We start from the raw sequence: 57,671 nt of genomic DNA, 5'->3' as shown, positions 1-57,671 counted from the left end.
TGTTGGGTTCATTCCTGAAGGCCTGCAAGTTTCCTCCCCGCTGGGCCTTCAGGGAATTGGTCATCGCCTCAGCCGTAACCAGTAGCCTAAGTGCACCCGCGCTGATGCCAGCAGCACCAGAAGCAACACACCCCAGGCCAGATCGCGGAAGAAGTTGGAAATATTCATGAAATTGAACAGGCTCGAGAGAATCTGCAGGGCTGTTGCGGCAAGCAGCACGCACAAAACCTTACCGTATCCACCTTCCGGCTTAACGCCGCCAAGCACTGCGATAAGAATGGCGATCAGTACATAAGAGCCGCCGTAATCCCACTTCACCGAAGAATTGCGAGCTGCAATGATAATGCCTGCGACCGACGCCAGCATGCCGCAAATCGTATAGGTGATAAGCAACATGCGCTTTTCGTTGATGCCACCATAACGGGCCGCTTTAGAATTGCTGCCCATCAGCATAAGCTTCACACCAAAGGGCGTGTATTTCAGCACAAAGGCCAGCAAGGCAGCGATCGCAAGAAACAGTGCGAAACACATCGGAATGCTCAGAATTGGCATATTGCCGAAATTATCCAGTGGTTCGATATAGCCAAGACTGATTGCTGAGCCATTGGTCAGGAACACTGCGACGCCGGTAAAAACCAGCTGCGTACCAAGTGTCGCGATCAATGGCGTCAACCGCGCGTAGGCGATCATGATGCCGTTGATCAACCCTCCCACAAGGCCCACAGCGAGCGCCAGTCCAGCAAATGTCCATGAGAACAAAAGCGGTGCGTCAGCAACGGGAATGAGGTTGCGAGCCACAAGGAACGCGACAATTCCTGCGAGATTGGCAAGCGCAATACCGGAAAGATCAATACCGCCATTTCCGGAAATCATGGCAAGCATAACGCCGAGCGCCAGCAAACCAAGTTCCGGGACCTGAGCGGCCATAGACTGCAGATTATAGCTGTCCATAAAATTGGCACCGGCAAAAACCGCACCAGCAGTCAGCACTGCGCCATTGATCAAAAGCAGAAAAACAGTCTGCCTATCCACGCCATACGATGACACGTCATCTCCTCCCGATATCAGAGGCTCCCACCTCTTAATTGAACCGGCAATCCATCGGACATTTGGCCCAATTGAACTATGCCACCTCATACTGACATTTGTCAGCCTATGTTGTCGCTTGTCAACACTTTTGTTTAATGCCTGTCAAAAGCCCGGATTTACAGCGTTTCTGGATTATCCACTCCGATCCGACAACGCCTTCCTCCAAAGCTCACCTTCAGTGATAATCAATAATCTTACATTTGTCGACAGCCTATCGAAAAATGTAAGATTATCGATGTGCGTGTCTTGCTGCTTCAAAATCGCATTCGCACTTTGTTTCTGTTTGCGAGAGCTTTTCTGACTTTCATCGTGGCTTATTTGATACGCAAAACCATCACGCAATCATCGCGAATACGCTGGACAAAACGTAGCCACGCACAGGCACCGACGATCATGCCGTGATGCGAAAACAGCCCAGAACTTTAAATTGAATCTACTGACGGCTACGTGCTTTGTATTTTTGTAACGGGATTATTCTCACCGAGCGCACGCTTTACGGCCGCGCGCGCTGAAGCCAGATCCGGCATAACCCAGTTCGGTTCACTGCCAAGGAACTTATCCAGAAATGCAATTGCATAGCCCGGCATTTCTGAGACATTTTCCTTGTAAGACCACCATGTCCGCAACTCATCAGCGCATTGGTCAATATCGGGCACGGTCCCAAACTCCTGCTCCTGCACAGCAGCAATCGCGCAGATACAGTAGTTTGTGTAGAGAAAACCCTCGGGCCAGAAAAGGACAATTTCGTAAAGACGAGCAGAATCTCCCGTCGCGTGTTTGGGCGGTGAAACGACCTTAGCGGGCGATAAACGGATCAGCTCTCGCAACACCAGACCCGCAGCGAAAGTGATGAAATCCTTGCGGTCCACTTTGGCGAAGCGCTTGTTCTGATCGACCAGTTCCACCCAGTTAAGAAAGGCTTCGGTAAGCTGCTTTTCGTCGATCTCGTATTCAACGCCATAAAGCTCATGCAGCAAGCTCGCATGTTTACGGAATGTTGCCCTGAACCAACGCAGCTGGCGCAACCTATGACGCAAATCAGGCATCGATGCCATTTGTTCTCTGAGTAGCAAGTCCATGTTGCGAGCAACCTCCCGTTTGCGAATGACATTATGCGAAACCGATTCAAAAGTCAGGTGTCATTCACTCTCATTTATCGAGAAAATTATACATATTGACATTCCAGAAGACAAATGTTCTCTAATTGATGAAAGACGAACCTGGAAAATATCCGGTCCGTCCTTCGTGGGAGGAGAATAAAAATGGCAATCTGGCAATGGGCTTTGCTGGCGCTCGCCTTGCTTTGGGGCTTTCAGTCTCTGGGGGTCTGGATCCAGATGCGCCACTATTCCGATGTAATGAAAGGCATCACCTCGAAATATTCTGACGGCTTTGTCGGCGCAGGCCACGTGCGGGGACGTTTCGGCAGAGGTGTCATTGTGTTGCTCGTCGTAGACCGCGATTTGGTGGTGCGACGCTTCCTGCAAATGAGTGGACGGACAGTTTTCGCCAAATTTACCCGCCGCGAAGGCTTTGAGGGAATGCGCCTGAGCGAATTGCAGGACAATCCCACAATCGTAGAAGGCACGCCTGATGTGGTGGCTGCTGCCACACAGGCGATGGAACAGATCGGCCGTATAAGAGGTCAGTCCGATGGGCTCGAACTCGAAGGTCTGAAGGCAGTGGGAGCATAGGAGTTGCTTGCCTGAAACAAGCAATCGAGGAGGAACAATGTCGATAATGACGATGTTGGCACAACATGCCGACGCAACAATGCAATCCATACACATGGCCGGCAGCATGATTTCTGACGCTGCGCTGCATGGCAACCATGCAGCCAACCACGCAGGAAATGATCTTCTGCAGCTGGCCCAGGCGACCACGACCGCACCTGCCGATGCCGACAGCAGCGGGATTACCGTCGACCAGTTCAAGGAACGCCTTCAGAACGTCCAGCAGGAAGAGCAGCTTGGCTGGCTCGCCTCGATCGGCAAACACTTTATTGGTGTCTTCCAAAAGGGCGGTGAAGTTTTTGCCGGGTTCGTAACAGGCATAATTCCGACGCTCGTCGTTCTGATGACTGCTTTTTATGCGGTAACCGAACTGGTTGGCGAAAAGCGCGTACATGGCATCGCACGCAGTGCAGGACGTATCGCCCTCACCCGTTATACCGTCCTGCCGGTTATCTCAGTTTTCTTCCTGACAAACCCGATGGCTTATACGTTCGGGTCTTTTCTGGATGAAAAATACAAGCCCGCCTTCTATGATGCCGCGGTTTCCTATGTGCATCCGCCATTGGGTCTGTTTCCGCATATCAATCCGGGCGAATATTTCGTCTGGGGTGGCATCCTCGTCGCACTTCTCGAACTGGAAAAGAAGGGCGCAGTACCAATCGGATACCATATCAACGTGGCAATCTGGTACGCAATCGTGGGTCTCGTCGTGATCCTTCTCAAAGGCATGCTCACTGAACGCATCACCGCCATCATGGCGCGGCGTCAGGGCATCGAGCTCTAAGAGGGAATTGAGGAGGACGACATGGTAAAGACCTATAAAGCGGTTAAGATTTCCCGCGGCTCAAATGGCTGGGGCGGCCCACTTGTCATTCAACCGACAGAGCAACGCAGCAAAGTTGTGTCCGTTACAGGCGGCGGCATTCACCCGCTTGCGCGCCAGATCGCCGAACTCACTGGCGCAGAAGCCGTTGACGGCTTTCGCTCACCGCCAATTGAAGGCGAAATGGCGGTCGTGGTGGTTGATTGCGGCGGAACGGCGCGTTGCGGTGTCTATCCGCGTAAGCGCATTCCAACCGTGAATATCACGCCGGTTGGACAATCCGGGCCGCTGGCGCAATTTATCACTGAAGATATTTACGTTTCTGGCGTGAAGCCCGAAAATATTATTCTTGCTGACGGTTCAGCCGCAGCAGCCCCAGCTGCTGCATCCGTTGAGGAAGAAGCGCCCGCGCCGGTGGAACTACCAAGCGAAGGTGGACTTGTAGGATTTATCAGCAACATCGGCCGCGTCATGGGCCGTGTGGTGGGTATCTTCTTCCAGGCCGGACGTCGCACCATTGATCAGGTCATTCGTAACGTCTTGCCGTTCATGGCATTCGTAACAATGCTGATCGGTCTGATCCTTTATACAGGTATCGGCGACATTCTCGCCCAGCCACTCGGACCGCTTGCCAATAATATTGTCGGTCTGCTGGTGCTTTCTGCAATTTGTGGTTTGCCCTTCCTGTCACCTATTTTGGGACCGGGTGCGGTCATCGCACAGGTTGTTGGTGTGGCAATTATCGGACCGCAGATCGCAAACGGAACCATTGCTCCGGCCATGGCTCTGCCCGCGCTATTTGCCTACAACACACAGGTCGGTTGCGACTTTGTGCCGGTTGGTCTGGCGCTTGGAGAAGCTAAACCCAAGACAATCGAAATTGGTGTCCCAGCAGTTCTGATCAGCCGTCAGATCATGGGCCCGCTTTCTGTTCTGATCGCCTGGGTAGTCAGTCTCGCAGTGCTTTAAAACTCTCAGCCTGTCGCTGCAAAACAGCGGCAGGCTCTTCATAAAATGTGCAATAGCGATGCTTCCTGATCGATTTTTCCGGGCATCGAAGGATATATCAAGAAAGGACCGCCTCTATGTCGATACATCTGAAAACGCGGATCACCGCGATCGGCCCGGAAGTTGCGGATCTCGCCGAAGGCGGCGTGCTCATTCTGTTTGCAGACGGCTCTCCACCCGAACTGGCCGAAGTGTCTGTGATGCATGTTGTGGAAGAAGGGCCTGAAGCTTTCGCACCGGTGGTCGGAACCCGTATCACCATAGGCTCACTCAACGCTGAGATTACAGCAGTTGGTGATAGCGCATGGCAAAAAGTACGCGAAATCGGGCACGTGGTTATTTCGTTTACGGGCGCACAATCCACAGATCGTCCCGGCGAAATATGCGCCAGTGAAATAGCCGGTGAAGAGCTTGTTTCTGTCCTGAAAGAAGGCCAGATTATCATTATTGGCGGCTAATTCTCGCCAGTCTTGCCGCCAGAATCGCATGTTAGAACAGATAATTGAAACGTTTTCCGGCATATTGCATGTCGAATTGTTTCAGGTGTCGCTTTGAGGCTTACATAAATGGAACGCTCGACTATCGTCCGGGTGCACGAAGGGCTGCATGCACGCCCTGCAACCCGCTTCGTTAAATTGGCCAAGGGTTTTGAAAGCGATATCGAGATCGCCAAGGCTGGAAAAAGCGTCAGTGCCAAAAGTTCCGTCAAGCTGATGCTGCTTGGCGTCAAAGAGCTTGATGAAGTCACGGTACGCGCCGATGGAGCTGATGCCATTGAAGCAATCGAAGCGCTGATCGGCTATCTGGAAAACCCGCAGGCTGGTCTTGAAGAAAGCAATGCTGCGACAACGGCCACTTCGGTTCCAGAGACTGCACCTAAACCCATACCTGTTGCTCAACCAGCAACAATCGCAAAGCTGCCCGATGGGCAGATAAAAGGTGTGGGAGCGAGTGAGGGCGTTTCTTTAGGTACTGCATTTGCGTTCTTTCCCGAGGAAATCAAGCCGCTGGGTCGAAAGCTTGCAGCTTCTGAAATTGAGAGCGAAGTTGCCCATTTCAAATCGGCAATCGCAACTGTGCAACAACGCATGGATGAATCGCTCACCACAGGAAACCTTGCGGATACCGATCGCGGCATTATCGCTGCTTTGAAAGATATTGCGGCTGATGACAGCCTGACCGAAGAAGCTATCTCACTCATTCGCGGGGGCATGGATGCAATTTCAGCAATGCTGGGAGCGGCATCCACTGTTGCCGGGCAGTTTGCGGCACTTGATGATCCTTATCTTAATGCACGCGCTGATGATGTTCATGCCGTCAGCCGACAAATCTGCCTTGCGCTTCTTGGCAAAGAAGACATCAATCTGGAAGGTTTGCCCGCAGGGTCCGTACTGATCGCCGACGACATTGGTGCCTGGGATTTGGCACGGGCTCCGCTTAAGAAAATCAAAGGCGTCGTCTGCGGACATGGCGGGGCCACATCGCATGTTGCGATCATCGCCCGCACACATGGCATACCTGCCGTCTTAGGCCTTGGAAGCGCTGTTCAGCAGCTCAGAAATGCTAAATTCGTTGCTGTAGATGGTAGTAGCGGCATCGTCCATTCTGACCCGGACGCTGTCACCTGCAACGATCTCGAAGCACGTATTGCCGCTGCATTGCAGGAAAAACAGGCGCTTGATGCCTACCGCTCGATAGTCCCGAGACGCGCTGACGGCACCGTCATTGAAGTTGCAGCCAATATGGGCGCGCTGGAGGAAATCGACGTCGCGCTCGAAGCGGGAGCCATGGGTGTTGGGCTTTTCCGCACAGAGCTTCTCTTCATGAAGCATATTCATCTGCCGTCCGAAGACATGCAGACTGAAACCTATTCAGCACTTCTCAAAGCATTTGCACCACATTCGGTTATTGTCCGCACGCTTGATATCGGTGGCGATAAACCGATTGCGGGCATTGAGTTTCCCGAAGAGGAAAATCCATTCCTTGGCTGGCGTGGCATTCGCATGTGCCTGGATCGTTTGGACGTGTTCAAGCCGCAGCTGCGCGCCTTGCTGCGCTCAGCCGTCAACGGCAATCTCAAGGTGATGCTGCCGATGATCTCGGATGTCGAAGAGATCCGTGCAACCAGGCGACTGATTTCAGAATGCATCAGCGAACTTAAAAGCGAAGGCAAAGCTTTCGCCGAGTTCGACCTTGGCGTGATGATCGAAACACCGGCAGCCGTTTTCGCTGCCAGAGAACTCGCAAAAGAAGCGGCCTTCTTCTCCATCGGCACCAATGATCTCACGCAATATGTGATGGCCGCAGATCGACTGAACCCTACCGTTGCCAAGTTAAACGATGTCAGCCACCCGGCTGTCATGGCGGCAATTGAGATGACCGCAAAAGCAGGTACCGAAGCAGGCATCATGGTGGGCATGTGCGGAGAAGCAGCAGGTAAGCCGGAACTCATTGGTGAGTTTCTACGCATGGGGCTAACAGAACTGAGCATGAGCCCGGCTTCAATTCCGCGCGCGAAAAAGACGATTACGGATATGCTGGGAAGTTAGGTCAGCGCGGCAATATACCTGTCAAAACAAGCCCGGATTTTAGAATCCGGGCTTCGCATTACGGCAGGTGCGCAATCAAGGTCTGGAACAGAGTTTCGAGCTGCGCCTGATCGCGATCTTCAGCTGCCTGCATGAGTCGTTCCTGCCGTGCATCCAATGCCAGAATTGCGCTTTCCAGTGGATCAACTCCTTCAAGATCGGCGGCTTTGGCTGTCGCAAAACCACATGCCAGACCAACCGCAGCGAAACACATTGTTTCAAATCTGCGCAGCGCCTGCGGGTCACAATGGCCATCCAATGAGATAAAGCGTACAGGCTTTTCCGCAAGAAGTTCAAGGAAAATGACCGTAATGGCCCTAGCCGTTTCTGTGATTTTGTTGTCACCTGCTTCCGCAGCAAACGCGCCCTTCAGCAGCGCCCCATGCTTGCGCATCACTTTTTCATGCACCGTGACGAACACAGCTTCCTGGATCAACACATTCGGCAGTTGATTGCGGCGAAGTACTTCCTTGGTGAGATAATACATATCTTTGCGGAAAGCGCGCACGCCTTCCGTTCCGCCACCAAAATATATTGCCAGACTTTTGATATGCGGCGCGCTGTTATGGACAGTCGGATTAGACGAAATTAGCGAAATGGATATTGTTTCAGCCGTCGTCAGAGCCTTATCCATCATGCTGGCTGCATGTCCCAGAAGCAGTTCCGGCGACACAATTTCACCTGGTCGCGGCGCTGCCTGTTCGCCCTGCAAACTTTCATGGCGATTGCGACGAATCATATATCGAACCTCGCGCAGACGGTCCTTCAGATTGACTGCAATTTCTTCCGAAAGAATGCGTAACATATTCATTTTCCTTAACCGCAGCGCCATCAGAACAGCATGGACAGAGCGCATGAATTATTGTTTGCCTTCACGTGGAAAAGCAATAGGTTCGCTTTAAGAGTATCACTTCTATAATGCAGTATTGCGCCAATAATTTGAGGGATTATTTTGAAAAAAGCCGGCAAGAAGACGCAGAAGAATCCGGAGACAGCTGACCTCATCATTGGATCAGAAGGCGTTGCCGCTGAAAACCGCACGAGCCGGCTGAGAACGCGTGCTGCGTGGATGTATTACGTCGAACAAATGACCCAGAATGACATCGCGGAAGCGCTTGGTGTTGGCCGGGTGACAATCGTTCGCCTTCTTGCTGATGCCCGTGCGCGCAATGAAGTCAAAATTACCATCGAAGGCAAGCTGGCAAGTCTGACTGCACTGGAAGTAGAGCTGGAAAAGACCTTCGGTCTGGAGCGCGCTATTGTAGCGCCGCTCTCATCACCAGATATCGATCCTATTCCACCAATCAGCGCTGCGACAGGCGCTTATCTTTCGGAAAAAGTTCAGCACGGCATGACAATTGGAGTGGGATGGGGCCGAACCCTGTCCAGCACTCTGCAACATATCGGTGCGCGACCGCTGAATGATCTGAAGGTCATCTCTCTTCTCGGCGGCATCGTTCAACCCCGCCGTTCCAATCCACCGGAATTTGCCTGGCAGTTCGCGCAGATTTTTCAGGGCGAAGGATATCTTATTCCCGCCCCTGCTCTGGTTGACAGCAAAGAAACGCGGATCGCTCTTATTGAACGTTGCGGGCTGAATACCGTTCTCGACATGGCCGAAGAACTGGACATGGTTCTGCTCAGCGTTGGTGACATTCAAACCGCAAGCAGCACATCTTACCGCGTCGGCTTGATTGACGAGCAGCAGAAGATGTCGCTGATCGAAAATGGGGCCGTTGGCGACGTGCTTTTCCACTTTTATGATAAAAACGGCAAGATAGTTGACGATCCGGTGCATGACCGGGTCATGTCAGCCAAAATCGAAAGCCTTCAGAAGACTCCACAACGCATTCTCACATCGGGCGGTAACGAGAAAATCGCTGCTCTGCTGGGAGCGATTGAGCTGTTGAAGCCAACAGTTCTCATCACCGACGAAGAGAGTGCCGCTCAGATGCTCAAAGACAAAGCGCAGTCCAACTAGTGACAAAAAGCACATCGTCATAAAACGATGTGCTTTCTTTTTGGTCGCCGCGATCGAGTATTAACTGGCGGCGGCTGCACATTCTTTGAGGATTTGCAGCACAGCGCCACGTTCTTCAATTTGTGGCATATGTCCACAACCAGCGAAGACATGGATGCCCACCTTGCCCGGCAAGCCGTGTGCATGGGCGACAGGAATGACCCGATCCTCAGCACCGAAAATGAGCCGAACCGGCATTGCAAGCGAGGCAATGCATGAGCGCACCTCAAAAGTCTGCGTGCCATCTGCAAAGAACCGATCGCCAATCGCACCCTGCGTGTCGCGCAGTTCTGCATCAGCTGCTTGTGCAACTGTTGCATTGATGAACGGCTTCGTCAGATGGCTCTCATCGGCGACGAGCAGCTTCAGCCAGGGAACGATGCTGGCTTCGCTTTTCGCGCCGATAAGACCCTTGATAAACGCACCATTGACCTGCGGTCCCAAACCACCCGAAGAAATCAGCAGCAGAGAGCGCACATCGACAACACTACGCGCAGCGGTGACTGTAGCAACCGCCCCGCCAAGCGAGTGACCGACCAACAGGCAAGACGTCACACCGAAGGCCGAAAGCGTCGTTTCGACGGCAACGGCAATGTCATCGATACTTTCAGGAACGACACGTGGTGAATTGCCGTGTCCCGGAAGATCAAGCGCCAGTATCGGATGGCCGAGCGATGCCCCGGCCAACAATCCACGCCACGAGTTGAGGTCAGCTGCAAAGCCGTGGATCAGAACAATCGGCAAGCGATTGGCCTCACCCTCTCGCAACCAGACTGCATTCAACGGGCCGATGGCCGCGTCTTCTCTATGTGTGCGGTTAACCGACCAGACTGGTGCAGCCACGGTTTTAGCGACGCTGATATTGCTTTCAACGTCCTTTTTCTGAACACGGCCTTTGGGTCCAGATCCCTGAATACCTGCCAGATCGATCCCCGCTTCACGCGCCATTCGGCGCGCGAGTGGCGTTGCCCGCACATCGTCAGTCGAACCTGCTGCATCGTCTTGGGAGGACTCAGGTTCAACATGTTTCTGAGCAATCGGTTCTACGGAAGCTGCAACTGGCTTCTCTTCGACAACAGGTACCGAAGTTCCAACCCGCTCTTCGCCTTCATCATAAATCCAGGCGACTGTCTGACCAACCGGCACAACAGCGCCTTCAGCAGCACTGATGTCCGCAATGATACCTGATGCCGGAGCGTCAATTTCCATCGCGGCCTTGTCAGTCTCAATTTCAAAGAGAAGCTGGCCCTTCGTGACGGTATCGCCATCCTTGGCGTACCAGCGCGAAATCTGGCCCGTCTCCATGTCCATATCGACTTTGGGGAGAATGACTTCCACAGCCATGGTCAGCGCACTCCCTTAGCCAGATCGCGCGCGCTTTTCACAATGTCAGGGACCTGCGGAACGGTTGCACGCTCAAGATCGGGATTATATGGAATTGGAGTTTCTGCACCGCCAAGACGCACAATCGGCGCATCAAGATAATCAAACGCATCGCTTTCGGCCACGATTGCCGAGATTTCGGCACCAATGCCAAGTGTTTTGACCGCTTCATAAACGCAAAGAAGCCTGGAAGTCTTCTTCACGCTTTTAATGATGGCTTCACGATCAATCGGGCGCACAGTGCGCAGATCGATCACTTCGACATCAATGCCTTCCTTGGCGAGTTCTGCAGCAGCATCAAGCGACTTGTGCACCATGATTGCTGTTGCGACGATAGTCAGGTCTCGGCCTTCGCGAACCACTTCCGCCTTACCGATTGGCACAGTGTAGAAGCCTTCGGGAACCGGCCCCTTGGTCTTATAGAGAAGTTTGTGCTCGAAAATCATAACTGGATCAGGATCTTCAACAGCTGCAAGCAACATGCCTTTGGCATCATAAGGTGTCGATGGCTGCAAAACCTTGAGACCGGGAACATGGCCGAGCCATGCTTCAAGGCTCTGGCTGTGCTGTGCTGCAGCACCCGTGCCCGAGCCTGCTGGAAAGCGCATGACCAGCGGCACCGAAACCGCACCGCCAAGCATGTAACGGATTTTTGCAGCCTGATTAACAATCTGCTCCATGGCGAGGGCAGCAAAGTCGGAAAACTGGAACTCAAAGATTGGGCGCATGCCGGTCAGCGCCGCACCAACTGCAACGCCAGCGCCACCGAGCTCGGAAATAGGGGTGTCCATAACCCGGTCTTCACCAAAGCGATGAACCAGATCACCAGTCACCTGAAATGCGCCGCCATAGACGCCAATGTCTTCACCCATAAGAAACACGCGCTCGTCGCGCTCCATGGCAATTGCCATGGCTTCCTGGATAGCTTGCGAATAGCTCAACTCACGGATTGTCGTGTCCATGTTCAAATATCGTCCGTGTAAACGTCGCGGGTCAGGTTGGTAAGATCGGGCGCAGGGCTGTTCTTGGCGAATTCAATCGCGTCAGCGATTTCCTTCTCAACCTCTGCACGAATTGCCTCGATCTCGGCATCATTGATGAAGCCATAAGCCTTCATATCAGCCTCGAAATGCGCAATCGGATCGCGATCATTTTGCCAATGCTCGATTTCTTCCTTGGTGCGATAGCGGTTGCGATCGCTCTTGGAGTGCCCCCGGATACGGTAGGTCTTGTTTTCAATCAGCGTTGGTCCATCGCCGCGCCGCGCGCGTTCGGTCGCTTCATTGACGGCCTCTGCCACTTCCGACAGATTATTTCCGTCCACGATGACGCCGGGCATGTTGTAGGCCGAGGCACGGTCAGCAACATTTGCAACTGCTGTGGAACGCTTCGTCGAAGTGGACATGCCGTAACCGTTGTTTTCGCAAATGAACACAACAGGAAGCTTCCAGACAGCGGCCATATTCAACGCTTCATGAAAAGCGCCTTCGTTATTGGCCCCATCCCCGAAAAACGACACAACGACTTTGCCATTCTTTTGCTTCTTGGCTGAAAGAGCTGCTCCGACAGCAATAGGAATGCCGCCGCCTACAATGCCGTTTGCGCCAAGGTTGCCCTTGGAAACATCGGCTATGTGCATTGAGCCGCCACGACCCTTGCAATAGCCGGTTTCCTTACCGAAAAATTCTGCAAACATGCGCTTCACATCAGCGCCCTTGGCGATGCAATGACCATGACCACGATGTGTCGACGTAATCATGTCGTCATCATTCAGCGGCAGGCACGAGCCCATTGCACTCGCCTCTTGCCCGATAGACAGATGCATCGTTCCGTGAATAAGACCGCGTGTGTAGCTCTCTTCCGCACCTTCTTCAAAGCGGCGGATCAGATACATTTTATGCAGCGCTTCCTTCAGCTGATCCGGCGAATAAGTGCGAAAAACGTAAGGCAGATTATGACGGTCGCCCGTATCCTGCGGTTCGACTTTTTTGGCTTGAACCATGATGTTTTGTCCTCACGCTCCGTAAACGAGCTTGTCTTGACGCGCGCGCAGCTCAGCAATCTTGGAACCGGGTGCGACTGCAGCATTGTCGTAAGTGATGAGTTCACCCTTCTTAATAGGCTTGGTTACACTGCCACCCTGCAGAAGCCCGCAAGGAATGGCATGCGCACTACGCGCCTCCCCCGAAGTCATGATCCAGGCGCGATAGCAATATTCACCAATCGCATCGAGCTTTTCGCCGGGCTGCATATCCTTCTTGGCAACAGCTGCCACTTCAGCGACAGGCGTCGAAAGTGGAACCATGTCCGGCTTTCCGTAAAGTACGACGCGCGCGCAGGTGAGCGGCACTTCCAGAGAAGTCAGGTGATATGGACGATGGAATGTGAAGTAAGGGCCTTTGCCCATCTTCAGATCTTCCATGCGCTCGGAAATGCGCGGATGCGACATGTCGGCGACAACGAAAACGCCGGGCGCAACGCCCTTGCCAATCGAATAATCAACAACGCCGACCCTCGATAAAAGGCCGCCATCCTTTTCAGGGATCAGAGTTTTGTTAAGCTGGTCAAGGGTTGCAGCAGGGCCATGCATACCGGCTTTATCCGGGACAAGACCCGTGGCATTGGCAATGGCAGCCATTTCGACCATGGTCTTTGAACCATCGACGAACTCCACCAACATGCGCACATTCATGTTACGGCGCGTGGCTTCTTCCATATATTCGTCAGGAATGGCATCGATATTAAGTGGATTGTTCTTGCCCTTGCCTGCGGCGACAATGGGATGCCCCATCGCGGTCACAAACTCGATCAGTTCCATACAGGATGATGGCTCGTCACCTGCGCCCAGCGAATAGGTCACGCCAAGACGTTCTGCTTCAGCTTTCAGATAAGCACCGATGGTGACGTCAGCTTCGACATTCATCATAACGAGATGTTTGCCGTGTTCCATGGCACGAAGGCCAATTTCAGCACCGACAGCCGGAACGCCCGTCGCGTCGATCACAACGTCGATAAGATCGTTCTCAAGAATCAGATTGGCATTATCGGTTACGGCAACCTTATGCGCTTCCATCGCAGCAGTGAGATCAGAAGCCGTAGAAACCTCGCGGCCATGACCTTCTTCCTGAAAAGCGATATCGACAGCTTTAAGAGCGTTGGGAACGCGCAATTCAGAGATAGCACCAACTTCAATACCGGGCATGTGCGCGACACGCGTCACGATATCTGTACCCATTTCGCCTGAGCCAATCAGTCCGATGCGAATTGGTCGCCCACTATCTGCCCGCGCCTGCATATCACGCGCCAAACCAGTCAACGCCACGTTGGTTGCCATCGTTTCCTCCTGAACGTCCCTGCAAAAGGCTTGCAGTCTCCTCTGATGCCTTATCGATTAATGAACATTTGTTTCTAAGTCAATACCAGTGTTCATTCATTGCCACATCGGCACCCCTCGAAATGCCATCTTGTTATTCAACTTTAGTTTGCTATAGAATACAAATGTTCTGCCGTTTCGCTCAATTCACATTTTGAACAGTCGATACGTGCGAGCTAATAATGGCGTTCTGTGAGCTCGGTGCACTTTTGAAGTGTCCCGGGGGGAGGAGATTAGAATGGACGCATTTCTGAGCGGACTAAAAACGGCAGTCGATACGCTTGGGGCAACAGTCCTGTTGCCTATCGTCATCTTCATTATTGCAGTGGTCCTTGGCGCAAAAGTGGGCAAAGCCTTCCGCGCCGCGATCACTATCGGTGTCGCTTTCATCGGTATTAATCTGGTTCTGGGCCTTATGTTCACCTCTATCGGTGAAGTCGCTCAGGCAATCGTTACCAACACAGGTATAAAGCGCGACATCGTCGATGTGGGCTGGCCTTCAGCTGCGGCCATTGCCTTTGGCTCATCGGTGGGCCTGTGGGTTATTCCAGTCGGCATTCTGGTCAACATCGCCCTCCTGCTTATGCGCTGGACGCGTACGCTGAATGTTGATGTGTGGAACTTCTGGCACTTTGCTTTCGTCGGCTCGCTGGTTGTCGCCGCAACGGATAACATCGCTTACGGTATTATTGTTGCAGCGCTTGTTGCAGCTCTGTCCCTGCTATTTGCAGATTGGTCAGCGCGCGCTGTTCAGCAGTTTTATGGGATCCCCGGTGTGTCGGTACCGCATCTGGCTTCCGCACAGATCCTGCCAATCGCGATTGTGCTGAACTGGATCATGGATCGCATCCCCGGCATCAACAAGATCAACATCAACACTGAAACCATCGAACGTCGCTTTGGTGTTTTTGGTGAGCCGGTTGTGATGGGCCTGATCATCGGTCTCGTGCTCGGTCTTATTGCATTTTACAATGCGGGTGATTTTGGCACCGTTCTTGCCAAGGTTCTGGGCACTGGTATGACACTGGCAGCAGTCATGCTATTGCTGCCGCGTATGGTCAAAATCCTCATGGAAGGCCTGCTGCCAGTATCTGATGCCGCACAGGAATTCGTGCGCAAACGTACCGGCGACCGCGAACTTCTGGTTGGCCTCGATTCCGCGATCCTGATCGGGCATCCGGCGGCAATCTCGTCGTCGCTGATCCTGGTACCGATTGCGATTATTCTGTCGGTCATCCTGCCGGGCAATCGCGTGATCCTGTTCGCCGATCTCGCCGTCATTCCGTTCATCGTTGCCATGACTGCACCGCTTCTGAAAGGAAACGTGTTCCGTATGGTGGTGGTCGGAACGATCACACTGGCGATTGGCTTCTATGTTGCGAATGCACTTGCTCCACTGTTTACCAGCGCTGCGGTTTCGTCCGGCTTCAAACTGCCTGAAAACGCTTTGCAGATTACATCAGTGGTCGATGGATTCCTGTGGGTGCCTTACATCATCATCTCTGCCATCCAGTGGCTTGGTGCTATTGGCATTGCAGTGATAGCCGTTTTTATTGCGGCACTTTTCATGCTCTATCGCCGCAATACACTGGCATGGGAACGCGCAGCCGGTGCTGAAGATGAACCTGCAGACGAGATTGTTACCTAAGGGTGGCAACGATCGCTGCATAAAATACAAGTCGCACGTCGAGACCGACGTGCGACCTTTCTTTAAACGGAGAATGGAATGGCTGCTGGTCTGATTGATTATCTCGACCCACAAGCGATCGAGCTTCAGAGCGACGCGAAAACCAACGAAGAAATTATCCGCATACTGGCTGGAAAGCTGGAAAAGCTGGGCTATGTCAAGCCTGGCTATGCGGATGCTGTCGTCAGCCGTGAGTTGACAATGCCGACCGGATTGCCGCTTGAGCGCGAAGATAACGTTGCGGTGCCCCACACCGATCCTGAGCATGTGATTAAAGCTGGCATTGCATTTGCGACGCTGACATCGCCTGTCCAGTTTGCCAATATGGAAGACCCGGAAGAAGCTGTCCCTGTCGGATATGTCTTTCTGCTTGCCATCAATGACAAGGACAAACAGATTGAGACCTTGCAGCAGATCATGGCAACCATTCAGGATGCTGATGCACTCGACAGATTGAAAGCAGCGCGGACGCTTGAAGACGTCGAAGCCGCTTTACAATAAAGACTGTTCGCCCAGAGGGCAGCAAGTCTTTATATCTGAATTCGAGACAAGAAAAATACGATATTCGTGCGTTAAATGCACGAACACCAATTGGAGGAAACCATGGCTAAAATGAAAACAATTCTCTTCGCTTGCGGCACTGGGGTGGCGACATCTACAGCAGTGAATGCAGCCGTTACCGAAGAAATGAAAAAGCGCGGCCTCACCTTCAATGCTCAACAGGCAAAAGCAACGGAAGTTCCTTCTCTCGCCGACAATGTGGATTTCATCGTCTCGACGACACCTATTTCGGCTTCAGTTACCAAGCTGGTCATCAAGGGCCTGCCCTTCCTGACTGGAATTGGCAAAGACAAAGCTTTTGACGACATCGAAGCTGAACTGCGCAAATAATCGCAGCGGATTGAAGCTATGAGAGATGACAGGCATCAGAGCCCGCATCTCACGAAAATTGACAAAAAGCGCTGGCCACCAGCGCTTTTATGCTTTCTGAATAACCCGAACGCTCTGCCCCCCACCGATGTCGACCAATCGCGTGAGCGGAGGTAACTGATGTACATCATGTGTGCCAAAGCTCTCCGGATAAAACGCGAAGCCCTCTGGCGCTTGCGGCGGGCTTCTCTCATCAATAAGACGCGTACCCGTTAATTCAGCCATCGGATCGGGAATGGCAGAGATCAGTCGGCGTGTATAGGGATGGGTCGGGTTTGAAAATATCCGGTCCCATGGACCACTTTCCACAATCTGCCCGAAATACATCACGGCCACCCGATCACTCATGTGCTCCACAACACTCAAATCATGACTGATCATGATATAAGACAACCCTAACCGCTCTTTGAGTTCCAGCAGCAGGTTTATGATCTGCGCGCGGATGGAAACATCAAGCGCGGATACGGGTTCATCAAGCACGATAACTTTTGGATTAAGCAACAATGCCCGCGCTATCCCGATACGCTGGCGCTGGCCGCCGGAAAACTCATGCGGGTAACGCTTTGCCTGTTCTGGTTTCAAGCCAACCAGACGCAGGATTTCCTCAACCCGCCCTTCCACTTCGCTGCGTGATTTCACCCCATGAAGTCGCAGGGGCGCGGCCAGCGACGTGTAAACCGTCTGACGCGGATTAAGCGAAGCAAAAGGGTCCTGAAAAACCATTTGCGCCATTTTCGCGCGCTCTAGCCGCGAAGGCTCATCCTTGCCTGTGATAGGCTTCCCTTCAAAGTAAATCTGCCCGCTCGTTGGCTTCTGCAAGCCAACAATGGAGAGTGCGAGCGTGGACTTACCGCAGCCGGATTCACCGACAATTGACAGGCACTCGCCTTTATTAAGGGTGAGGCTGAGATTGTTGACAGCACGCAGCAATTGCGTTGAGCGGCTGAACACGCCTCCACTTATTGGAAAATACACACAGAGATCATCAATGCTAACCAGAGGTTCTGCTAATTTTGTCGAACGCATATCATTCATGATGAAAGCACCTCACTGAGCCTGCATCTTGCAGTGGCGTCCATCCGGGCTTTTCAGCCCGGCAGATGTCAGTCGCGCGTGTACAGCGCGGCTCAAATCTGCACCCTTGGGGAAACGCAGAAATTGACGGCACAACACCTTCGATTTCCTGCAATTGGCGCTGACCTTCCTTCTGGCGCGAGCCAAGTTGTGGAAGTGAAGCCAGCAGACCGTGGGCATAAGGATGCGCAGGATGTCGAAAGAGACCTGCCGTTACTCTTTCTTCGACGAGGTGCCCTGCATACATGACACCCACGCGACGACACATTTTTGCGATGACGCCAAGATCGTGACTTATCATAAGCACCGAAGTTCCCCGTGCTGTGCAAAGCTCCTGCATCAGACGCAGGATTTCTGCCTGAACGGTTACATCAAGCGCAGTCGTAGGCTCATCCGCAATCAGAAGGTCAGGATTACAGGCCAACGCGATTGCAATCATTACACGCTGGCGCATACCGCCCGACATCTGGTGCGGATAGTTTTTCACACGTTGTTCAGGCGCAGGAACCTGAACGCTGCCGAGTGCTTCCACCGCCTTTTGCTCGGCCTCATGCCACGTAGCGGCTTGATGCAGCACGAACATCTCTGCAATCTGCCGGCCAACCGGAGATAACGGATTAAGAGCTGTCATCGGCTCCTGAAAGATCATCGCTATGCGATTGCCACGCAGCTTTCGCATGTCACGCGATGAGATGGTTCGCAAATCCTGCCCTTTAAAGCGTATGGCGCCTGCTGTGACCGAAAGCGGTTTGCGCAACAGTCCGATCATCGACAGCGCGGTTATGCTCTTCCCACATCCGGACTCTCCAACCAGACCAAATGTTTCACCGGCGCCAATTGTGAAGGACACATCTTCAACCACGTTATGTCGGACCGAACCCGAAGCGATGTCGATACGAAGGTTTTCCACCTCAAGAAGTGCTTGTTCACTCATACCTTACGCGTCCTCATATGCGGATCGAGCCAGTCTCGCAGACCGTCACCGAAAAGATTGAGCCCAAGCACGGTAAAGAAGATGGCAAGGCCGGGAAAAATTGCTGCCCATGGCGCGCTGACAATGAGTTCTCGCGCATCGGTAAGCATGTTGCCCCAACTCGGCTCTGGTGGACTTATCCCGAGACCAAGATAGGAAAGTGCAGCTTCCGCCAGAATAGCGTCACCCATGCCAAGCGTACCAATGACGAGGATTGGGCCAATCATATTCGGCAATATCTGCGTGATCATAATGCGAACATCACTATAGCCAAGCATCTTGGCGGCCTGAATATAGCCCTGCTTTTTGAGTGAAAGCGTTGAGCTGCGCGCAATACGACATGTCCAGGACCAGTTCGTCAAACCAAGTGCCAGCAAGAGGCTCGACAGACCGGGGCCCAGAACTGCCATGATCGCCAGAGCAAAAATCAGCGATGGGATCGCCAGCATCAGATTGGTGAGGCCATTGACAAAATCATCCCACCATCCACCAAAATAACCAGCCGAAATGCCAAAGCAAAGCCCGATGACCGTGTTGATGCACTGCGATACGACACCCACAGTCAACGAAACCTGCGCGCCATAAAGGATGCGAGAATAGACATCGCGCCCTTGCGCATCGGTGCCGAACCAGAACTGGGCGTCCGGAGGCAGTTCTGCATTCATCAAATCGGCGTCAAGAATGGGATTGTAATGCGCCAGCAATGGCGCAAACACCGCAGCCGTCACAATGATAGCGCATACGAGGCCGCCGAATACGAGATTGAAACGTAGTTTCATGGGTTTACTCGTGGCTTATGCGCGGATCGATGACCGCGTAGAGGATATCAACGATTGTATTGATGGTGAGAAACCACAATACAATCACGAGAATTGCCCCCTGAACGACAGGAATGTCACGCATCGAAACACTGTCGATCAACAAGGAACCGAGCCCTGGCCAGGAGAACAACTTCTCAACCACCACCGCCTGCCCCATCATCGACCCGAACTGCAGGCCGATGGTCGTAATGATCAGTACCAGCGCATTGCGCATGACATGCCACTTCACGAGGCGAAAGCTGCTCATGCCTTTTGAACGTGCCGTGCGAATAAAATCAGCACCCATGACTTCTAGCACCGCTGCACGTGTCGTCCGCGCAAGCAACGCGAGTGGCGCAACGCCCAATGTGAGAGCGGGTAGAATGATGTTGCGTATACCACCGTCTCCATAACCAAAGCTGGGCAGCCAACCAAGTGTCAGAGCAAAGAGATACATGGCGAGCAAGCCAAGCCAGAACTGTGGTAGCGAGAGGCCTGAAACCGCACCTATCATCGTAACACTATCCAGAATACTTCCCGGCTTGAGCGCTGCCAGAAAGCCAAGTGGCACACCGATCAGAATAGCAAAACCCATCGCGGCAAAAGCAAGTTTCAGTGTCGGCCACATACGCTCCTGAACAAGCGAAAGCACCGGCTGTCTGGACCGATAGGAGGTGCCGAGATCAAACTGTGCCAACTGAACCAGATAATTGCCGAAACGCACATGCACGGGCTTGTCGAGACCAAATTCCTGCGTGATTTTCTCGACCATTTTCGGGTCGTTCATTCCTTTGCCATTGGCAACCAGGCTGGTCGCGATGCTGCCCGGAACGACGCTGAAAATGACAAAAATCAGCAGTGACACCGCGATGACTGTCGGTATCATCTGCAAAACGCGTCGGATAATAAAATAGAGCACACGGTCCTCCTTTCAGATCAGCGCGAACGCGCTGGAGCAAAGGGGATCAGTGGCCCGCCCTGAAACGAGCGGGCCGATCCAGATCAGCTGGGATTAGAGCGCATCCCGAAAAGTGTGAAACGGTTTTCGGAAAGATGCGCACTAAAACAAACAGTTAGAGCGCCGATCTGATTCAATCAGATCGACATGCGCTCTAGCGACCGGAAGGAACCGTGTCGTCCACCCAAAGCTTTTCATAGGACTGAACCGCGAGCTCTGCGGAATTCGGCTGCAGGCCATGAAGCCAGGGCTGATGTGCCATAACAGCCTTATTGTAGTTGAAGAACCAGACCGGCGCTTGTTCCTGCAACAGATTGTTGGCTTTCTTCAGAAGCTCGTTCTTCTCGTCTTCGGTTTTAGCCAGTTTGGCTTCATCAACAATCTTGTCGAATTCGGCGTTGGAGAACTTCTGGTAGTTACACGCTGATTGCGGTGTTGTGGAATAGAAGCACTGCATCGCGGTCAACGCATCAGGACCACTTTCGAGCGACCACATATAGGCCTGGAAATTACCTGCAGGAACCACATCAGCGAGCACGGAAGCTTCAACCGGCTTGGCTTTAACCTTGATTCCGACCTTATCCAGCATCGGAATGATGGCCTGAACGATGGTCAGCCCCCAGCTCTCATTCTGCGTTGCTGTCAACTCGAACTCGAAGCCATCAGGATAACCGGCTTCTGCAAGCAAGGCCTTGGCCTTTTCAGGATCATATGGATACGGTTTTGCATCCTTATCAAAGGCAGGAGATGAGTTTGGAAGCCAACCAACCGCACGATAAGCCTTGTCTTTGACCAGACGCTTGATGATCAGATCACTGTCAATTGCATAATTGATCGCCTGACGGACGCGCTTATCCTGAAACGGCTTGAAATCCGGATTAAAGCCAACGGTGCGCGTGTAAACCTCGGCGACCTCGATCATGTTTTTGGAAAGCTCCGGGTCTGCGAGATAAGCAGTGTATTGCGCTGGCCCAAGTACCGCCACATCAATTTCCTTGTTGCGGAACGCAACGTCGCGCGCGGATGCATCTCCCATAATCATGATATTGATCTTATCGGCGTAAGGCTTGCCTTTTTCGTAATACTTGTCCCACTTTTCAACCGTCAGACGGGAACCCGGAACATATTGGGCAAATTTATACGGTCCGAGACCGATGGGATGACGCTGGAATTCGTCACTATCACCCTGACCATCCGGATAGATCGCAGTGTTGTTGCGCATGAACTGATAGCCGGGATCAATTGGCTGCTTGAGAGTAATTTCCAATGTGTGATCGTCAATCTTCTTCAGACCGGAAATTTCCTTGGCTTTACCCTGCGTGTACTCCTCAGCACCCTTGATTTCAGCAATATAACGTGCCGGAGGAAACGCCTTTTTGGGGTCCATTATCCGGGTATAGCTCCAGATAATATCGTCTGCTGTCAGCGGCTTGCCATCATGGAAAAATGCATCCTGACGCAGTTTGTAAGTATAGACGAGTTTATCGTCCGAGACACTTACATCGGTCGCAAGACCCAGAACAGGCTTGTTCTGATCGGCGTCCCAATCATAGAGCGTGCGATGAATGGCTTTTGCATAAAATTCGTCCTGTGTTGCCGGCGAAGACTGAATATCAAGCGTCGAAAAGCTATCCCCATAAGGCGCAACAAAGTTGATGACGCCACCCGCGCGCGGCTCGTCGGCAGCGTAGGCTGCGGTCCCCGCCATCAATGCAACGGACATCGCTGCAAGCAATGCAAATTTTCTCATAGTCGTCCCCTTTTTTGATTTATTTTTGAGATCCGAATGAACGTTTCAGGCAGCTTGGCCAAAGCTTCGCTGCCTGTCCTCCTCACGAGCGTTCGAACACCACCTCGCCTTCGCGAATGGTGAGCATGCAATGCGTATTGTTGAGAATTTCCTCTGGTTTGGCGTTAAGCATATTGCCCGAAAAAACCGCAATATCCGCCACCTGCCCCGGTACAAGTTTGCCTTTGGAGTTTTCCAGCTTCTGCGAGAAAGCGCCATATTCGGTATAGACCTGAAGCGCCTCTTCAATGGACACACGCTCACGCGCATCCATGACCGTTCCTTTTCCGGTTTCACGCGTCAGCATCGAATAGATGTTCGGGTAAGGATTTGGGTGACAGACGGGGGCATCACTACCCGTTGCGGGTTTGAAGCCGAGGTCTTTCCACGTCTTTAGCGGATAGCTCGACAATGCTCTTTCCTCACCAAGAACCGAAATATAGGCGTCACCGAAATCATAGATGAACACCTGCTGCGGGCATGGGTAAATGCCTGCCTTCTTCATTCGCTCATGTTGTTCTGGTGTGGAAAAGCCACAATGCTCGATACGGTGGCGTCGATCCGGATCAGGATGGGCTGCGAGCGCCTTTTCATAGGCTGTGATGAGCTGACCAATGGCTGCATCGCCGATTGCGTGACATGCAAGCTGATAGCCCTTCTTATGGGCATCAAGAACTAATGCTTCCAGCTCGGCATCTGGCAATATCTGTACGCCGATGTTGTTATCATCACCCAGATAAGGCTTGCTCATCCATGCAGTTCGCCCACCTGCCGAACCGTCGAGGAATATTTTGACGGCGCCCACAGTCAGCATGTCGTCGCCAACACCGGATACCAGTCCTGCCTCGTAGCATTTCTCTACGATCGAGGACCCGGGGTCTCCCAGCAACACCAGCCATGTCCGCACCGGCAGTCGCTTCTGAAGTTTCGCAAGATTGTAAGCACGAATTTCATCAAAGCCTGCGACCTGCCCCACCGCCGCATCCATGACACTCGTAATACCATATGAAAGCAGCAGATTACCCGCAGCCTCAATAGCTTCGATCATCTCTTCCGTGCTTGCCTTCGGGATAGCTTTACGCACTGCACCTTGCGCATTTTCCGCGACCATTCCCGTCAGCACACCATTTTTCTGTTCGATCAAACCGCCGTCCGGAACCCGGGATTTTTCATCGATACCAGCCAATTCAAAGGCTTTAGAATTGAAAATCGAAACGTGACCGCACGCTCGCACCAACATAACCGGGTGATTTGGAGCGACAGCATCAAGTTCTGATTTATGCGGATGACGACCAATATCGAGTTTGGTCTGATCATAGCCCCGCGCCCTGATCCAGGTGCCAGGGGGAACAGAGGCCGCCTTATCGCGTATTGCACCCAGCAGGCTTTCCAGTGTGGGCGCAGCCTTCGGTGTGGCATCAAGCCATTTGAGTGTAAGCCCAACTGATATCAGATGAAGATGAGAATCGTTTAGTCCGGGAGTAGCAAAGCGCCCCTCCAGATCGATCAATTGCGTCTTGTCGCCTTTGAGGGACAAGATTTGATCTTTGTTACCAGTGGCAAGTATCTTGCCTTGCCAGATTGCCAGGGCTTCAACCGTGCCCTCTTCGTATCCACACCAGATCGTGCCGTTATAGATAATCGTATCAGCACGCAATTCGGGCATTACAACAGACATTCAGCGATCCCCTCCCTAAGTCACGCCTTCATATAAGATGATCAGAGTTCCACTGATGGATCAACCGTTCAAGCCTTTGATATGACAAATTTTGTGGGAGTAATTTATTCAAAACGACGATGTCACCGTCGTTTTGTTGAAACTTTTGCAAAGGTAGTGCAATCCAATAATGCGGGACTGGATGTATAAATGCTCTCATTGCAACGTTTGATAACCCGCTTTAACAGCCCCTATTTCATTGAATGCCTTGACCACCACTTCTGCGAAGGGCAAAGCAAAGTCGAAATGTGTAGGATCAAGAGTTGGACATTCTGTTTGATAGAGCTGAAGCGAAGTTTGCCGATAAGGTGGTTCTCGAACCGCTTTCACTCGAGCTTTCGGAACGGCGTATCGGCATCATCGGCTTGAACGGGTCGGGAAAGACCACATTTTCACGCATGGTGAACGGGCTGGTTCTTCCATCATCGGGACGTGTTGTAACAAATGGCTACGATACAGCCGCCGACGGTACGAAGGTTCGTGCCGCCGTTGGCTATATCTTCCAGAACCCGGCAAACCAAATCGTACTGCCGCTGATAAAAGACGATATCGCGTTGGGCTTGCAATCCCGTCGGCTCAGTAAGCTGGAAGTGACCGATGCAGTGTCGAACGCACTGAATCGTATCGGGATTACTCATCTGGCAGAGCGCAGGGCGCATGAGTTATCCGGTGGCGAACTTCAGCTTGCAGCGCTCGCTTCAGTCCTCGTTACATCTCCCGATATTGTCATAATGGACGAACCAACCAATCAGCTTGATTTGAGAAACAGAAATATCGTCGAACGCACCATTCGTGATCTTGAAGAGAACGTTATCGTGGTCAGCCATGATCTAACCCTGCTTTCAGGTTTCGACCGTGTACTGCTCTTCCATCAGGGCAAGCTGATCGATGACGGTCCAGCCGACAAGACGATTGCCCATTATCTGGCACTCGCATCATGAACTTTTATGAAGCCCGCGGCGATGGGCCGATCCACCGATTACCGCCCGCGGTCAAACTCATTGCCCTTTTCGGGTTAAGTATCGTTCTGTTTATCCTCAAATCTCCTGCAACTCTGGGAGTTGTAACCGCGTTGGTAGTCGCTGGCTCGCTAATCTCGAGCCGAACCGCAGTTGCCCAGTGGCTGAAATCATGGCCGCTTCTGCTGACGATTGCCGTGGTGGTGATTTGGACCGCATATGCGGACAGTGTTCAAGCGGCTTCGATTGTTCTGATGCGGCTGGGATCGTTGACCCTCTTTGCTGCCGTGATCACTGCCACCACCACGATTGGCCAGTTTATTGACACGATAACCAAAGCCGCTCGACCGTTTGAGGCGATTGGGATAGGTAATGCCCGCGATATCGGACTGGCCATCGGACTGGTGATCCGCTTCGTTCCCGAGGTACACGCGCGCTACAGATCAGTAGCGGAAGCTCATCGCGCACGAGGGCTGAAAATGCGGCTATCCACAGTGATCGTACCAATGGTAATTGGCACGCTACAAAGTGCAGACGAAATTGCCAATGCCATCGATGCAAGATGCATCCGCAATGAACCGGGCAAACAGAATTAAGCATAGACACGTAAGCGCATAACTGCTTCGGCCCAATATGCGACAGCAAGAAGGTACAAGACGTGCAAACGAGATCTTTGGTTATGATCGCGCTATTTACAGCAATCATCGTGGTGCTGGGCTTGATACCGCCGATTATGCTGACCTTCGTGCCTGTCCCTATTCACGCGCAAAGTTTAGGGGTCCTGCTCGCTGGTGTCGTATTGGGCGCACGCGGAGGCACACTTTCAGTCTTGTTGCTGATCGCACTCGTCGCAATCGGTCTACCCGTTTTGGCTGGAGGCCGAGGCGGCCTCGGCATCTTCCTCAGCCCAACAGCTGGATATCTCGTTGGTTTCCTGCCGGCTGCATTTGTGACCGGCTGGATTTCCGACAAAGTGGCGCGAGGAACCAAGGGCGGCTGGAAAACTTTCACGGGCTTTTTCTTTGCAGCGACAATAGGCGTCGTCATCGACCACCTGTTCGGTGTCGCCTGGCTCATCGTCTATGTTGGCCTATCTCCTTTGGCGGCGTTAGTCGGAGATCTCGCGTTCGTGCCTGGTGATCTGCTCAAAGCAGCTATCGCCGCCTATGTAGGTCAATTCATATTCGTGAATTTCGGAAATCGGATGCGCGAGAGTTAACGCAGGGCGCAATCATGAAGACGCGATTGTCGGACGGGACAAGAACTCGGCTGCGATTTCGTCGAACACGGGAAGAAACTGAAAAATCTCAGTGTTTTCTATTCCGTTGTGATCGGTTGACACGTCTCCCACTCTATAACGAAAACGAGCGAAACAGAGAACTGTTCCGCTCGTTATTTCAGCCAAAGCACAACACTGCACTAATCGGCAAAAGAAGCCCTACTTGGCCCAGCGACCCTCGTATTTGAACTCTGGAGCCTTCTGAATTTCCTCCTTGGTGGAGTTCATCACGGCAGACCATTTTTTCTCATCATCGAAGTAAGTGATGTCCACAGCTTCCGGGCTGACGACGACGTATTTTTCACCCACACCCAAAAAGCCACCCACGGACACTATATATCCGGACAACTGCCCGTCCGAGATTATAAGATCCTTGATTTCGCCGATGTTCGTATTGTCGCCATTCAGAATGCTAAGACCCACCAGGTTGTAGCTGAGGACATCAGTCGGTTTCGCAGTAACAAATACTTCTGTTTGTGTTTCCTCTGTCATTGTAGCAGTTTGTGCATTGGCAAAGGAAATCATAGCGAGACCTGCAGCGGCAGCCAGAATAATACGACGCATTATTTATTCTCCAGAACGACTTCATGACGTGGTTGTCACCATCAAAATGCGCCCGGATAGATATTGGTTCCGATAAAACTGCATAGCTGATGCAATTGCGCGATATCTTGCAAATAATATTCAACCAGCTGTTTGTTGGGAGGTAAGCTTGCCTCCCGTAAACATACAGGTCGTAACCTTACGTTACTGGAAAGGCGGATAAAATTATTTAAGTGCCACCTAATACTCCGCTAGATGACACATCTCCCCTCCCAATAACCAAAGATGTTAAATCTATGAGTGATAATTACACATTGCCAGATTTGTCTGGTGTCCTCCCTGTCCGCCCAATCAAAGTGAAAAAGCATGGCTTTGCAGACAAATGGAGGCTGCTGTTTTTCGCGATAGTTTTTGCGCTCATATCTGTTGTTGTTACAGTTGCGTGGGGACCAGGGTTGTACTCTGGTTACCTCATCAAGAATGATCCATTGATCATTGAGGACGCTACCATCTTTGATGGAAACTGCCGTTCTAAGAAAATGATTACCGAGTGCAAGGCGATGCTCTCCTACAGATATGACGGCGAAAACAAACTGAAATCCGTCGACTTTTCCTTCCTTAGCCTCTCCAGCGGTGACTATGAAACCGATGTTGTGGTGCAAAAATCGAACCCTAATAATGCAACTCTGACGCTTGCACTGGATGAGTTCTGGAACCGTCTCTCCGTTGGCGTTGTGCTCGTGGGCATCATGATTGGTAGCAGCATTCTCTTCATCAAGCGTTTTTCACTGATTTCAAAATCGATCTCGGCGACCAAAACAGCTTCGCTGATGCAACTGTGCTGGGCAAAGATCGTTTCCCGCAAAGAGAGTATGGGGCGTGTAAAGCTCGGCTACACGCCTTTGGTTGAGCAGCCGAAAAAGCGAACCGTCCTTTCCAGCTTTTCGAAAGATGAAGTTCCGTATCTTTATTATGACGAGAAAAGCGATGAGACCTTCGGTCTTGCAGCCGTCCCTACCCATAATACGCGGTCTGTGCTGCCTGTACTGCTTGACGATCAGTTTGAAAGGCTGGAACTAACCGCCGCCGAACGCGAAAGCCTGGAACAAGCTCTCGCAAATCGGCTGGTGGGGTGATGTCTCAACTTACCTGATGATTTCACCCCTTGCCGAAATCACGAGCTGATACATATCCATATACATCATATTAGATAGGGAGAATAAAATGGGTGAAGCAGGTGTAGGCTGGATTGCTGCAATCATTATTGGCGGCCTTGCGGGGTGGATTGCATCCAACTTCATGAATAGCAACACAGGCCTATTCATGAACATTATTCTTGGCATCATCGGCGCGGCAATTGCCAGCTTTATCTTTGGCTTTCTGGGCGTGTCGTTCGGTGGCTGGCTCGGCTATCTATTGGCGGGCTTCATCGGCGCATGTATCCTGATCTGGGTCGGGCGAGCGATCAGTTAACGCTGACTTTGCAATGAATTAAAGCCCCGCCAGGCGGGGCTTTTTTATTTCATAAGAATAATCTGACAAGCCAACCATTCTGGTAAAGAGGCTATTTTAGAAGCCTTTTACATTGAAATGCCCCCCTCTTTGCGGCTATTAACAAATGCGTTGAATGTTTGCGGAGTGGTGGGGTGATACGAATACTGTTTCTACTTCTGGGCCGCGAAATTATTCAGCGGCACTGGAGAATTCTGTTGGCTATCGCCGTTCTCTGGATTGTCGGGGGAGCACTGATTGTCATCGATGCACTTGACGGCAAAACAGTTATCCCTGCCCGTCTTTTTGGCTATTTTCTCCTGCCCGAAGCCGCATTGTGCCTTTTCGCCGCCATTGCAAGCTATGGAACAGCCCGCAGAATGCGCATTGTGCAGGGCGTAGCCCTTCTTGGTGTAAGCATCCTCATCATCAGTTCAACACCGGCAAGCAACTTTGCGCTCGCAGTCCTTTTTGGGCTGTGTTTCCTCATCGATGGCATAGTACGCATCGGCAGTGCCTGGGTGGTAAGATATCCCCGCTGGAAAGTCGGCTTGGTCGGCGGCATCGTCGAAGTCCTGCTCGCAATAGCAACGCTTCAGCCGTGGCCGACATGGTATGAGGGCACGGTCGGCACAAATGTTGGCGCAGTTCTCATTCTGACAGGTGTTGGTTTGCTCAGCATCGCTTTCCGAATAAAGCGGTTGGAAGCAGATGCATCGCTGACGAGCATTCTCAGCAGAAACCCGTTCAACCAACGTGCAGCAATGCTTTACCGCAAGCGGAGTGCCAGAAACCGCAAAAAACTTATCGTGCATGTCTGGACGCCCACGGGCACCGCAATGACGTCGCTCCGGCAAAGAGCGATCAACCGCTATATCGCAGCTATTGATAGCAGCGGTGTTATCTCGACAGGACATGCGGCGCTGGAAATGACGCCTGATCTTTATATCAGCCACTATCCCGCAGCCGAAATCGACCGCAATCCGGACGAATTCAGCCGTACCTTGCGTGCAACCGCCGACAACAACGTCGCCGGTCGGTTTTTGCAAAGCTACGAGGTCGAGTCTGGCGAATGGTGTCCGTCAACTGTGCAAGTCGAAATCAATAATATCGATGCATCGCGGCTCAGGACATTCTGGAAGCATTACAGGGCAAATGACACTTACAACCTGACGAACAGGAACTGTTCCAGTGCTGTTGCGGATGCATTGGATGCAGCGCTCGAAGGTGTTTATCGTGAGCACAGATGGCCTGTTTTCAAGGCACTTCAGGCTATCGTATTTCCAGAACTATGGGCTGCAGGCCTTATGCGTAAGCGAGCAGAATCCATGGCATGGACACCGGGACTGGTACTCGATTATGCGCGTGCTTTATCAGCATTGGTGGACTCATCCAGCCGCCCGACGACAAAGCAAAGCTTCCGTCTTGTGAAGAAATACTCCCTTCGCAAGTCAAAAGCATCCATCAGCTAAAAGTGTCCCGAAAAGGGAGAACCGGCATTTGGATCGGAAAGACGCGCCTGCACTTCGCGCGTCCATAAAACGACAGCTGAAATAACTTGATTATCTTACTCATATTAAATAGATTTTTGGTCAGTTCATGCCAACAATCGGATCAAGAAACCGTGCATTTCTCAATAAAAATCTGGGCTTACCTACTGCGTAGCATCGAAAAAACTCTGCTCGCATCAATCTTTCTCATCGGCGTGCAACTCATGGCTCAATCGTCAGCTGCTGCGGAAAACAGAAACGCCCAACGCATTGTATCGCTTGGACCTGACGTCACAGAAATCATATTCGCGCTTGGTGCGGGCGATAAGGTTGTCGCGGTCGACCGCAGCAGCAAATACCCCGACGAAACCGCAAACAAGACCAATGTCGGCTATCGCCGAAGCCTGTCTCCTGAAGGCATTCTCGCGCTTAATACCGACCTGATCATTGCATCAGAAGATATCGGGCCACCTGAAACGACAGATGTGCTCAACCAGTCGGCGGTCGAGATCCTCTATGTGCCAGTCGATAACAGCCGCGATGGCCTCATCAGAAAGATAGGGCTCATCGCAAAGAGACTTGATCTTGAGAAGCAAGGCGAAGCGCTAACGCAGAAAGTCGTAGAGGACTTCGATGCGGCAACAGCCTATGCCAGCAAGATATCAGCCGATAAACAGAAAAAAGTTGTCTTCTTTCATGGTCTCGCCCGGTTAAGTGGCGCGGGTAGCGACACGGCGGCCGACGCATTTATCCGCTATGCGGGTGGGATCAATCCACTGTCGGTCTATTCAGGCTACAAACCCGTCTCGGAAGAATGGCTGGTCAAGGCGGAGCCAGACGTCGTCCTCATGCTCTCAGACGGCAATGGGGGACCAACCCGCGAAGACGTTTTCTCTGTGAAAGCCTTACAGCGAACACCCGCAGCCCAGAATCAATCGCTGATCGTGCTGGAGGGGCCATATATGCTGGGATTTGGTCCAAGGACTGCTGAAGCGGTCCGCAAATTGGCCGCGGCGCTTTATGAATAACAATCCAAACGTAAAAAGCCCCTCCATAGGAGGGGCTTTCTGTTTTTAATGCGCACGAAAAGACTATTCAAAATCTTCCGGCAGCAGTCCCTGCGGGAAGTTCTGATAAGAAACAGGGCGCAGGAAGCGACGAATGGACATGGTGCCAACGCTCGTCGCACCGAAGTTCGTCGATGCCGGATATGGGCCACCATGAACCATCGAGTCGACAACTTCCACACCGGTTGGGAAGCCATTGACCAGCACACGTCCGGCTTTACGCTCCAGCACAGGCAGAAGACGGCGTGCGTCTTCCAGATCGCCAGCATCCATATGGATAGTGGTGGTCAGCTGACCTTCAAAGCCACGAGCGAGCTTTTCCATCTCGTCGACAGAACCAACGCGAATAACCAGACCGAGAGGGCCAAAGACTTCTTCGCCCAAAGCATGGTCAGACAGGAAACGCTCGCCGGTCGTTTCAAACAGATTTGGCGAAGCCTGACGACCCGATGACTCGGTTTCATACAATGGCTTGACGGCATTGCGCGTATCAAAACGCTCCTTACCGTCATGGTAAGCCTGTGCAATACCATCGGTCAGCATAGTCTGCGGACCAACCTTCTTGAGGCCTTCAACCGTTGCTTCAGTGAAGCGATCAGCGTCAGCACCGTCGAGAACAACAGCAATGCCTGGATTGGTACAGAACTGTCCTGCACCCATGGTCAGCGAACCGGCCCAGCCCTGTCCAAGCGTTTCGGCACGTGCCTTCATTGCTTCTGGCAAGAGGAACATCGGGTTGACCGAACCGAGCTCGCCAAAGAAAGGAATTGGTTCCGGACGCGCTGCGCAAAGATCGAACAATGCACGGCCCCCACCGAGAGAACCGGTAAAGCCAACAGCCTTAATATTCGGATGCTGCACAAGCGCATGACCGACATCGCGACGTCCGCCCTGAATGAGCGAGAACACACCCGGATGAACGCCAGTCCTGGCGATAGCAGCTTCAACGGCCTGAGCAACGATTTCACCAGTGCCCGGATGAGCCGAATGGCCCTTCACAACAACGGGGCAGCCGGCTGCAAGTGCGGCTGCCGTATCGCCACCGGCAGTCGAAAATGCCATCGGGAAGTTGGAAGCGCCGAAAACGGCAACAGGTCCGATTGGGCGCTGAACGAGACGAATCTCAGGGCGCGGTGCTGGCTGACGATCAGGAAGTGCTGCATCAAAACGGCGGTCGAGATAATCGCCCTTTTCGATATGGTCTGCGAACAGACGAAGCTGGCCGGTCGTACGGCCGGTTTCACCCTGAAGGCGTGCTTCCGGCAGGCCGGTTTCCTGCGAACCAATAACAACAATATCAGCAATGCGGGCTTCAATTTCGTCAGCGATCGCCCGCAGAAATGCGGCGCGTTCGGCGCGGCTGGAATAGCCATAAGTCCAGAAAGCATCTTCCGCAGCTTCGCAGGCGCGGTTCACCACATCAACAGTTCCAACTGCGAAAGAATGGGCAGGCCCACTTGCTGGTGCAGACTGAAAAGTGCCGGCTCCGTCGAGCCATTCGCCAGCAACAAGGTGTTTTCCTTTGGGCGTGAATGCCATTCGTTCATCCTCCTGTAGAAATCGGCGTGCAATTAAGCCAGTATCCCACCGCATCTAAATTGCACTTGCCTAATGTTTGTATACATTATGTGCGCAGATATCAATTGCCTGTGGGGCCTCCCGTCAGGCGTAGCCATGAAAGACGCATGATGAGCGAGACCACAATCCTGAGCATTGCAACGCTTCACGACCGCGTGGAGGCGATTTTTCGTAAAGCAGGTCTCAACGCAATACAGGCTGGAGCCGTCGCTCGTGTGATTGTTGCGGGTGAACGCGACCACTGCAAATCCCACGGCATATACCGTATCGAGGGTGCGCTTCGTACAGTCAAGGCCGGTAAGGTAAAACCGGATGCAATTCCTGAAATCGTTACTCAGGAAGCGTCGAGCATTGTGCGGGTGAATGCCAATTATGGCTTCGCAAACCCTGCCTTCGAGACGGGTGTACCGGTATTGGCAGAGCGCGCGCGCAAAAATGGCATTGCAGCCCTCGTCATCAATGACTGCACGCATTTTTCAGCACTCTGGCCGGAAGTCGAAGCGCTGACAGCCCAAGGCTTGGCTGCCCTCGTCATGTGCCCAAGCTATGCAACGGTAGCACCAACAGGCGGCAACAAACCGTTGCTCGGCACCAATCCATTCGCATTTGGCTGGCCGCGCAAGGAAACATCGCCTTACGTCTTCGACTTTGCAACATCTGTCGCCGCACGTGGCGAGATCGAACTGCATCGCCGAGCAGGCAAGCAATTGCCTGAAGGCTGGGCATTAGATGTCGACGGCAATCCGACAACTGACCCGGAAACAGCTTTGGCCGGTGCCATGTTGCCATTCGGTGGGCACAAAGGCTCAGCAATCAGCACCATGGTTGAACTGCTTGCAGCAATCATGATTGGCGATCTGACCAGCCCGGAAGTACTCGATTTTCTCGGTACAACCACACTTTCACCGGTACATGGCGAGCTTATCATCGCGTTTTCGCCAGAAGCATTCGCTAAAGGCCGTCCCGGCGACCCATTTGCCCGCGCAGAAAGCTTCTTTGAAGCCATCGTCGGTCAGGGTGCACGCCTGCCCTCGCAACGCCGTTTCAAAGCGCGCGCTGAATCTGAAAGCGAAGGTATCAAGCTCACCAAGGCCGAAATCGACCAACTCGATCTGCTCTTGGCCAAAGGCCTGGATGCCATTTCCTGAACAAAAAAGGCCCTCCAAACGGAGGGCCTTTCTTTAAGCTTGCGACTAAATTAAGCCTTGTACTTCTGTACTGCGCCGGGAAGCTTGCTCCATTCGGCATACCAGCTGTTAAACAGCTTGAACTGCGCTTCGACATATCCGCGCTGACTGGCCGAAAGAGCATCGGTTTCATTGAAGTGCAGCGTATATTCCTTATCGCCCTTCAGAACCATCATGTGCTTGAAATAGAGCACAAGATCAGGCCCCTCATCAAAGGATGAAAGCACGGCAAGCGCCTGCTCGAGTTCAAGCGCGCGCTGGCGCGCATCAGCATCGCCCGCAGCTGCAGCCTGCGAAAGCTTGCAAAGCTGGATGACTTCCTTCGGCAGAACGTTGCCGATGCCCGTGATCGCACCAGTTGCACCGCAGTTTACAAAGCCATGGACTACAGCCGTATCTACGCCGATCATCAGCGTTACATCGTCATCGCGGCTGGTGATGTTTTCAGCCGCATAACGCATGTCAGCCGGACCACCGAATTCTTTGAAGCCAACAAGGTTCGAATGCTCTGCACGCAACGCAAAAAACAGATCGGCGCGGGTTGCGAAGCCATAATATGGGCTGTTGTAGATGACAGCAGGAAGATCAGGAGCAGCAGACAAGATGGCTTTGAAATGAGCTTTCTGCGCTGAAATCACAGAGCCACGCGACAGAACACGTGGGATTACCATCAGACCCTTGGCACCAACCTTTTGCGCATGTGCTGCGTGAGCTGCAGCAACTGCGGTGTTGACCGCACCCGTGCCTACGATCACAGGAATGCCTGCTGCGGTAAGACGCGCAACGCCTTCCATACGCTGCTCATCGGTCAGCAGTGGCCAGTCGCCCATCGAACCGCAGTAAACGACAGCCGACATGCCAGCCGCGATCAGTTCCTTGCCTTTGCGCACCAGCGCATCGAAATCAGGCGTGCGATCGTCCTTGCATGGGGTCATCAGAGCCGGAATCACGCCGGAGAAAATATTGGCAGCCATCTAAAACTCCTCTCAGAGCATTTCCAGTAAAACTGCAGAGCAGCTTTGCAACGGACAATGCAACAAAACAAAAAACAGCGCAGTTGAAACTGTCGTGGCGTATTGCCTCGTATCAACTCTCTATAACTGATATATCAGTATGTATTTTATTTGTCGACAAAAATTAGACAGGTCTACAAACTTATTTCCAGACGGTCGTCCCGCATCACCAGTTTCTGCACTTGCCGCACAATCTGCTCGGCGTGTTCATGCGCTAATTGCTCGGCAAGTTTGACGTCACGCGCGGCAATTGCTGCGATCATTTCGTCGTGCTCTTCCACAAAACGTTTTGGCAGCCGATCATTATAAGACTGATAGTAAAGTCGCAGAATACGACGTCCCTCATCGAGAAGACGCTTGAACAATGTAATGAAATAGGGATTGCGCCCCGCTTCCGCGATCGCCAGATGCAAAGCCGCATTGGTGGCAATCATGCCAAGCGCGTCCTGTGCTTCAACCGCCGCCGCGAACTCTTTCTGATGCGTCCCGATGATCTCCAGATCTTCGGGACGATGGTTTTTAGCTGCAAGCTGCGTGGTCACGCGATACATCAGCGTCAAAGCATCGAAATAGGTATGCATATTGAGGAAATCGATATTTGACACCATGGTCGAGCGGTTTGGCAACGTATCAATCAACCCCTCGCCTGCCAGCCGCACCAACGCCTCCCGGATTGGCGTACGGGACATTTTGAAACGCTCGGCAAGTTGCACCTCATCAATTGAGCTACCGGGCGGCAGAACCAGATCGAGAATTTCATCGCGTAGCAGGTCGTAGACCATTTTAACGCCCGATCCACGCTTACGCTCATTTGTGAGGATGGCTTCACTATCCGTCATAGGCTTATCCTTCTGTCGGAAATTTAAGCGTTTCCCGAAAAGTGCGAAGCGGTTTTCGGGAAACGCTTTAAGACAAATGATTAGAGCGCCAATCTGATACAATCAGATCGAAACGCATTCTACGCGAAAGGTTCAGTTGGTCCCTTGGCAGGCTGAGTGAACCACTCAGGGCCTTGATCCGTCATGTAAATATGGTCCTCAAGGCGCACACCAAACTGCCCTGGCACAACAATCATCGGTTCATTGGAGAAGCACATGCCCGGCGCGAGCGGCAACTGATTGCCACGAACAATATACGGCGCTTCATGGATTTCGAGACCCAGGCCATGGCCTGCGCGATGCGGCAGGCCGGGCAGTTGGTAGTCTGGTCCGAGACCATGCTTGACCATCACAGCGCGGGCGGCATCATCAAGGCTGGAACAGGCCGCACCAACTTTTGCTGCATCAAACACAGCCTGTTGCGCCTGTCGCTCGATCGTCCAGATGCGCTCAAACTCGGCTGTCGGTTCTTCCAGCATATAGGTGCGCGTCAGATCAGAATGATAGCCATCGATCCGGCAACCTGTATCAACGAGAATGACATCACCGTTCTTGTAAAACTGCTCACCATCGGCACCATGCGGTAGCGATGTTGCCTTACCAAAAGAAACGATGCAGAAAGTTGAGCCGCCAGAGGCGCCCATTTCGCGATGCTGCTCATCAATAAAACGCACGACCTCCGACGCGGCTATGCCCGGACGGATGAACTGGTGCGCACGGCGATGAACCTCAAGCGTCAGCTCCATGGCATATTTGATAATGCCGATCTCTGTTTCAGACTTGCGAATACGCTGCTCACGGATAATTGGCCCTGCATCGACAAGACGATCAGCACCGATTTCGTTGCACAAAGCATTATAGACAAACAGCGGCACAGCATCGTCAACGGCTAGTGTGTCACCCGCTTTTAACAGCGAGGAAACCAGTGCAGCACTATTCTCTTCTTCCTGCCAGACGCAGATTTCGCCCGGCAAATGCGGAAGGCTTTCCACGCGGCTCTGCTCAAAACCCGGAACAATATAAACAATGTCTGTCTGTGTGATAATGGCACCGAGCAGGCGTTCACTCGAATGCCAGACAAGACCTGTGAAATAACGCAGGCTTGCGGTTGACCCAAGTAGCAGAGCACCAACGCCTTTTTCGCTCAGAGAACGGCGCAAAATTTCCAATCGCTGCAGCCGCTCATCATTGGAAATACGCGGCGCATGGGTTGTGACAGACATTCCTTATTCCTTTCAGCAGATGCCACTCCTACCGTGACATGCTGAAAGGATAAATCTCTGTACGCAATTTGTCGACAGGGTCAGATTTTCACCAGACCAGTCCGTTTCAAAAGCCCCATCAGCAGCAAGGGCAGCAGTGTTGTCAGCAGAATCGCGATAAATGCCATCGCCATGCCAAGACCAACCGATCCCTGCTCAAACTGTCGCCAGATGAAAATCGATATGGTCTGCATACCAACAGGCGCCACAAGAATCGATGCCACCAGCTCTCGCGTCGCCACCGCAAAGACCAGCAGCATCGCAGTGATAAGGCTGGGCGCAATCAGCGGCAGCATGATGCGGCGGAATGTCGTAAAACTGCTTGCACCACATACCCGTGCCGCTGCTTCGAGATTATCGCCGATCTGGTGAAACGCAGCTGTCGCGTAGCGAATTGGCTGCGGCAGCAAAATACAGCAGTAAGCAAGCAGCAGGATCAGCGGTGTATTATAAGGCGAAATGAGCAGCGATGGCTGGTTCCATGCGAGGATAAGGCCAACCGCAACCACGACACCCGGCAGGGAATTCGGCAAGACAGTCAACACATCCAGCCAAAAGCGCCCACGGAAGCGCATTTTTACCACCGCATAAGCGGCGACTGCACCAAGAAAGCCAGTCAACAAAGCGCTTGCTACGCCAAGCGACAGACTATTGACCAGCGCGCGCATGGCACCCGCGCTATTATCCGCAATATCTGCAAAATTATCGAAGCCAAGATTTGCAGGCGTCAGCCCACCGGAAATTGTCTTCGACATTGCCGTCGCAAGGATTGCAAGGAGCGGCACGCCGGTTGCGGCGAAAGCTATCACAGCAAACAAAATCACGACCGGGATTTTGAGTGTTCCAAGATCCCGCTTGTCTTTGTTCTGCGGCTTGCCGCCTGTTGTCACATAGGAGCGACGCGTCAAAATCCAACGCTGAAACATGAACGCTGCGAGCGAAAGACAGACCAGCGCTAACGAGAAGACCGCCGCTCCTGAAAGATCAATCGGCCAGTCGGATATTCTAAGGTCGATTTCCGTTACCAGAACTTCAAAACCGGAACGACTGCCAAGTGCGGCAGGTGTTCCGTATTCCTCAATGGCAGAGGCAAAAACGAGCAACAAGCTTGCGGCCAGTCCGGGCGTTGCCAATGGCAGCGTGATCCGGAAGAACGAACGCCAGGGCGATGCACCAAAAACACGCCCCACATCCGAATAACGTGCTCCGACTGCTTCGATGGTGCGCGAAACCGCAAAATAGACCAATGGAAATGTATTGAGCGCCATGACAAATGTCATGCCCGCAAGCGAGAACAGAAATGGCGCGAGATGGAAGCCCGCAAGCTGATCGAGATAGCCGCGCGGTTGTAATGTCATGATCCAGCCAAGCGTTGCGATATAGGGCGGGATCATGAACGGCACCAGCATCAATACGTCCCACACCAGCGCGAAAGGCACTTTATACAGTGCCCGGAATACCGCCAGAGGCACTGCAATCAGCGCCGACAATGCCACCACGCAAAGCCCGAGCAACACAGTGTTACCGGTCATGCGCAAGAGCCTGGGATCTTCAAAAAGAGCTGGCAAATGGGCAAAGGGTGCAGTCAGCAGACCTTGGCCGATCTGCGGGAAAATGGCTTGCAAAACGATGAAAATGAATGGAACCGCAACCACAATCGCGAGTCCTATGACAGCCACAAAACCAAGGGGATTTGAAGCAGTAGCGGTCTTAGCACTCATGATAGCCTCTGCGGTCGCCGAGCAGCAGATACAATATATCCACTCGCTCATAATCTATTGAATTGAAAGAATAAGAGGCTCTCCCTGAGAAACAGGAAGAGCCGTTTGAACGCGCATCTGATCCGAAAACTGTTTCACAATTTTCGGAATGTGCTCCAGATCTTATTTCTTCGCGCCGAAGATCGCGTTGAATTCCTTCAACGTTTCGTTGCGCTTGCCATAAACGGCTGCTGCGTCGATCTTCAGAATCTTCAGATCGCTGATCAATGGACGGTTTGCTGCAATGTCAGAACGCGCAGGCATCAAATAGGTATCCGCCACCATCTTCTGACCTTCATCCGACAGCATGTAATCGATGAACTGTTTGGCTTCATCCTGGTTCTTCGACCATTTGAGGATCATGGCCGGACGCGGGGCAATAACCGTGCCCGATTCAGGGAAGATGACATCAATTGCTTCGCCCTTGGCCTTGCCTGCGAGCGAGATGTAATCGACTGCTCCAAATACAGCGGCCTTTGCACCCTGAAGCACCGGGTTGAGCGCTTCGGCATTGGCACCGGCAGCAGCTGCACCATTTTCATGCAGATGTTTGAAAAGATCCCACCCCTGCTCTGTCTGCAGAGCGGCAACGAGTTCGAAAGTTGCACCCGACTGCGCTGGATCAGGCAAATTGACCAGATCCTTATATTCCGGCTTGGCAAGATCTGCCCACTCGGTTGGCTTCGGGGTCTTGCTGTTTGGATTCCATGCGATACCAAGTGCCGAAACACCCTGGGCAACAGCTGTTTCATTCTTCAGAAAATCAGGAACCTTTTCAGCATTGGGGCTCGTATAAGCCACAAGCCAGTCGCGCTTTGCAAAATCGGTTGCTGTATCCCATGACGCTGAAATCAGAACATCCACAACCGGATTGGCAGCTTCGGCTTCAATACGTGCCATGACCTTGCCGGTCGTTGCCTGAAAGACATTGACCTTCGTGCCAGTCTTGGCGGTAAAGCCTGCGGCCAGACCTTCGATCAGCTTGCCCGGACCTGCCGAATAGACGGTGACGTCAGCAAATGCAGCCGTGCTGGCAAGCAGTGCTGCTGAAAAGGCAATCGTGGCGCCAATAAGGGACTTCTTCATAAATCTCTCCTGAGATGCAGTGACGTGAAGTGATTGTTACGAGAACCAGCGCAGCTGTTCTGGATCGATGGCAATGCCGACCGGCATACCGGGCGAAAGCCGGCTGTGATCGAGATAGGTCAGTTCATGTCCGGCATGCTGTGCGCCAATGCGAACCGTCGTCAGATGGCCATCTCCGCGGAAATGAGTACGTAAGACTGTTGCCCGAATTGCTGCATCGTCGATTGCAACGCTGCGCACAGAACGCGACGGCAGAAGGACATGCGTCGCATGTGGCGGCATGGCAACATGGCTCAACCGCACTTCAGTTTGAGAAATACGATAGAAGCTATTTTCACGTTCCACCGGCACCACACAGCCAAGACGCAGGAAATCCGCAACAGCGGGTGTTGTAGGATAGGCGACCAGCATTTCAGGTGCTGCAAGTTGTTCTATTACCCCTGCCCGCATGATCGCCACCTGATGCGCCAGTGAGAAAGCCTCACTTTGATCATGTGTGACGTAGATTGCAGTCAGACCGAGATTGGCGACAAGCTGACCGATCTCACTGACCATGTTTTCGCGCAATTCGCGATCAAGGTTCGATAACGGCTCATCGAAAAGCACCAGACCAGGCTCGGCAACGATCGCACGTGCAATGGCTACACGCTGCTGCTGACCACCGGACATGTCGCTGATTGAGCGATCCCCGAAACCCGAAAGGCCAACGCGATCCAGCGCCGACTTCACACGCTTTTCGCGCTCCGCACGCCCTATACCGCGCATCTCCAGCGGAAACGAAACATTCCCGTATACTGACATATGCGGCCAGAGTGCATAATCCTGAAACACCATGCCAAGATGACGTTTTTCCGGTGGCGCAAAGGTGCCGTTCGTAGCATCAGCTACTTTTATACCATTGATGGTGACAGACCCCTTGGTCGGAGCCAGCAATCCGGCGACAAGCCGCAGAAGCGTCGTCTTTCCACATCCAGACGGACCCAGTAGGGCAAGCGTTTGTCCCTTTGGAAGGGTCAGATCCACGTTTTTGAGGATCACGCTGCTGCCATAGGCAAGGCTTAGCCCGGCGACTTCAACAGCAGCTTCTGCGTGTAATTGAGTTTCATGTAGCATATTCGCGCAATCTGAATGGTTTGCGCGCTTTTATTCCGGCCTCGTGACAGAGGAATGACAAAAACCACATGGCGCAGAACCACAGCGATTCAGCACCTACTAAAATAACAGGAAGCCAAACAAAAGAATCATCTCTATAAGCAGCACTGGAGTTGATACCGAATGCAGTAAATAGTATAAAATTGATATTTTTTGTATAAAATTGACACTATAGTTCGATTAACGAAATTATTTCCCGTTCAAACTTAACGGAAACTGAACTAAAAGGGAATTATATTTAAGTTTCTTGCAATTTCAGGAGATAAAAATCGTTAGAAATGTTGATATGGGCTTGAAATGCCCATACACTAAAAAACTAATAAGAAAAACAAATACATATACTTGTAATGCAAAATACCTTGGAGGACGGCCGATTATCGGTCCGTTTTGAGCATTCAGGAGGGACTATGTGTATTAAGTTTAGTACGCTTGCAGGAATTTTTACCGCAGGTTTGTTGATACCGACCATTGTAAACGCGCAAACGACTTCTACGCAGTTCACAGTTCAGATAACCATAGCAGGCGCCTGCCAGATCAACTCGGCAACGAATATGGATTTTGGCACGCACGGGGTCCTGGCGGCGAACACCGATGCAACCAGTGTCGTGACGGTTCAATGCACCAATACCACTCCTTTCAATATTGGCTTGAGCGAAGGTGCAGGATCAAACGCCTCCGTCGCCAGCCGTCTTATGACAGGAGCCGGCGGTGCGACAGTTACCTATTCGCTATACCAAACAGCCACACGTGACACGGTTTGGGGCGCCTCTGTTGGCACCGACACTGTTTCAGGAACAGGCACAGGTGCGGCTCAGCAGTTCACTGTCTATGGCCGCGTCCTCCCTCAGAACACACCGGCCCCCGGCGTCTATACCGATACGGTTACTGCGACGATAACGTATTGAACGTAAAGGGAGACTTGCATGCGTATTCTCATACTTGCAGCGCTGGTTGTTGCTGGCCTGCATATTTCTTCTGCGCAATCAAACGCGGCATCGTTAAGAGTGTCTCCGGTTCTGATAGACCTTAGCGCCCCAACGGCCGCGTCCAGCGTTCGGATTTGGAACGATGCAAAACACCCCATCAATGTACAGGTCAGAATCTTCCGGTGGAGCCAGAGCAACGGCGTCGATAGCTATACCCCCGCCACAGATGTCGCCGTAAGTCCGCCGATCTCGCAACTGAAGGCGGGCGGCGAAAATATGGTTCGCGTGGTTCGCACATCAAAGCGGCCTGTCAAAGCAGAAGAAAGCTACCGCCTGATCGTGGACGAGTTGCCAAGTTCTTCACAACAGAAGTCGGGAACCGTCAATCTCGTCATCAGACATTCTATTCCGGTCTTCTTCTCACCACAGGACAACAGCGGTGCTGATGTGGCCTGGAATGTGCAGCAAAAGGCTGGCGGATATCAAATCACGGTCAACAACCGGGGAGACAAGCGCATGCGCGTCTCCGATCTGGCGTTACAGAACAAAGGCGGTGCGCCCGTCGCACAACAAAAGGGACTTGTGGGCTATGTGCTCGGGAAATCAAGTGTTTCCTGGTTCATCCCCGGTACACGCAATAATCGGGGTGGTGGTTCGCTGACGATCTCAGCACAAAGCGAAGCTGGCCCGATTAATGCACAAGCGAACGTCAGGGGCGGTTGACCTTGCTGTTTTGACGATTGCTTGTCTGACGATCTTCTCGGCCTTTCCGAAGGCTGCAGCTCAAGATTTGCCACCCCCTTCGGCAGGAATCGCTAGTCCTGACGATGAATTTCAAGAGCTGCAACTCGAGGTCTTCGTGAATGGTTCATCTTCGGAGTTGATTGCTGCCTTTCGTCAAACACCCGACGGGCTCCTGTTAATAGAGTCCCAGCAACTGAAAAATGTCGGCATCAAGCCTGCGAAGGAAGCGACAAGGGAGGACGGCTGGGTCGATATCGGCCGGCTACCCGGTGTGGTGGCAACTTATGATGAAGAGAACCAGACTGTAAGCTTTGACGCCATGGAGGATAGCCGTGCGGCGCGGATCATTGATGCGCAAGCCGATGAAACACCGCAAGCCAGCGAGGAGGAAAAGCCAGTCGTAACAAGCAATCTGGGAGGGTTGATCAACTATACCGTCTATGGTTCGACTGGTGGTTCGAAATGGGACGATCTGACGTCATTCCAAGGTGTTTCAAGCCTGCTCGAAGGACGTCTGTTCGGTCCTTATGGTATACTGACGTCATCGCAGATTTTAAGCTCTTCAGACGTGGCAAACTTTGGTTCTACGCGACTTGATACACGATGGTCCTATTCCGATCCGACGCGTCTGATGACGTATAACGTCGGCGATATAATCTCTGGTGGCCTATCCTGGACACGCCCAACTCGCCTGGGTGGCATACAAATACGCCGCAATTTCACGCTGCGCCCCGATCTGGTAACGATGCCGTTGCCAGAGCTTTCCGGTTCTGCCGCAGTGCCTTCAACAGTCGATGTCTATGTCGACAATGCTCAACGCGCCTCACGTTCGGTTCCATCGGGACCATTTTCAATCACCAATCTACCGATCATTACAGGTGCTGGCACAGCGCGTCTTGTGGTTCGCGATGCGCTTGGCCGTGAAACAGTCTCGGAGACGCCATTCTATGCGTCGTCTGATCTTTTGGCTAAGGGACTTGCAGATTTTTCCGCCGAGATTGGTTTTGCCCGCCGCTATTATGGTGTTGAATCGAATAATTATGATGAGCGGCCGATAGGCTCTGCAACACTCCGCTACGGTCTGACGAATAACTTCACCATCGAAGCCCATGCCGAAGGCGCCGAAAATTTCTACAATGCAGGCGCTGGCAGCGTCTTCAATGTCGGCACTTTCGGCGTTGGCTCCGTTGCGGCATCCAGCAGCCGCTTTGGTGATGAAACCGGCTATCAGGTTGCCGCAAGCCTCGAAGCTGAACTCTGGAACATCAAGTTTTTCGCAAGAACGCAACGGACTTTCGGCGACTTCAATGACATGGCTTCCGTCACCGCCGATATCGCCAGGTTCGGGCTACCCTCGACGCTTTACAATGCAAAGCCACCGCGATCGCTCGATCAGGCTTCTATTGCCTTGCCTCCCATATTCGAGAACCTCAATCTCAACTTTTCATACGCGCAATTGGAAACGGCGAATTTCGACAAGTCCCGCATTGTCAGCATGACCGCAACCAAACCCATCGGACAGAAGGGCAATGTGTTTTTCTCCACCTTCACCGATCTCGAACGCAAAGGCTCCTTTGGCGTCTTCGCCGGTCTGTCATGGATGATGGACGGCAATATTACTGCATCGACCGGCATTTCTTCGGATGATACCGGCACGAGTGTCACTGCGGACCTCATGAAATCCGAGCAGCCTGTCGTCGGTAGTACAGGATGGCGTGTCCGCGGCTCTTATGGACAAAATGACATCATTGCCGCCAGTGGCAGCTATCGCAGCTCGATTGGCCGCGCCGAGGCCGGTGTCGAAAAGTTTAATGATAGTGTGCGCGGGACAGCACAGTTTGAAGGCGCAATCATCGTGGCAGGTGGCGGGGCGTTTCTCGCCAATCGCGTCAGCGACGCCTTCAGCGTGGTTGACGTTGGGGCGCCTGATGTAGAGGTCTTTTATGAAAACCGCCCAATTGGCAAGACCAACAAACGCGGCAAGCTGCTCGTGTCGGATCTGCGTTCCTATGAAGACAACGCCATTTCAATTGATCCATCAAACCTGCCACTCGATGCGAGTGTAAGCACTACGCGTCAGGTTGTACGCCCGAGTGATCGCAGCGGTGCTGTTGTCGATTTCAACGTATCTGCTGACACCAGACCTGCATTGATAACCATTCGCAACGAGGCAGGTGATTATATTCAAACAGGCGCATCAGCCCAACTCAATGACGATGAAACCACGATCGTCGGCTATGATGGTCAGGTCTACGCTGAGAATATTGCCGAAACAAATACGCTGATTATTCGGCAGTCAAACGGTGAAAACTGCACCGTCACTTTCACCGCTCCTGCAAAAGCCAATGAACGCACAACGATACCTGATGCCGTGTGCCGGAAAGACCCATGACAAAACAACTCCTGATTTTCATTGCTGCACTATTTCTGAGCGTCACAAGTGCGAGCGTGGTGATTGCTCAAACCTGCACGTCCACCATCTCGGACATGAATTTCGGCACGGTCAACCTCCAGGCCGGCGGGGCTATCGACACAACAGCAGTGCTCAGCGTTACCTGTTCAAGTTCGCTTAATCTGCAGCTGCTTATGCGGGTATGCCCGAATCTCAACGCTGGAAGTGGAGGAAGCTCCGGGAGCACACGCTTGATGACCAATGGCGCCAATACATTATCCTATCAATTTTTTCAGGACGCCAACCGGACAGTCCTTTGGGGATCATCTACCAACACAACATTGGGCACCGTGCCAGCGATCGATGTCATAGCACCTATTCTGGGGCCGGGTACGGCAACCCGCACAATTTATGGACGCATACTCGGTTCACAGGCGTCCAAACTGGCAGGAACCTATTTATCAATGTTTTCCGGTGGACAGGCACGCATAAACTACGTTCGCTATCTCTTGGGGGCTCCCGACTGTTCGACAGTCGCCGACAATCCGATTCAGCCAAGCTTCAATGTTCAGGCAATTGTCAATCGCAGTTGTACAGTGTCTGCAAGCCCCCTTAATTTTGGAACTCACAGTGCTATGACGTCGAATATTGACGCCAATGGCGCGCTGACAATTAACTGCACACTGGGTCTGCCATATAGCATTTCGCTGAATGGCGGTTTGAGCAATGCTCAACCGACACAGCGCCGAATGACACTTGGCTCAACCGCGATCATTTACGGGCTCTACTCAAATAGCACACGCACCGTCCCATGGGGCAATACGGCTGGTCAGATTGTATCAAGAACTGGAACCGGAGCAACGGAAAGCGTTCCGGTTTATGGCCGTGTCGCGCCCCAGGCGACCCCCGCTTCGGGAGTTTATACGGACACGGTTGTTGTGACGATCAATTATTAAGCGCACAAAAAAGAACCCGACCTGAAAAGGTCGGGCCAAGTTTCACGACGGATGGAGATAGAAAGTATTATCAGTCGTGGTTATGTCCGGCTTCGCCCGCATGGACCTTGCCAGAGCCGCCAACTGCAACGAGGTTAAAAGGCTTGCCGGCAACTGCAATATCGCCTGCTTTTTCAAATGAGACTGCATTAACGAGATGCAATTGCCCTTTAAGCGGATCACTCACAACGACGTTGTCGCCTGCAACTGCAATACGTGGGCGCGGATCACTCCAATGACCATCCATCGAATATGGCTCAGTCAACCTGATCGATTTGACGATTTCACCTTTGAGAACATCAAGCTGGTGAAGCTGGCCATCCTCAGTGAAGACATAGGCAAACTTCGGGCGCACCGGATCAACTGCAAAATGTACGCGCCTTGTTGGAAGCTGAACCAAACGGAATCCACCATCAGCTTCTGAAGGATCGACCAGAACAATCCGGTCAGGTCCATAGTTGCCGATGAAATATTGCAGCCCCTTGCCACCGATCAAAGTGGATGAACTGCCTTCGGGTAGCGATTTTCCGTAAGGCAGATGCTTGATAACAGGTTTGTCACCATCCTGTGTGATGAGCAACAACCCCGTATCACAGGCAAGAGCATAAATGCTGCCCGAACCAGCAGACCCGTGCAGGCCGGGGCATGCAACATCGTCGCCAACTTTATTGCCCTTGAAATCAACAATGCGCGCGCCGATTGGTCGCTTGGATGCATCTTCCGGATTTGGAATCGTTACAACAGCATAATTATCATACGGAACCGACACGCCGTGATGCGGAGCGACGACATTGGCTGTCTTCACCTCGAGCTTTTCGCCGAGAGCCGCATTTTCGGTGAAGAAACGCGCCGCATCTTCTCCATCAAACCACTGCGCAATATTGCCCTGCCGTTCGACAAAGTGCGCAGGCTTCAATCCCGACAACTCAACCTTGAGAAGCTTTGAATCATCGACATCAATATCAGCATGATCGCCATGGTCATGGAATGAAATTCCGGTCGAAATAGCGGACACCTCGCCCGCAGATCCCTGTACAGCGTATACTGTTTCTCCGCTTTCGCTACGATAGAGCGATGCTGGACCCTTGATCTTGAAACTCTCTAATTTGTCGCCGTCGAGAGCATCAATGACATTGACGACAGGCTCGGCATGGTCTGACACAAATAACCGCCACGCGGTCACATTGTCTTCTTCGGCCAGCGCATTTCCGCTCGTCATGCAGACGGCCATTGCAAGCGCCGAAGCAGTCAGCATCAGCTTTTTCATGGAACTCTCCTTATTAATGATATTACATAACATTCAAAGACGCAGTGGTAGTGATATTGACTGCACTTATTGGGGGGTGATTGCTGCCCGGATGGTTTCGGTATTGTAACGCATCATGTCGATGTAAGACGCGGCGGGACCATCAGGTGCGGACAGTGCATCAGAATAAAGCACCCCACCGAGTTTGAGCCCGGATTCAGATGCAATCTGTTCAACGAGACGCGCATCGGCGATATTTTCGGCGAAAACAGCCGCAGCCCGGTTCTCCTTGATATCGCGAACGACGCCCGCAACATCGGCAGCAGATGCTTCAGATTCTGTTGAGACGCCTTGTGGCGACAAAAACTTCACGCCATAGGCATTCTCAAAATACCGAAATGCATTATGGGCAACGACTACAACGCGCCGATCCTGCGGAATGGATGCAATTTTACTCCTGATCTCGGCATCGAGCGTATCCAATTCCTGCTGATATGCAGCGGCGTTATGCTTGTAAGCATCACATCCCTTGGCATCGACTTTGCAAAATGCTGAAACGATATTCTGAACATAGATCCTGGCATTGCCCACAGACTGCCAGGCATGGGGATCGAATGGCGCTTCATGGAATACCGCCTTGGTACCGTAATAGTGGTAATGACCGCCATTCGGATCGCGCAAAATCTCGGCGCCTTCAGTCGCCTCAACAATCTCGGCCTCTGTTCCGCTCGCTTCGACAAGCCGGGACAAAAAGCCTTCCAATTGCAGACCATTCACCAGAACCACATCAGCTTTGGCCATTGCGATGGCATCCGACGGTTTCGGTTCATAGACATGGGCGTCACCATTGGGGCCAACCAGCGTGCGCAGTGTAATTCTGTCGCCGCCCACTTTCTGCGCCATATCACCCAAGATGGAGAAGGTGGCAATAACCTTGAGTTTTTGCTCTTCTGCGCCCGCTTGCGAGCAAGCCACCAATGTTGCGACACTCAATACAAGGGCAAGTTTCGATTGCCTCATCATTTCAATAAGTCCTTCTGATTGTTAGGCAATTTTATGCGATTTTCGAGACCTGCGTGTCACAAGCACGCCTCGGGTTCCCGCGAGCACCGAGATAAAATAAACGGCTCCCGCAGAAAGAATGATGGCCGGTCCAGACGGCAGCGACAGATGATAGGACAGCAGCAAGCCGGATAGCGAAGCGCCAAGCCCAAAGACCATCGCCAGAATGCACATGGTTTCAACGCGGTTTGTCCAGAAGCGCGCCGATGCGGCAGGCAGGATCATCAGCCCCACGGATAGCAACGTGCCCAGCGCCTGAAAGCCCGCCACAAGGTTGAGCACCACAAGGCCCAGGAAGATGAAATGCACCGGTGAGCCGAGCTGCGAAACCGAGCGTAGAAACAAGGGGTCAAGACATTCAGCAATCAGCGCGCGCCAGAATACGGCGAGCGTTCCCAACGTCAGGATTGTGGTCAGCGCAATCAGGAACAGCGCATCATTATTGAGCGCCAGTACGGTCCCGAACAAGACATGCATCAGGTCAACACTTGATCCACGCATCGAAACCAGCAGGACGCCAATTGCCAAGGATATCAGATAGAAGGCGGCCATCGAGGCATCTTCCTTCTGGATTGTCAGGCGTGAGACGGCACCTGCCCCCAGCGCCACCACTATTCCGGCGATCATCCCGCCAATGGTCATCGGAACGATTTCCAAACCGTAAAACAGGAAGCCGGCAGCAGCGCCCGGCAGAATGGCGTGGGACATTGCATCGCCAGTCAAGCTCATACGGCGCAGCATCAAAAATACACCCACAGGACATGCGCTGATAGAAAGGAAGATCGCCCCCAGCAATGCCCTTTGCATAAAGGCAAATTCCGCGAACGGAGCGATAAAGAATTCATGAAAATGAGTGGTCATGCTGCGTCCTTATTGAACGCTTGCACACCGGCTGAGGCGGGCTGATGGCTATGCTCAGCCTCACACCAAGGCGCTGCATCGTCCCAGGCTTCATGGAAATGACGAGCGCGCGCAAGATTTTCGGATGTCAGCACTTCATCTGCATTGCCCCAGGCAACTGCTCGACGCGCCAACAGCAATGCTTCAGGAAAATTCTCCCGGACCAGATCAAGATCATGGGCGACAACCATGACTGTACGCTTCTCATGATGCCAGCCCTTGATCAGTCCAATCAGGTCGGCAACAGTTTTCTCATCAACTGCATTGAATGGCTCATCCAACAGGATCAGCTCGGCATTCTGGACAAGCACCCGCGCGAACAATGTGCGCTGGAGCTGCCCGCCAGACAGACTATCGAGTGGACGTCTCTCAAAGCCTTCCAACCCAACCGCTATGAGCGCATCGGTCAATGTCTGTCGGTCGCGGGAATTATGTCGGCCCAACAGCCCACGCCTTGGCCACAGACCCATTCCAACGAGATCGATGACACGTGCTGGAAAAGAACGATCCAGCTCCGATTGCTGCGGCAGATAGGCGAGACTTTGCGTCTTGCTTGCGATGCACAGACCCGACATTGGCCGTAGAATTCCCGCTATACCCTTCATCAAGGTGGATTTTCCCGAGCCGTTTGCCCCGACAACCGCAGTCAGCGAGCCCTTACGGACCACACCACTGAGATGATGGACCGCCGGGTGGCTGTTGTAGCCAAGCGTCAGGTCACGGAAAGTCAGGCATGCATCAGTCATGGATTCCAGCGCTTCTACTGATCGAAAGGGGATCGAGAAACGATCCATATATGTAATGTTATTACATTAAGAGAAGCCATCGCAAGCAGTATTATGAGAAATCCAGTCCAAAATATCCGATGCGATGCAAAACGGGTGCTTTCCCCTTAAGATTCAGCGAAAATCTGCTGTTTCCTGCATTAATTTCTGGTGCTTGGGGATCAGAAATGGATAATGTAATCCGGTCCTTCGCTGGCGTTTTGGGCAATATAACAGAATGCTGCGGCAAGACCCTGATCGTAAAATCCAATTTAACGCCAATTCAGACAAACTTCGGAGTGGGGTTTGGACCGTATCATTGAAGCCTATCAGATTTGCTCTGAACAGGATTGCGCAGATGAGCCGTCAATGGACTGGCCCTATATCTGCGCGATGGATCTGCTCACGCATCCGCTCAATACTGCTATCGCTGATTATCTGGATTTTGTCGGCAATGCATCCAACGCAGACCGTGCATGGATAATTGAGTATCGCCACGATCTGCTGCGTTTTCGGAATATCTATGAATGGTGCAGAGGTGGGACGGTGTCCTTCCTTGAGGAATTGCAGGAAGCTCCCACAACGCTTATCGGCTGGCTGCATCGGTATTTGGCTGCCGGTAAAGCTGTAGCAGTCAACAATGTCCATAGCCTGCCACGTGCCGCGCGGGCGATACAGGTCGAGTTCTCCCGACAGGGCAATAAAAGCATCCTGAGTATCCCGATATTTTACGATGGGCGATTACGCGGCATCATCGGTTTCGATACAACACGTGAATATCATCAATGGTCTGGTGCCGAAATCAAAGCGATGTTTCAATGCGCCAATCTGATTGCACAGGCTCAGTATGGCAGTAACAACAAACAGATCGCTATTGCTCCAGAAGAAGAGACCGAACCGGTCGTATATCTGCGCAAACGAGGTGTTGTTCGCGGCGTGGCGCCCGAAACAATCGTCGGCGTCCGTTCAGCGGGAAATTATAGCGAAATCTGGTTGAATGATGGCTCGATGCTGCTCGATTCACGATCACTCGGCATCTGGATGAGTATTTTGCCGGAAAGCTATTTCTTTCGCGTCCATCGAACTGCATTCGTCAATGCTTTGCATGTTTCCGATGTCGACAGAAGCAAACCGGACAAGTGGCTTATTAAGATGCGCGCCATACAGCAATCATGGCCAGTCTCGCGCGTCTATCGCAAACCCTTGCGCGAACGGTTGGGTGTTTAAGATAGTCCGGTTTTCTGGCCATCCGAACCCATGTTCATTCGTCCAACCGGCGGGTTGATTCATCCTTCTGTGATTGCCCGGAGCGACGCTTGTTCTCAATGCTCTCGGCAACGGAACAATGCAACTCACCATGCACTGAGGGATCAACATGCGTTCGAGCCAGTCGTCTGAAAACTGCCCTGCACACTTCATCCGCGCGCTACTGATAACCAGCGCGCTGACGTTTGTGACAGTCCAGCACGCAAGTGCTGAAGACCTTGCTTTGAAAGACGCCGTCTCAATGACCGGCATGGCATTATTCCTGAGTTCCGGCGCACCGGCTCTGACAATTGCGGTCGTCCGCGGTGATGAAAGCATTGTGCAGGGTTTTGGGGAAACAGCGCCCGGCAATGATATCGAACCGAACAGCAAATCTGTTTTCCGCCTCGGCTCAATCTCCAAGGTCTTTGCGACCGACGTCCTTACGTCGTTGGCAGCAGATGGTAAATTGAAACTGACAGACCCGCTTCAACGCTATGCGCCTGATGGTGTCAGCGTTAAACAAACAGGTCGGCCTATCACACTTCTCGATCTGGCAACCCATTCAGCGGGCTTGCCGCGCGAGCTTGCCGATCCCGATGCGACCCCCTCGAACAATCCGTTCGATGCTTTTGATCGTGACTATTACTGGAAATGGATCGGATCGAACGCGCCAGCCTATGCGCCAGGCACGACTACCCTTTATTCAAACTTCGGTTACGGATTGATGGGCGATGCCCTCGCCAAGGCGGGCAATAGCAGCTTTGCAGACCTCTTAAAGAGCAGAGTATTCGAGCCTGCAGGCATGAGCGATACAACAACAACGCTGAACGACGAACAGAAAAAACGGCTGATGGTTGGACTTGATCCGTTTGACAAAAATGACCCTAATAATGTCGTTCCAGATATCATGCACGCCAGCGCGGGCGTCTATTCGACCGCCGATGACATGGTGAAGTGGATGCAATGGCATCTCAACCCGACGTCCGCAACACAAGAAGCCCATACCCTCGACCATACGATGTGGCTGCCATATGACGGCCTGGAGCGTGTTGTCGGTACAGAAGTAACAGGTGGCGAAGGAATGGGGCTGGGCTGGGTTGTAACAATGCCACGCAACGGTGTTCCCATGCTTTTGGGCAAAAGCGGTGGGCTTGGTGGTTTCATGACCTACGTGGTCCTCTCACCCAACCGTAAGCTCGGGATTTTCGTTGTCGCCAATCGCGTCAATTTCGGAATGTTCAATGGCATTCGTTCAGGTGTGCATGAACTCGCTGCAGAGCTTGGGCCTCGATAGCCCAAGCTCCCACTTTTACCATTTGTAGCGGAGCACACCTTTGCCAGCATAATTTGTGCTGGCACCGGAAAACTCCGCGTCAAAGGCAGCACCCAGCGATAGGCCATTGTTCCAGACCATCTCAGCTGAGACGCTGGCAAGTCCAACATCTTTGGGCTGGGATGCGCCATTGACCACAAAACCCGCTCCCTGCAGTGCATTGATGGCGGCGAAGACGTTGCGGTCATTATTGAAGTTGCGCGCCCAGGCCACACGTCCGCGCGTTGTGAAGACGCCATCCGAAAGTACCAGAGATTTGTCGAGGCTCAGTCCAAGTTCGCCACGTCCTACAGTTTCGCGCTGCGATGAATAGTTAAGCGCATAAGTGTCGCTGCCCGCATAGGCTTTTTCCGAATAAGATGGCAGATCAAAGCTGACAAACTGCCCCGCCGCGTAAGGGGTTATGCCGAGCCAGGGTGTATCAAAGCGATAGCCAGCCTCAAGCCGTCCAGACCACGAATTTGCACGATAGCTGCCGTTGAGCTGGTCTGTTTCGTAGAAGGAAACAGTCCTCTCTGTGTCGATGCTTTGCCAGCCATAGGCAAGTGCGCCGGTAATATAGGCATTGCCGATATTGTGCCTGCCATAAATGCCTGCCTGAAACAGATCGGAGTCGCCGCTGCCCATGCCTTCAGCGAGGCTGAACTTGGTACCACCGCCAGCAACTGCAAAACCGAGGATCGTGTCAGGCGATACCAGATAATCTGCACCGACTGCGATACCATAAGCACGACCACGCGCGTCATGTGATCCAATAATCGCATCACCATCCGTTTTGCGAGAGCTACCATAGCCCGCGCCCCACACACTCCAGCGGTTCTCAAACATATCCGCGTCAGATGTTTGCGCTTTTGTGATGCGCCCTGCCCGGCCAGCCACCAAAGGATCAGCCAGAGTGTTCATGAACTGGCTCATGGCATCGATGGTCGTTTGTTGTGCCGCCGTCGCAAGCTCCCCGGAAGCCGCCGTCAAACCATCGGCATCCAACCCACCAAAAGCGACAGGTATTTGCCCGTTCTCATCAAAATAATCGACCAGCGCAGCGGAGACATTCTGTTGGTTCACATTCATGCCGCCAATACTCATTTCGAGATCAAGGAAGGCATTGTTAGTATCGTATCGTAACAGCGAGGCGAAATTCTCCGGCAGATTTGTCGTCACCTCTTCACCAAACGTGCTTCCAGCCAATCCACCTTCTGCATTGAGGATGTTGTAACGCTTCATCACATAGCCGCCGGGATCAAATGACGCATGAACCGTTGCGCCACCCAAATCGGCCTGCCCCGTCACATTCACCCGATCAGAATCTGAGGTGGAAATTTCAACGTCATAAAGAGAGGACGCCGTTAACCGCAGATCACCCGCCACAGTGAGCGTTCCAATGGAGTTGCCGGGTGCTAACGTGCCACCATTAATGAACGTCTGCCCCACCGTACCTATACCGCCCAGTTCTGCTCCTTCATGGACTGTCGTGAGTATCGAGCTGCCGATTGAACCGTTGACTGCAAGTCGTCCTGATAGAACATCTGTGGCACCTGTATAGCTGCTCTCTCCTGTGAGGACGACAGCCCCCTCGCCTTTTTGCTGAAATCCACCAGTTCCGCTGATCTTACCTGAAAACTCAAACGCGTCTGAGCGGTCAAATGCCAGCGTTCCATTGTTGATGACATCGCCAGCAATCCAGCCGGATGTACCTCCGCTACCAATCTGTAGCGTACCGTTCTCGATAAGGGTGCCGTTCGTATAATAGTTGTCGGCATCCAGAATAAGAGTACCAGAGCCCGCCTGAACGAGAGCACCAGTACCGAAGATATTGCCTGAGAATGTATAGTCATCGCTGCGATTGAATGCGAGCGTTCCGTTGTTGAACACATAACCAGCGATGGAACCCGTCGCGGCCCCATTACCGATCTGCAACGTACCTGCTGTGATGAATGTATTGCCAGTGTAACTGTGATTTCCCGTCAGAACGGTTGTTCCGCTTCCCGCCTGAAGCAATGCACCTGCACCGGATATAGAACCATTATACGTAAAGCTATTTGAGCGATTGAACACCAGTAAACTGTCATTGGCAATATTGCCGGTTATAGAACCAGTCGTGCTGCCATCACCGATCTGCAGAATACCACCTGCGATCGTCGTACCGCCGGTATAGGTTCCGTTTCCGGAAATGATGAGCCGTCCGGCGCCATCTTTATACAATGCTCCTGCAGGTCCAGAAATGGCTCCGCTGAGTTCGAGTGTGGTTCCAAACAACGTATTTATTGTTGCCTCACCACTTAAATCCACCTGACGATTAAGCTCGATATCGCCGAGTGTTATGAGCGTCGAATTACGGATTTCAAGTTTCGCAAAGCCCGAATTGATCCCGAGATTTGTCGCGTCAAAAATTACCAGAGACCCACCGTTAATGGTGGTATTTCCCCAATAATTATTGTTCCCGGAAAGCACGAGCATTCCGCTGCCGGTTTTGACCAGATTACTGTTGAAACCATTGCCGGTTATTGTGCCTGCATAAATCGTATCGGCGTCTTGAGCGATAGTAAGCGTCGTGCCGTCAATGGAGATTTCTCCACCGGTTCCGATCAATGAACGCATACGCAACTCGTTGCCATTGAGATCGAGAAGACCGCCTGTGAGGACATAATCAGTGTTACTGGCGATTGCCGAATAATTATTCGCTTCAAGGCGTAACGTACCTTCGTTGATCCAGGTGCCGCCTGACCAGCTATTCGCTCCGCTAAGCAGAAGTGTGCCACCGCCATCCTTAAACAGCATGCCATCACCTGAAACGCCGCCCGACACTTTCATTTCCTGGCCTGAAAGAACATTGATCCCAGACACGCCGCCCAGAGTTACAGCCTGGGTCAGATCGAAACTATTGGCGGTTCTCAATGTGCCGTTATTGATATTCAGCGTATTGTTTGCCGAACCCAGATTTTGCATTGAAGCGACCTGAAGAATGCCGCCGCTGATGTAAGTATTGCCGGAATACGTGTTGTCTCCCCAGAGAACCAGCAGACCGTCTCCGGTTTTTTCCAGACCGGAAGTGCCGGCAATAGAGGCGCTTATCAGCCCTCCCTCATTATTAAGGACACGTATTTCGGGCACCACAATCTCGATGCCCGAACCGCTATAACCATTCAGGTTGAGCGTCGCTCCGGCATTACCCTCAATTCTGAAATTGCCGCCAGCAAACTGCAACCCAACAGCCGACTGCGCACCATCAATCGTGACCGTACCGCCCAACCCACGGAAGATGGCATAGCCATGGCCCCAGGTTGTATCAGCAGTTCCGCCAACCGGGTTTAACCAGTTCTGGTTCGTACTATTCCAAATACCATTCTGATCTGTACCACCCGGAGCTCCGCCATCCCATTGCTGAAGAATATTCAAGCCTTGAGGACTGACGAGCAAATCGACTGACCGTGCTCGCGTGGTATCCACCGTGTAGCTGAAACCGAACGGCGTCGTATCTGGTGTCTGACCGACGTTCAATCCGCCATTTGTCTGGGTCAGATTACCCGTATATGAGATTACCCGATGATACCCGATCGCAGGAGCGCCCGTTACATTCATCATCGTGCCATTCAGCGCAACGTCACCATTCACAACAGTCGCTGCTGTCGTGCCAGAGCCGCCCATAGCAAGATTGTATGTATAGAGCCCACCGCTATTGAATGTCGCCTTACCGTTCACAATGAGCGACGCAGCATCACTTGGGAGAATGGAGCCACCTGCATTGAGGGTGAGTCCGCCATTGAGTGTCATTGAGCGCGTACCAGTTGGCGCGAGAACACCACCTGAATTGATGATCGTCGTACCTGCCTGACCTGATCCTTCCAGTCGGCCGGCATTATTAACGGTCAAAGTGCCATTGAGCTTTGCTCTTTCGGCAATATCCAGCGTACTGTTGGACACAGTAGCGTTACCGTTAAACAACGAGCTGTCGCCTGTCAGCGTGGTCTTGCCCGAAAGAAATTTGAGGTTCGCAAAACCCGATATTGAAGCGTCAAAGCTGTAATCAACCGCATTGTGATTGAAAACAGCATCGGTAAATGGCGCAAGCATCAGATCACGGCCAACAAATATGCCCGGAGCAACAGCGGCTTCACCTTCAGCAGCACCAATATTGAGAACACCATAAGCGCCATTATCGCCAATATCGATCATGCCGCGCGGGGCGCCAACAATCGCACCATCGGCGATGGTCAACGAGCCGCGGCCCCCATCATTATCGGCGTTACCACCACTGACATAGATGTCCCGCGCCGTCCATTTCGTACCCGCACCCGTAACAAGAACGGAGCCAGTGGAACCGGAGTTTTGGCCGATTGCAACTTTACCGGACTGAACTTGCGCGCCATTGGAAACGGTCATCGTTCCCTGCCCGGAATCACCGACCGCCAACATGCCATCCACCGTCAGGCTTGATTGTGGACCATTGAGATTGACAGTGCCCGACACCGAATGTTGACCGCCGATCAGCAGATCGCCCCCAACCTTCACAGCGCCGCCATTGGCTATCTCAAGGCTGCCCGTATTGATGTTGCCAACGACCAGAGACTGATCAACAGTCCATTTGGCCGAACCGGAGGTGCCGTTACCAGTTGCGATAACCTTGCCGCCGTCGATAAAGCCTGTATCGGATTGCAGTTCTGATTGATCAGGGCCGAGTGCCAGTATGCCGTCCGCAACACTGACATCTTTAAATCGCGTACTGGCCTTTCCACTGAGCGTCCATGTGCTCTGGTCAACCTTAAGAATGTGGCTGAAACCCTGAAATTGCGCACCTATCGAGGAAAGATCGAATGTCGAGTTTTCCAAGCCCGCAAAGGATAACATGGCGTCAGTGCCCAGATTAACTCCACCGACAAACTGATATCCATTGAGAAGCTGCAGCAGGTTGTTCGAGCCGTTGATCGAGATTGCTGCCGCGCGTGTTTCGTCTGAACCAAATCCGCCGGATACTTTACCTGCTACGCCTATGAACGATTGCGATGCAGAACCTTCAATACCAATACCGCCCACGGCTCCGTCGCCGCCCTGAATGATCGCGCCTGTTCCGACCTCCACGCGAAGGTCGCTCGCAGCGTTCATCCAGACGCCCTGGCCACCATTTCCCTGAAGACCACGGTTGCCATTGCTCGTAGACATTGTACCTTTGTAGACCGAGCCACCACCTCCACGAGCCCCCCTGTCTCCACCTTGTCCACCCTTAACACTGGCACCAGCGCCCAGAATAATGTGGCTCTGATCGGCATTCGGCCCACCGAGAACGACGCCTGTGCCCCCAACGCCGCCATTTCCGCCATTGCCACCATTTCCCAGATTATAGTCGTTGGCGTAATCGCTGTTACCACCCCAACCG

Annotated in this window: 49 protein-coding genes; 23 read left to right on the top strand and 26 right to left on the bottom strand. The window is 52.5% G+C overall.

Annotated features, from left to right (window positions below; genetic code table 11):
• Positions 1-60: 60 nt before the first annotated feature.
• Both CEV32_RS02475 and CEV32_RS02470 read right to left on the bottom strand, forming a co-directional pair.
• On the bottom strand, positions 61-1,047 hold the full coding sequence (locus CEV32_RS02475; RefSeq protein WP_094573864.1) for an ABC transporter permease: 987 nt from the start codon (positions 1,045-1,047) through the stop codon (positions 61-63).
• 485 nt (positions 1,048-1,532) lie between these two features.
• Positions 1,533-2,168, bottom strand: a complete 636-nt coding sequence (locus CEV32_RS02470) for a hypothetical protein (protein ID WP_094573863.1) — start codon at positions 2,166-2,168, stop codon at positions 1,533-1,535.
• 183 nt (positions 2,169-2,351) lie between these two features.
• On the opposite strand from CEV32_RS02470, the gene CEV32_RS02465 reads away from it, so the two are divergent.
• The 5 genes from CEV32_RS02465 (at position 2,352) to ptsP (ending at position 7,202) form a co-directional block, all read left to right on the top strand.
• A complete protein-coding gene (locus CEV32_RS02465; RefSeq protein WP_094573862.1) occupies positions 2,352-2,783 on the top strand; it encodes a transcriptional regulator GutM in 432 nt (143 codons plus the stop codon).
• Positions 2,784-2,820: 37 nt separating this feature from the next.
• Positions 2,821-3,606: a PTS glucitol/sorbitol transporter subunit IIC gene (srlA, locus tag CEV32_RS02460; protein WP_094573861.1), complete on the top strand. Its 786-nt coding sequence runs from the start codon at positions 2,821-2,823 to the stop codon at positions 3,604-3,606.
• Positions 3,607-3,627: 21 nt separating this feature from the next.
• Positions 3,628-4,614 carry a PTS glucitol/sorbitol transporter subunit IIB gene (gene srlE / locus CEV32_RS02455; protein ID WP_094573860.1) on the top strand — a complete coding sequence of 329 codons (987 nt, stop codon included), beginning with the start codon at positions 3,628-3,630 and terminating at the stop codon, positions 4,612-4,614.
• 116 nt (positions 4,615-4,730) lie between these two features.
• Positions 4,731-5,111 (top strand): PTS glucitol/sorbitol transporter subunit IIA, encoded by a 381-nt coding sequence (locus CEV32_RS02450; RefSeq protein ID WP_094573859.1) that lies wholly within the window; start codon positions 4,731-4,733, stop codon positions 5,109-5,111.
• Positions 5,112-5,219: 108 nt separating this feature from the next.
• Entirely contained in the window at positions 5,220-7,202 is a 1,983-nt protein-coding gene (ptsP, locus tag CEV32_RS02445; protein ID WP_094573858.1) for a phosphoenolpyruvate--protein phosphotransferase, read from the top strand.
• A gap of 58 nt (positions 7,203-7,260) precedes the next feature.
• Here the strand turns inward: ptsP and CEV32_RS02440 are convergent, their stop codons facing one another.
• Positions 7,261-8,046: a hypothetical protein gene (locus CEV32_RS02440; RefSeq protein ID WP_094573857.1), complete on the bottom strand. Its 786-nt coding sequence runs from the start codon at positions 8,044-8,046 to the stop codon at positions 7,261-7,263.
• A 147-nt stretch (positions 8,047-8,193) separates the two neighbouring features.
• Here CEV32_RS02440 and CEV32_RS02435 point away from each other — a divergent pair, with 147 nt between their 5' ends.
• Positions 8,194-9,222, top strand: a complete 1,029-nt coding sequence (locus CEV32_RS02435) for a sugar-binding transcriptional regulator (RefSeq protein WP_094573856.1) — start codon at positions 8,194-8,196, stop codon at positions 9,220-9,222.
• Between the two features lie 60 nt (positions 9,223-9,282).
• On the opposite strand, the gene CEV32_RS02430 is transcribed toward CEV32_RS02435, so the two are convergent.
• From CEV32_RS02430 to CEV32_RS02415, 4 genes are read right to left on the bottom strand one after another with little or no spacing between them, the layout of a single operon-like run.
• A complete protein-coding gene (locus CEV32_RS02430; protein ID WP_094573855.1) occupies positions 9,283-10,605 on the bottom strand; it encodes an acetoin dehydrogenase dihydrolipoyllysine-residue acetyltransferase subunit in 1,323 nt (440 codons plus the stop codon).
• Between the two features lie 2 nt (positions 10,606-10,607).
• Positions 10,608-11,606 carry an alpha-ketoacid dehydrogenase subunit beta gene (locus CEV32_RS02425; RefSeq protein WP_094573854.1) on the bottom strand — a complete coding sequence of 333 codons (999 nt, stop codon included), beginning with the start codon at positions 11,604-11,606 and terminating at the stop codon, positions 10,608-10,610.
• A 2-nt stretch (positions 11,607-11,608) separates the two neighbouring features.
• Positions 11,609-12,646, bottom strand: coding sequence for a thiamine pyrophosphate-dependent dehydrogenase E1 component subunit alpha (locus tag CEV32_RS02420; protein WP_094573853.1), 1,038 nt, complete (start codon positions 12,644-12,646; stop codon positions 11,609-11,611).
• A 12-nt stretch (positions 12,647-12,658) separates the two neighbouring features.
• Entirely contained in the window at positions 12,659-13,978 is a 1,320-nt protein-coding gene (locus CEV32_RS02415) for an NAD(P)H-dependent oxidoreductase (protein ID WP_094573852.1), read from the bottom strand.
• Between the two features lie 277 nt (positions 13,979-14,255).
• Between CEV32_RS02415 and CEV32_RS02410 the strand changes: the two genes are divergently transcribed.
• The 3 genes from CEV32_RS02410 (at position 14,256) to CEV32_RS02400 (ending at position 16,595) form a co-directional block, all read left to right on the top strand.
• Positions 14,256-15,665, top strand: a complete 1,410-nt coding sequence (locus CEV32_RS02410) for a PTS galactitol transporter subunit IIC (protein ID WP_094573851.1) — start codon at positions 14,256-14,258, stop codon at positions 15,663-15,665.
• A 78-nt stretch (positions 15,666-15,743) separates the two neighbouring features.
• A complete protein-coding gene (locus CEV32_RS02405; RefSeq protein WP_094573850.1) occupies positions 15,744-16,205 on the top strand; it encodes a PTS sugar transporter subunit IIA in 462 nt (153 codons plus the stop codon).
• A 102-nt stretch (positions 16,206-16,307) separates the two neighbouring features.
• Positions 16,308-16,595 carry a PTS sugar transporter subunit IIB gene (locus CEV32_RS02400; protein WP_094573849.1) on the top strand — a complete coding sequence of 96 codons (288 nt, stop codon included), beginning with the start codon at positions 16,308-16,310 and terminating at the stop codon, positions 16,593-16,595.
• An 87-nt stretch (positions 16,596-16,682) separates the two neighbouring features.
• Here CEV32_RS02400 and CEV32_RS02395 read toward each other — a convergent pair whose 3' ends face one another.
• The 6 genes from CEV32_RS02395 to CEV32_RS02370 all read right to left on the bottom strand — a co-directional run bounded on the left by CEV32_RS02395 (position 16,683) and on the right by CEV32_RS02370 (position 23,894).
• A complete protein-coding gene (locus CEV32_RS02395; protein ID WP_094573848.1) occupies positions 16,683-17,669 on the bottom strand; it encodes an ABC transporter ATP-binding protein in 987 nt (328 codons plus the stop codon).
• Complete coding sequence (locus CEV32_RS02390) at positions 17,662-18,642, bottom strand: ABC transporter ATP-binding protein (RefSeq protein ID WP_094573847.1); 981 nt, start codon at positions 18,640-18,642, stop codon at positions 17,662-17,664. The genes CEV32_RS02395 and CEV32_RS02390 overlap by 8 nt, the downstream gene beginning before the upstream one ends.
• Positions 18,639-19,460, bottom strand: coding sequence for an ABC transporter permease (locus CEV32_RS02385; protein WP_094573846.1), 822 nt, complete (start codon positions 19,458-19,460; stop codon positions 18,639-18,641). Before CEV32_RS02385 ends, CEV32_RS02390 begins: the two co-directional genes overlap by 4 nt.
• Positions 19,461-19,464: 4 nt before the next feature.
• A complete protein-coding gene (locus CEV32_RS02380; RefSeq protein ID WP_094573845.1) occupies positions 19,465-20,400 on the bottom strand; it encodes an ABC transporter permease in 936 nt (311 codons plus the stop codon).
• 193 nt (positions 20,401-20,593) lie between these two features.
• Positions 20,594-22,189, bottom strand: a complete 1,596-nt coding sequence (locus CEV32_RS02375; protein WP_094573844.1) for an ABC transporter substrate-binding protein — start codon at positions 22,187-22,189, stop codon at positions 20,594-20,596.
• Between the two features lie 82 nt (positions 22,190-22,271).
• Positions 22,272-23,894: an amidohydrolase gene (locus tag CEV32_RS02370; RefSeq protein WP_374882752.1), complete on the bottom strand. Its 1,623-nt coding sequence runs from the start codon at positions 23,892-23,894 to the stop codon at positions 22,272-22,274.
• Between the two features lie 314 nt (positions 23,895-24,208).
• Here CEV32_RS02370 and CEV32_RS02365 point away from each other — a divergent pair, with 314 nt between their 5' ends.
• From CEV32_RS02365 to CEV32_RS02355, 3 genes are all read left to right on the top strand, one after another.
• Positions 24,209-24,886, top strand: coding sequence for an energy-coupling factor ABC transporter ATP-binding protein (locus CEV32_RS02365; protein ID WP_094573842.1), 678 nt, complete (start codon positions 24,209-24,211; stop codon positions 24,884-24,886).
• Entirely contained in the window at positions 24,883-25,500 is a 618-nt protein-coding gene (locus CEV32_RS02360) for an energy-coupling factor transporter transmembrane component T family protein (RefSeq protein WP_094573841.1), read from the top strand. Before CEV32_RS02365 ends, CEV32_RS02360 begins: the two co-directional genes overlap by 4 nt.
• Before the next feature lie 83 nt (positions 25,501-25,583).
• Complete coding sequence (locus CEV32_RS02355; protein ID WP_235818693.1) at positions 25,584-26,123, top strand: biotin transporter BioY; 540 nt, start codon at positions 25,584-25,586, stop codon at positions 26,121-26,123.
• A gap of 219 nt (positions 26,124-26,342) precedes the next feature.
• Here the strand turns inward: CEV32_RS02355 and CEV32_RS02350 are convergent, their stop codons facing one another.
• Positions 26,343-26,747 carry a PRC-barrel domain-containing protein gene (locus tag CEV32_RS02350; RefSeq protein ID WP_094573839.1) on the bottom strand — a complete coding sequence of 135 codons (405 nt, stop codon included), beginning with the start codon at positions 26,745-26,747 and terminating at the stop codon, positions 26,343-26,345.
• A gap of 212 nt (positions 26,748-26,959) precedes the next feature.
• On the opposite strand from CEV32_RS02350, the gene CEV32_RS02345 reads away from it, so the two are divergent.
• From CEV32_RS02345 to CEV32_RS02330, 4 genes are all read left to right on the top strand, one after another.
• Positions 26,960-27,862 (top strand): hypothetical protein, encoded by a 903-nt coding sequence (locus CEV32_RS02345; protein ID WP_143128780.1) that lies wholly within the window; start codon positions 26,960-26,962, stop codon positions 27,860-27,862.
• An 88-nt stretch (positions 27,863-27,950) separates the two neighbouring features.
• Positions 27,951-28,199: a GlsB/YeaQ/YmgE family stress response membrane protein gene (locus CEV32_RS02340; RefSeq protein WP_094573837.1), complete on the top strand. Its 249-nt coding sequence runs from the start codon at positions 27,951-27,953 to the stop codon at positions 28,197-28,199.
• Positions 28,200-28,435: 236 nt separating this feature from the next.
• Positions 28,436-29,689 carry an HdeD family acid-resistance protein gene (locus CEV32_RS02335; protein ID WP_235818692.1) on the top strand — a complete coding sequence of 418 codons (1,254 nt, stop codon included), beginning with the start codon at positions 28,436-28,438 and terminating at the stop codon, positions 29,687-29,689.
• Positions 29,690-29,931: 242 nt separating this feature from the next.
• Entirely contained in the window at positions 29,932-30,735 is an 804-nt protein-coding gene (locus CEV32_RS02330) for a heme/hemin ABC transporter substrate-binding protein (protein ID WP_094574443.1), read from the top strand.
• Between the two features lie 63 nt (positions 30,736-30,798).
• Here the strand turns inward: CEV32_RS02330 and CEV32_RS02325 are convergent, their stop codons facing one another.
• The gene (locus CEV32_RS02325; protein ID WP_094573836.1) at positions 30,799-32,313 is read right to left on the bottom strand and encodes an aldehyde dehydrogenase (NADP(+)); all 1,515 of its coding nucleotides are present in this window, start codon (positions 32,311-32,313) and stop codon (positions 30,799-30,801) included.
• Positions 32,314-32,462: 149 nt separating this feature from the next.
• Here CEV32_RS02325 and CEV32_RS02320 point away from each other — a divergent pair, with 149 nt between their 5' ends.
• The gene (locus tag CEV32_RS02320) at positions 32,463-33,500 is read left to right on the top strand and encodes an Ldh family oxidoreductase (protein ID WP_094574441.1); all 1,038 of its coding nucleotides are present in this window, start codon (positions 32,463-32,465) and stop codon (positions 33,498-33,500) included.
• 50 nt (positions 33,501-33,550) lie between these two features.
• Here CEV32_RS02320 and CEV32_RS02315 read toward each other — a convergent pair whose 3' ends face one another.
• The 6 genes from CEV32_RS02315 to CEV32_RS02290 all read right to left on the bottom strand — a co-directional run bounded on the left by CEV32_RS02315 (position 33,551) and on the right by CEV32_RS02290 (position 40,651).
• Positions 33,551-34,513, bottom strand: a complete 963-nt coding sequence (locus CEV32_RS02315) for a dihydrodipicolinate synthase family protein (RefSeq protein ID WP_094573835.1) — start codon at positions 34,511-34,513, stop codon at positions 33,551-33,553.
• Between the two features lie 173 nt (positions 34,514-34,686).
• Complete coding sequence (locus tag CEV32_RS02310; protein WP_094573834.1) at positions 34,687-35,391, bottom strand: GntR family transcriptional regulator; 705 nt, start codon at positions 35,389-35,391, stop codon at positions 34,687-34,689.
• A gap of 119 nt (positions 35,392-35,510) precedes the next feature.
• Positions 35,511-36,653: a M24 family metallopeptidase gene (locus CEV32_RS02305; RefSeq protein WP_094573833.1), complete on the bottom strand. Its 1,143-nt coding sequence runs from the start codon at positions 36,651-36,653 to the stop codon at positions 35,511-35,513.
• An 80-nt stretch (positions 36,654-36,733) separates the two neighbouring features.
• Complete coding sequence (locus tag CEV32_RS02300) at positions 36,734-38,413, bottom strand: ABC transporter permease (protein WP_094573832.1); 1,680 nt, start codon at positions 38,411-38,413, stop codon at positions 36,734-36,736.
• 162 nt (positions 38,414-38,575) lie between these two features.
• Positions 38,576-39,538, bottom strand: a complete 963-nt coding sequence (locus CEV32_RS02295; RefSeq protein WP_094573831.1) for an ABC transporter substrate-binding protein — start codon at positions 39,536-39,538, stop codon at positions 38,576-38,578.
• A 36-nt stretch (positions 39,539-39,574) separates the two neighbouring features.
• Complete coding sequence (locus CEV32_RS02290) at positions 39,575-40,651, bottom strand: ABC transporter ATP-binding protein (RefSeq protein ID WP_094573830.1); 1,077 nt, start codon at positions 40,649-40,651, stop codon at positions 39,575-39,577.
• Between the two features lie 446 nt (positions 40,652-41,097).
• Between CEV32_RS02290 and CEV32_RS02285 the strand changes: the two genes are divergently transcribed.
• Genes CEV32_RS02285 through CEV32_RS02270 form a run of 4 tightly spaced genes read left to right on the top strand, consistent with a single transcriptional unit; the run spans position 41,098 to position 45,708 of the window.
• Entirely contained in the window at positions 41,098-41,595 is a 498-nt protein-coding gene (locus tag CEV32_RS02285; protein WP_094573829.1) for a Csu type fimbrial protein, read from the top strand.
• A gap of 18 nt (positions 41,596-41,613) precedes the next feature.
• Positions 41,614-42,339 (top strand): fimbrial biogenesis chaperone, encoded by a 726-nt coding sequence (locus CEV32_RS02280; RefSeq protein WP_094573828.1) that lies wholly within the window; start codon positions 41,614-41,616, stop codon positions 42,337-42,339.
• The gene (locus CEV32_RS02275) at positions 42,311-44,752 is read left to right on the top strand and encodes a fimbria/pilus outer membrane usher protein (protein WP_094573827.1); all 2,442 of its coding nucleotides are present in this window, start codon (positions 42,311-42,313) and stop codon (positions 44,750-44,752) included. The genes CEV32_RS02280 and CEV32_RS02275 overlap by 29 nt, the downstream gene beginning before the upstream one ends.
• Positions 44,749-45,708, top strand: coding sequence for a Csu type fimbrial protein (locus tag CEV32_RS02270; RefSeq protein ID WP_094573826.1), 960 nt, complete (start codon positions 44,749-44,751; stop codon positions 45,706-45,708). Before CEV32_RS02275 ends, CEV32_RS02270 begins: the two co-directional genes overlap by 4 nt.
• A gap of 70 nt (positions 45,709-45,778) precedes the next feature.
• On the opposite strand, the gene aztD is transcribed toward CEV32_RS02270, so the two are convergent.
• The 4 genes from aztD to aztA form a co-directional block, all read right to left on the bottom strand.
• A complete protein-coding gene (aztD, locus tag CEV32_RS02265) occupies positions 45,779-47,014 on the bottom strand; it encodes a zinc metallochaperone AztD (RefSeq protein ID WP_094573825.1) in 1,236 nt (411 codons plus the stop codon).
• Positions 47,015-47,080: 66 nt separating this feature from the next.
• Positions 47,081-48,016 carry a zinc ABC transporter substrate-binding protein AztC gene (aztC, locus tag CEV32_RS02260; protein WP_094573824.1) on the bottom strand — a complete coding sequence of 312 codons (936 nt, stop codon included), beginning with the start codon at positions 48,014-48,016 and terminating at the stop codon, positions 47,081-47,083.
• A 21-nt stretch (positions 48,017-48,037) separates the two neighbouring features.
• Complete coding sequence (aztB, locus tag CEV32_RS02255; protein ID WP_094573823.1) at positions 48,038-48,916, bottom strand: zinc ABC transporter permease AztB; 879 nt, start codon at positions 48,914-48,916, stop codon at positions 48,038-48,040.
• Complete coding sequence (gene aztA, locus CEV32_RS02250) at positions 48,913-49,701, bottom strand: zinc ABC transporter ATP-binding protein AztA (protein WP_094573822.1); 789 nt, start codon at positions 49,699-49,701, stop codon at positions 48,913-48,915. Before aztA ends, aztB begins: the two co-directional genes overlap by 4 nt.
• Positions 49,702-50,025: 324 nt before the next feature.
• Between aztA and CEV32_RS02245 the strand changes: the two genes are divergently transcribed.
• Complete coding sequence (locus tag CEV32_RS02245) at positions 50,026-50,946, top strand: GAF domain-containing DNA-binding protein (protein WP_208620789.1); 921 nt, start codon at positions 50,026-50,028, stop codon at positions 50,944-50,946.
• Positions 50,947-51,094: 148 nt separating this feature from the next.
• A complete protein-coding gene (gene ampH / locus CEV32_RS02240) occupies positions 51,095-52,261 on the top strand; it encodes a D-alanyl-D-alanine-carboxypeptidase/endopeptidase AmpH (RefSeq protein WP_094573821.1) in 1,167 nt (388 codons plus the stop codon).
• Positions 52,262-52,276: 15 nt separating this feature from the next.
• On the opposite strand, the gene CEV32_RS02235 is transcribed toward ampH, so the two are convergent.
• The coding region (locus CEV32_RS02235; RefSeq protein ID WP_094573820.1) for an autotransporter domain-containing protein at positions 52,277-57,671 on the bottom strand (5,395 nt) is incomplete at its 5' end.

Origin of the sequence: Brucella rhizosphaerae (assembly GCF_002252475.1) — a bacterium.
Classification (GTDB): domain Bacteria; phylum Pseudomonadota; class Alphaproteobacteria; order Rhizobiales; family Rhizobiaceae; genus Brucella; species Brucella rhizosphaerae.
The sequence above is the reverse complement of the archived record's forward strand: the minus strand, read 5'-3'. Positions and strand labels throughout refer to the sequence as shown.

Coding starts and splice junctions, on each gene's coding strand:
- CEV32_RS02420 (WP_094573853.1), bottom strand. CDS start 12,646: ATGGTTCAAGCCAAAAAAGTCGAACCGCAGGATACGGGCGACCGTCAT.
- CEV32_RS02315 (WP_094573835.1), bottom strand. CDS start 34,513: ATGGCTGCCAATATTTTCTCCGGCGTGATTCCGGCTCTGATGACCCCA.
- CEV32_RS02355 (WP_235818693.1), top strand. CDS start 25,584: ATGATCGCGCTATTTACAGCAATCATCGTGGTGCTGGGCTTGATACCG.
- CEV32_RS02410 (WP_094573851.1), top strand. CDS start 14,256: ATGGACGCATTTCTGAGCGGACTAAAAACGGCAGTCGATACGCTTGGG.
- CEV32_RS02400 (WP_094573849.1), top strand. CDS start 16,308: ATGGCTAAAATGAAAACAATTCTCTTCGCTTGCGGCACTGGGGTGGCG.
- CEV32_RS02390 (WP_094573847.1), bottom strand. CDS start 18,642: ATGAGTGAACAAGCACTTCTTGAGGTGGAAAACCTTCGTATCGACATC.
- CEV32_RS02470 (WP_094573863.1), bottom strand. CDS start 2,168: ATGGACTTGCTACTCAGAGAACAAATGGCATCGATGCCTGATTTGCGT.
- CEV32_RS02320 (WP_094574441.1), top strand. CDS start 32,463: ATGAGCGAGACCACAATCCTGAGCATTGCAACGCTTCACGACCGCGTG.
- srlA (WP_094573861.1), top strand. CDS start 2,821: ATGTCGATAATGACGATGTTGGCACAACATGCCGACGCAACAATGCAA.
- CEV32_RS02430 (WP_094573855.1), bottom strand. CDS start 10,605: ATGGCTGTGGAAGTCATTCTCCCCAAAGTCGATATGGACATGGAGACG.
- CEV32_RS02280 (WP_094573828.1), top strand. CDS start 41,614: ATGCGTATTCTCATACTTGCAGCGCTGGTTGTTGCTGGCCTGCATATT.
- CEV32_RS02295 (WP_094573831.1), bottom strand. CDS start 39,538: ATGAAGAAGTCCCTTATTGGCGCCACGATTGCCTTTTCAGCAGCACTG.
- CEV32_RS02385 (WP_094573846.1), bottom strand. CDS start 19,460: ATGAAACTACGTTTCAATCTCGTATTCGGCGGCCTCGTATGCGCTATC.
- CEV32_RS02405 (WP_094573850.1), top strand. CDS start 15,744: ATGGCTGCTGGTCTGATTGATTATCTCGACCCACAAGCGATCGAGCTT.
- ampH (WP_094573821.1), top strand. CDS start 51,095: ATGCGTTCGAGCCAGTCGTCTGAAAACTGCCCTGCACACTTCATCCGC.
- CEV32_RS02340 (WP_094573837.1), top strand. CDS start 27,951: ATGGGTGAAGCAGGTGTAGGCTGGATTGCTGCAATCATTATTGGCGGC.
- CEV32_RS02290 (WP_094573830.1), bottom strand. CDS start 40,651: ATGCTACATGAAACTCAATTACACGCAGAAGCTGCTGTTGAAGTCGCC.
- CEV32_RS02465 (WP_094573862.1), top strand. CDS start 2,352: ATGGCAATCTGGCAATGGGCTTTGCTGGCGCTCGCCTTGCTTTGGGGC.
- CEV32_RS02350 (WP_094573839.1), bottom strand. CDS start 26,747: ATGCGTCGTATTATTCTGGCTGCCGCTGCAGGTCTCGCTATGATTTCC.
- CEV32_RS02425 (WP_094573854.1), bottom strand. CDS start 11,606: ATGGACACGACAATCCGTGAGTTGAGCTATTCGCAAGCTATCCAGGAA.
- CEV32_RS02395 (WP_094573848.1), bottom strand. CDS start 17,669: ATGAATGATATGCGTTCGACAAAATTAGCAGAACCTCTGGTTAGCATT.
- CEV32_RS02450 (WP_094573859.1), top strand. CDS start 4,731: ATGTCGATACATCTGAAAACGCGGATCACCGCGATCGGCCCGGAAGTT.
- CEV32_RS02275 (WP_094573827.1), top strand. CDS start 42,311: ATGCACAAGCGAACGTCAGGGGCGGTTGACCTTGCTGTTTTGACGATT.
- CEV32_RS02310 (WP_094573834.1), bottom strand. CDS start 35,391: ATGACGGATAGTGAAGCCATCCTCACAAATGAGCGTAAGCGTGGATCG.
- CEV32_RS02360 (WP_094573841.1), top strand. CDS start 24,883: ATGAACTTTTATGAAGCCCGCGGCGATGGGCCGATCCACCGATTACCG.
- CEV32_RS02375 (WP_094573844.1), bottom strand. CDS start 22,189: ATGAGAAAATTTGCATTGCTTGCAGCGATGTCCGTTGCATTGATGGCG.
- CEV32_RS02330 (WP_094574443.1), top strand. CDS start 29,932: ATGGCTCAATCGTCAGCTGCTGCGGAAAACAGAAACGCCCAACGCATT.
- CEV32_RS02370 (WP_374882752.1), bottom strand. CDS start 23,894: ATGCCCGAATTGCGTGCTGATACGATTATCTATAACGGCACGATCTGG.
- aztD (WP_094573825.1), bottom strand. CDS start 47,014: ATGAAAAAGCTGATGCTGACTGCTTCGGCGCTTGCAATGGCCGTCTGC.
- srlE (WP_094573860.1), top strand. CDS start 3,628: ATGGTAAAGACCTATAAAGCGGTTAAGATTTCCCGCGGCTCAAATGGC.
- CEV32_RS02285 (WP_094573829.1), top strand. CDS start 41,098: ATGTGTATTAAGTTTAGTACGCTTGCAGGAATTTTTACCGCAGGTTTG.
- CEV32_RS02440 (WP_094573857.1), bottom strand. CDS start 8,046: ATGTTACGCATTCTTTCGGAAGAAATTGCAGTCAATCTGAAGGACCGT.
- ptsP (WP_094573858.1), top strand. CDS start 5,220: ATGGAACGCTCGACTATCGTCCGGGTGCACGAAGGGCTGCATGCACGC.
- CEV32_RS02305 (WP_094573833.1), bottom strand. CDS start 36,653: ATGTCTGTCACAACCCATGCGCCGCGTATTTCCAATGATGAGCGGCTG.
- CEV32_RS02325 (WP_094573836.1), bottom strand. CDS start 32,313: ATGGCATTCACGCCCAAAGGAAAACACCTTGTTGCTGGCGAATGGCTC.
- aztA (WP_094573822.1), bottom strand. CDS start 49,701: ATGACTGATGCATGCCTGACTTTCCGTGACCTGACGCTTGGCTACAAC.
- CEV32_RS02300 (WP_094573832.1), bottom strand. CDS start 38,413: ATGAGTGCTAAGACCGCTACTGCTTCAAATCCCCTTGGTTTTGTGGCT.
- aztB (WP_094573823.1), bottom strand. CDS start 48,916: ATGACCACTCATTTTCATGAATTCTTTATCGCTCCGTTCGCGGAATTT.
- CEV32_RS02415 (WP_094573852.1), bottom strand. CDS start 13,978: ATGGCAACCAACGTGGCGTTGACTGGTTTGGCGCGTGATATGCAGGCG.
- aztC (WP_094573824.1), bottom strand. CDS start 48,016: ATGATGAGGCAATCGAAACTTGCCCTTGTATTGAGTGTCGCAACATTG.
- CEV32_RS02270 (WP_094573826.1), top strand. CDS start 44,749: ATGACAAAACAACTCCTGATTTTCATTGCTGCACTATTTCTGAGCGTC.